This is a genomic window from Caldalkalibacillus mannanilyticus JCM 10596 (genome assembly GCF_000615945.1).
GTDB lineage: Bacteria > Bacillota > Bacilli > Caldalkalibacillales > JCM-10596 > Bacillus_AT > Bacillus_AT mannanilyticus.
In genome coordinates, this window is the sequence record NZ_BAMO01000029.1 from 1 (window position 1) to 57,671 (window position 57,671).

51 protein-coding genes, 5 pseudogenes and 1 other annotated feature (1 of these 57 running past the window's edge) are annotated in these 57,671 nt (G+C 40.5%); of the genes and pseudogenes, 18 read left to right on the forward strand and 38 right to left on the reverse strand.

Annotated elements, in window-relative coordinates; genetic code table 11:
* Positions 1-306 precede the first annotated feature (306 nt).
* Together JCM10596_RS25845 and JCM10596_RS15355 are read left to right on the forward strand one after the other, a co-directional pair.
* Positions 307-782 (forward strand): annotated as a pseudogene (locus tag JCM10596_RS25845) (site-specific integrase); the annotation flags it as partial.
* A gap of 151 nt (positions 783-933) precedes the next feature.
* A complete protein-coding gene (locus tag JCM10596_RS15355) occupies positions 934-1,293 on the forward strand; it encodes a winged helix-turn-helix transcriptional regulator (RefSeq protein WP_025027896.1) in 360 nt (119 codons plus the stop codon).
* 71 nt (positions 1,294-1,364) lie between these two features.
* Here the strand turns inward: JCM10596_RS15355 and JCM10596_RS25850 are convergent.
* A pseudogene (locus JCM10596_RS25850) lies at positions 1,365-1,891 on the reverse strand (NAD(P)H-dependent oxidoreductase).
* A 391-nt stretch (positions 1,892-2,282) separates the two neighbouring features.
* The gene (locus JCM10596_RS15365; RefSeq protein ID WP_025027897.1) at positions 2,283-2,999 is read right to left on the reverse strand and encodes a MerR family DNA-binding transcriptional regulator; all 717 of its coding nucleotides are present in this window, start codon (positions 2,997-2,999) and stop codon (positions 2,283-2,285) included.
* A gap of 153 nt (positions 3,000-3,152) precedes the next feature.
* On the opposite strand from JCM10596_RS15365, the gene JCM10596_RS15370 reads away from it, so the two are divergent.
* Complete coding sequence (locus JCM10596_RS15370; protein ID WP_025027898.1) at positions 3,153-3,647, forward strand: DUF6022 family protein; 495 nt, start codon at positions 3,153-3,155, stop codon at positions 3,645-3,647.
* Between the two features lie 140 nt (positions 3,648-3,787).
* On the opposite strand, the pseudogene JCM10596_RS25855 reads toward JCM10596_RS15370, so the two are convergent.
* The 4 genes and pseudogenes from JCM10596_RS25855 to JCM10596_RS15390 all read right to left on the reverse strand — a co-directional run bounded on the left by JCM10596_RS25855 (position 3,788) and on the right by JCM10596_RS15390 (position 7,418).
* A pseudogene (locus JCM10596_RS25855) lies at positions 3,788-4,203 on the reverse strand (VOC family protein).
* Between the two features lie 116 nt (positions 4,204-4,319).
* Positions 4,320-5,105, reverse strand: coding sequence for a helix-turn-helix transcriptional regulator (locus tag JCM10596_RS15380; RefSeq protein WP_025027899.1), 786 nt, complete (start codon positions 5,103-5,105; stop codon positions 4,320-4,322).
* 118 nt (positions 5,106-5,223) lie between these two features.
* Positions 5,224-6,246, reverse strand: a complete 1,023-nt coding sequence (locus tag JCM10596_RS15385) for a proline racemase family protein (RefSeq protein WP_025027900.1) — start codon at positions 6,244-6,246, stop codon at positions 5,224-5,226.
* On the reverse strand, positions 6,246-7,418 hold the full coding sequence (locus tag JCM10596_RS15390) for an NAD(P)/FAD-dependent oxidoreductase (RefSeq protein ID WP_025027901.1): 1,173 nt from the start codon (positions 7,416-7,418) through the stop codon (positions 6,246-6,248). Before JCM10596_RS15390 ends, JCM10596_RS15385 begins: the two co-directional genes overlap by 1 nt.
* A gap of 200 nt (positions 7,419-7,618) precedes the next feature.
* Between JCM10596_RS15390 and JCM10596_RS15395 the strand changes: the two genes are divergently transcribed.
* The 5 genes from JCM10596_RS15395 to JCM10596_RS15415 all read left to right on the forward strand — a co-directional run bounded on the left by JCM10596_RS15395 (position 7,619) and on the right by JCM10596_RS15415 (position 12,330).
* Positions 7,619-9,370, forward strand: coding sequence for a sigma-54 interaction domain-containing protein (locus JCM10596_RS15395; RefSeq protein WP_025027902.1), 1,752 nt, complete (start codon positions 7,619-7,621; stop codon positions 9,368-9,370).
* A 93-nt stretch (positions 9,371-9,463) separates the two neighbouring features.
* A complete protein-coding gene (locus JCM10596_RS15400; RefSeq protein WP_034681492.1) occupies positions 9,464-9,757 on the forward strand; it encodes a (2Fe-2S)-binding protein in 294 nt (97 codons plus the stop codon).
* A complete protein-coding gene (locus tag JCM10596_RS15405; RefSeq protein ID WP_025027904.1) occupies positions 9,741-10,079 on the forward strand; it encodes a (2Fe-2S)-binding protein in 339 nt (112 codons plus the stop codon). The genes JCM10596_RS15400 and JCM10596_RS15405 overlap by 17 nt, the downstream gene beginning before the upstream one ends.
* A complete protein-coding gene (locus JCM10596_RS15410) occupies positions 10,076-11,314 on the forward strand; it encodes an NAD(P)/FAD-dependent oxidoreductase (RefSeq protein ID WP_025027905.1) in 1,239 nt (412 codons plus the stop codon). The genes JCM10596_RS15405 and JCM10596_RS15410 overlap by 4 nt, the downstream gene beginning before the upstream one ends.
* Complete coding sequence (locus JCM10596_RS15415) at positions 11,311-12,330, forward strand: proline racemase family protein (protein WP_025027906.1); 1,020 nt, start codon at positions 11,311-11,313, stop codon at positions 12,328-12,330. Before JCM10596_RS15410 ends, JCM10596_RS15415 begins: the two co-directional genes overlap by 4 nt.
* A gap of 101 nt (positions 12,331-12,431) precedes the next feature.
* Here the strand turns inward: JCM10596_RS15415 and JCM10596_RS15420 are convergent, their stop codons facing one another.
* From JCM10596_RS15420 to JCM10596_RS15445, 6 genes and pseudogenes are all read right to left on the reverse strand, one after another.
* The gene (locus tag JCM10596_RS15420) at positions 12,432-13,868 is read right to left on the reverse strand and encodes an aldehyde dehydrogenase family protein (protein WP_025027907.1); all 1,437 of its coding nucleotides are present in this window, start codon (positions 13,866-13,868) and stop codon (positions 12,432-12,434) included.
* A gap of 18 nt (positions 13,869-13,886) precedes the next feature.
* Positions 13,887-14,765 carry a dihydrodipicolinate synthase family protein gene (locus JCM10596_RS15425; protein ID WP_025027908.1) on the reverse strand — a complete coding sequence of 293 codons (879 nt, stop codon included), beginning with the start codon at positions 14,763-14,765 and terminating at the stop codon, positions 13,887-13,889.
* 56 nt (positions 14,766-14,821) lie between these two features.
* Positions 14,822-15,735, reverse strand: a pseudogene (gene opp4C, locus JCM10596_RS25860) (oligopeptide ABC transporter permease).
* Entirely contained in the window at positions 15,735-16,697 is a 963-nt protein-coding gene (locus JCM10596_RS15435; protein WP_025027909.1) for an ABC transporter permease, read from the reverse strand. The pseudogene opp4C and the gene JCM10596_RS15435 overlap by 1 nt, the downstream one beginning before the upstream one ends.
* Before the next feature lie 53 nt (positions 16,698-16,750).
* Positions 16,751-18,430, reverse strand: a complete 1,680-nt coding sequence (locus tag JCM10596_RS15440) for a peptide-binding protein (RefSeq protein WP_159102364.1) — start codon at positions 18,428-18,430, stop codon at positions 16,751-16,753.
* 427 nt (positions 18,431-18,857) lie between these two features.
* A complete protein-coding gene (locus tag JCM10596_RS15445) occupies positions 18,858-19,913 on the reverse strand; it encodes a YkvI family membrane protein (RefSeq protein WP_025027911.1) in 1,056 nt (351 codons plus the stop codon).
* Positions 19,914-20,144: 231 nt separating this feature from the next.
* Here JCM10596_RS15445 and JCM10596_RS25865 point away from each other — a divergent pair, with 231 nt between their 5' ends.
* On the forward strand, positions 20,145-20,618 hold the full coding sequence (locus tag JCM10596_RS25865) for a pyridoxamine 5'-phosphate oxidase family protein (RefSeq protein WP_369345654.1): 474 nt from the start codon (positions 20,145-20,147) through the stop codon (positions 20,616-20,618).
* A gap of 111 nt (positions 20,619-20,729) precedes the next feature.
* Here the strand turns inward: JCM10596_RS25865 and JCM10596_RS15455 are convergent, their stop codons facing one another.
* The 8 genes from JCM10596_RS15455 to JCM10596_RS15485 all read right to left on the reverse strand — a co-directional run bounded on the left by JCM10596_RS15455 (position 20,730) and on the right by JCM10596_RS15485 (position 30,344).
* On the reverse strand, positions 20,730-22,115 hold the full coding sequence (locus tag JCM10596_RS15455) for a sensor histidine kinase (RefSeq protein ID WP_025027912.1): 1,386 nt from the start codon (positions 22,113-22,115) through the stop codon (positions 20,730-20,732).
* Complete coding sequence (locus JCM10596_RS15460) at positions 22,099-22,800, reverse strand: response regulator transcription factor (RefSeq protein ID WP_025027913.1); 702 nt, start codon at positions 22,798-22,800, stop codon at positions 22,099-22,101. The genes JCM10596_RS15455 and JCM10596_RS15460 overlap by 17 nt, the downstream gene beginning before the upstream one ends.
* A gap of 68 nt (positions 22,801-22,868) precedes the next feature.
* The gene (locus tag JCM10596_RS15465; RefSeq protein ID WP_025027914.1) at positions 22,869-24,887 is read right to left on the reverse strand and encodes a serine hydrolase domain-containing protein; all 2,019 of its coding nucleotides are present in this window, start codon (positions 24,885-24,887) and stop codon (positions 22,869-22,871) included.
* 145 nt (positions 24,888-25,032) lie between these two features.
* The gene (locus JCM10596_RS28080) at positions 25,033-25,275 is read right to left on the reverse strand and encodes a hypothetical protein (protein WP_051541343.1); all 243 of its coding nucleotides are present in this window, start codon (positions 25,273-25,275) and stop codon (positions 25,033-25,035) included.
* 8 nt (positions 25,276-25,283) lie between these two features.
* On the reverse strand, positions 25,284-26,441 hold the full coding sequence (locus JCM10596_RS25870; RefSeq protein WP_051541344.1) for an MFS transporter: 1,158 nt from the start codon (positions 26,439-26,441) through the stop codon (positions 25,284-25,286).
* 155 nt (positions 26,442-26,596) lie between these two features.
* Complete coding sequence (locus JCM10596_RS15475; RefSeq protein WP_025027915.1) at positions 26,597-28,786, reverse strand: protein translocase subunit SecDF; 2,190 nt, start codon at positions 28,784-28,786, stop codon at positions 26,597-26,599.
* Positions 28,787-28,831: 45 nt separating this feature from the next.
* Entirely contained in the window at positions 28,832-29,248 is a 417-nt protein-coding gene (locus JCM10596_RS15480) for a hypothetical protein (protein ID WP_025027916.1), read from the reverse strand.
* 142 nt (positions 29,249-29,390) lie between these two features.
* On the reverse strand, positions 29,391-30,344 hold the full coding sequence (locus JCM10596_RS15485; RefSeq protein WP_025027917.1) for an arsenic resistance protein: 954 nt from the start codon (positions 30,342-30,344) through the stop codon (positions 29,391-29,393).
* Between the two features lie 201 nt (positions 30,345-30,545).
* On the opposite strand from JCM10596_RS15485, the gene JCM10596_RS15490 reads away from it, so the two are divergent.
* The 8 genes from JCM10596_RS15490 (at position 30,546) to JCM10596_RS15525 (ending at position 36,658) form a co-directional block, all read left to right on the forward strand.
* A complete protein-coding gene (locus JCM10596_RS15490) occupies positions 30,546-31,109 on the forward strand; it encodes a tyrosine-type recombinase/integrase (RefSeq protein WP_025027918.1) in 564 nt (187 codons plus the stop codon).
* 40 nt (positions 31,110-31,149) lie between these two features.
* The gene (locus JCM10596_RS15495; RefSeq protein ID WP_025027919.1) at positions 31,150-32,655 is read left to right on the forward strand and encodes a potassium/proton antiporter; all 1,506 of its coding nucleotides are present in this window, start codon (positions 31,150-31,152) and stop codon (positions 32,653-32,655) included.
* A gap of 28 nt (positions 32,656-32,683) precedes the next feature.
* Positions 32,684-33,376, forward strand: a complete 693-nt coding sequence (locus tag JCM10596_RS15500; protein ID WP_025027920.1) for a DUF1538 domain-containing protein — start codon at positions 32,684-32,686, stop codon at positions 33,374-33,376.
* Entirely contained in the window at positions 33,373-34,122 is a 750-nt protein-coding gene (locus JCM10596_RS15505) for a DUF1538 domain-containing protein (protein WP_025027921.1), read from the forward strand. Before JCM10596_RS15500 ends, JCM10596_RS15505 begins: the two co-directional genes overlap by 4 nt.
* Positions 34,094-34,435, forward strand: coding sequence for a P-II family nitrogen regulator (locus JCM10596_RS30365; RefSeq protein ID WP_025027922.1), 342 nt, complete (start codon positions 34,094-34,096; stop codon positions 34,433-34,435). Before JCM10596_RS15505 ends, JCM10596_RS30365 begins: the two co-directional genes overlap by 29 nt.
* 17 nt (positions 34,436-34,452) lie before the next feature.
* Positions 34,453-34,815 (forward strand): P-II family nitrogen regulator, encoded by a 363-nt coding sequence (locus JCM10596_RS30370; RefSeq protein ID WP_025027923.1) that lies wholly within the window; start codon positions 34,453-34,455, stop codon positions 34,813-34,815.
* On the forward strand, positions 34,808-35,242 hold the full coding sequence (locus tag JCM10596_RS15520) for a CBS domain-containing protein (RefSeq protein ID WP_025027924.1): 435 nt from the start codon (positions 34,808-34,810) through the stop codon (positions 35,240-35,242). Before JCM10596_RS30370 ends, JCM10596_RS15520 begins: the two co-directional genes overlap by 8 nt.
* A gap of 120 nt (positions 35,243-35,362) precedes the next feature.
* A complete protein-coding gene (locus tag JCM10596_RS15525; protein ID WP_025027925.1) occupies positions 35,363-36,658 on the forward strand; it encodes an MFS transporter in 1,296 nt (431 codons plus the stop codon).
* On the opposite strand, the gene JCM10596_RS15530 is transcribed toward JCM10596_RS15525, so the two are convergent.
* From JCM10596_RS15530 to JCM10596_RS25895, 18 genes and pseudogenes are all read right to left on the reverse strand, one after another.
* Positions 36,655-37,011 (reverse strand): putative zinc-binding protein, encoded by a 357-nt coding sequence (locus JCM10596_RS15530; RefSeq protein WP_025027926.1) that lies wholly within the window; start codon positions 37,009-37,011, stop codon positions 36,655-36,657. The two genes, JCM10596_RS15525 and JCM10596_RS15530, sit on opposite strands and share 4 nt — an antisense overlap.
* A gap of 211 nt (positions 37,012-37,222) precedes the next feature.
* Positions 37,223-37,981 (reverse strand): ABC transporter permease, encoded by a 759-nt coding sequence (locus JCM10596_RS15535; protein WP_025027927.1) that lies wholly within the window; start codon positions 37,979-37,981, stop codon positions 37,223-37,225.
* The gene (locus tag JCM10596_RS15540) at positions 37,974-38,897 is read right to left on the reverse strand and encodes an ABC transporter ATP-binding protein (RefSeq protein ID WP_369345655.1); all 924 of its coding nucleotides are present in this window, start codon (positions 38,895-38,897) and stop codon (positions 37,974-37,976) included. Before JCM10596_RS15540 ends, JCM10596_RS15535 begins: the two co-directional genes overlap by 8 nt.
* 140 nt (positions 38,898-39,037) lie before the next feature.
* On the reverse strand, positions 39,038-39,970 hold the full coding sequence (locus JCM10596_RS15545) for a sensor histidine kinase (protein ID WP_025027929.1): 933 nt from the start codon (positions 39,968-39,970) through the stop codon (positions 39,038-39,040).
* Positions 39,967-40,671, reverse strand: coding sequence for a response regulator transcription factor (locus JCM10596_RS15550; protein WP_025027930.1), 705 nt, complete (start codon positions 40,669-40,671; stop codon positions 39,967-39,969). Before JCM10596_RS15550 ends, JCM10596_RS15545 begins: the two co-directional genes overlap by 4 nt.
* 120 nt (positions 40,672-40,791) lie before the next feature.
* The gene (locus tag JCM10596_RS15555; protein WP_025027931.1) at positions 40,792-42,105 is read right to left on the reverse strand and encodes a chloride channel protein; all 1,314 of its coding nucleotides are present in this window, start codon (positions 42,103-42,105) and stop codon (positions 40,792-40,794) included.
* 12 nt (positions 42,106-42,117) lie between these two features.
* Positions 42,118-42,729: a DUF421 domain-containing protein gene (locus JCM10596_RS15560; RefSeq protein ID WP_369345656.1), complete on the reverse strand. Its 612-nt coding sequence runs from the start codon at positions 42,727-42,729 to the stop codon at positions 42,118-42,120.
* Between the two features lie 131 nt (positions 42,730-42,860).
* Positions 42,861-43,778 (reverse strand): NAD(P)-dependent alcohol dehydrogenase, encoded by a 918-nt coding sequence (locus tag JCM10596_RS15565; protein ID WP_025027933.1) that lies wholly within the window; start codon positions 43,776-43,778, stop codon positions 42,861-42,863.
* Positions 43,779-43,920: 142 nt separating this feature from the next.
* A complete protein-coding gene (locus JCM10596_RS15570; protein WP_025027934.1) occupies positions 43,921-46,650 on the reverse strand; it encodes a winged helix-turn-helix domain-containing protein in 2,730 nt (909 codons plus the stop codon).
* A gap of 43 nt (positions 46,651-46,693) precedes the next feature.
* Positions 46,694-47,230 (reverse strand): DUF7010 family protein, encoded by a 537-nt coding sequence (locus JCM10596_RS15575; protein ID WP_025027935.1) that lies wholly within the window; start codon positions 47,228-47,230, stop codon positions 46,694-46,696.
* 13 nt (positions 47,231-47,243) lie between these two features.
* Positions 47,244-48,928 (reverse strand): annotated as a pseudogene (locus JCM10596_RS25875) (2-isopropylmalate synthase).
* 63 nt (positions 48,929-48,991) lie between these two features.
* Positions 48,992-49,255, reverse strand: a binding site (T-box leader).
* 47 nt (positions 49,256-49,302) lie between these two features.
* Positions 49,303-49,584: a type II toxin-antitoxin system PemK/MazF family toxin gene (locus tag JCM10596_RS25880; RefSeq protein ID WP_051541345.1), complete on the reverse strand. Its 282-nt coding sequence runs from the start codon at positions 49,582-49,584 to the stop codon at positions 49,303-49,305.
* 57 nt (positions 49,585-49,641) lie between these two features.
* Positions 49,642-51,762, reverse strand: a complete 2,121-nt coding sequence (locus JCM10596_RS29795) for a right-handed parallel beta-helix repeat-containing protein (RefSeq protein WP_025027937.1) — start codon at positions 51,760-51,762, stop codon at positions 49,642-49,644.
* 265 nt (positions 51,763-52,027) lie between these two features.
* A complete protein-coding gene (locus JCM10596_RS15600) occupies positions 52,028-52,879 on the reverse strand; it encodes an NAD(P)H-binding protein (protein ID WP_025027939.1) in 852 nt (283 codons plus the stop codon).
* Positions 52,876-53,007, reverse strand: a complete 132-nt coding sequence (locus JCM10596_RS30880; protein WP_267879706.1) for a hypothetical protein — start codon at positions 53,005-53,007, stop codon at positions 52,876-52,878. The genes JCM10596_RS15600 and JCM10596_RS30880 overlap by 4 nt, the downstream gene beginning before the upstream one ends.
* Positions 53,008-53,042: 35 nt before the next feature.
* Positions 53,043-53,783 carry a helix-turn-helix transcriptional regulator gene (locus JCM10596_RS25885; RefSeq protein WP_234410530.1) on the reverse strand — a complete coding sequence of 247 codons (741 nt, stop codon included), beginning with the start codon at positions 53,781-53,783 and terminating at the stop codon, positions 53,043-53,045.
* A gap of 114 nt (positions 53,784-53,897) precedes the next feature.
* A complete protein-coding gene (locus tag JCM10596_RS25890; RefSeq protein WP_034681499.1) occupies positions 53,898-55,250 on the reverse strand; it encodes an MFS transporter in 1,353 nt (450 codons plus the stop codon).
* 144 nt (positions 55,251-55,394) lie between these two features.
* Complete coding sequence (locus JCM10596_RS25895; protein WP_234410531.1) at positions 55,395-55,898, reverse strand: TetR/AcrR family transcriptional regulator; 504 nt, start codon at positions 55,896-55,898, stop codon at positions 55,395-55,397.
* Positions 55,899-56,291: 393 nt separating this feature from the next.
* Here JCM10596_RS25895 and JCM10596_RS15620 point away from each other — a divergent pair, with 393 nt between their 5' ends.
* Positions 56,292-57,671: the 5' portion of a S41 family peptidase gene (locus JCM10596_RS15620; protein ID WP_025027940.1), read on the forward strand. It continues 375 nt past the right edge of the window; 1,380 of the gene's 1,755 nt are visible here — the first part of the coding sequence; the start codon lies at positions 56,292-56,294; the stop codon falls past the right edge of the window.

The following is a 57,671-nucleotide window of genomic DNA, read 5'->3' on the forward strand; positions in this document are numbered from 1 at the left end:
AAACGAGATTTTTGCGACACAAATCACCCTCCTTATAAAGATTTCCTCTCCTTAGCGTAAGCCATCCCGAAGCAAAAAACAATCAAAAAATAATTATTTTCATTAAAAATTAAATTATACATAAGTTTTTTGCTTATTTTTTAGTACTCTTATTTTTTAACTGTACTATGATTATTAGAGGATATTTAGTTCAATATATGAGCTTATATCCTCTTTTTTAATACATATTAGAATTATAAACTATATTAAAAAATTCTAGTTTAATATGTATATTTTATGATTCTATGATTTAAGGTGGAGGATTTTATGAGAGTACAGGAAGTATTACTTGATGGTAATAAAAAAAGATATATGCTTCTTGATAAAGGCGGAATGCCTGTAGTGTCTGTGATGAAGTATTTGAAGTATTTAGATGTAACAGGAAAGAGCAGCAATACTTTAAAAACATATTGTTATGCCCTAAAGCAGTACTTTGATTATTTGGAGGAAGTAAAAAAAGATTATAAAGACATCACTATCGTGGATTTAGCAGAGTTTATAGGTTGGTTAAGGAGCCCATATTCAAGCAGTAAAGTAACTCCGTTACAACAAACTTAAGCAAAAAAACCGAGAAAACAGGGAATCTTACTATTACTGCAGTTACTAACTTTTATGATTATTTATATCGAAATCAAGAAATACAAAATGACATGTTAGAAAAGCTAATGAAGCAAGTATTTACAGGAGGTCGTACAAGGTATAAGGATTTTCTCTATCATGTTAATAAAGATAAAGAAGAAGTTTTTTAACAGGGGTGTTTTGTTAAAATTTTATTCGAGTTAAAGATATAACAAAATTTTATAGCGAATCTTACTTTGTGATAAGATTGTATAGTAATTTACTATAAAGAATTCATATTGATAGGATATTCTTATCAGAAGGAGAGTGGGGATTGTGAGAGAAACCTGTATTCCAACTGGCGTAGAACTAAAAAACACTGGTTTTGGATATACGTTATCCTTAATAGGTGGTAAATATAAAATGATTATTTTGTATTGGTTGTCTGAAAATAAGGTTATGAGGTTCAATGAGCTGAAGCGATGTATTGGGACTATTTCCTTTAAAACACTAAGTGTTATGTTAAAAGGGCTTGAGGAAGATGGTCTTATTATACGCAAAGAATTTCCCCAAATACCTCCAAAAGTTGAATATTCATTATCTGAACGTGGTTGTTCACTTATTCCATTGTTAGATATGATGTGCGATTGGGGAGAGAAAAATAATTTTCAAGCTCTAGAAGATGTAACAAAATAGGCATAGTGTAAAAAGGAAGTACCTACTTTTTAGGAGGTACTTCTTATTTTAACTTTTATAAAAGTTTCCCATTACATATTATCAATGAAATTTAAATAATCTTGAGTGCTTTTTTCTATTTCACTTACAGATGGCTCAAATTCTGCTCCATAAAACGCAAAGAACGAACGATAATCTGCTTTACAATAAATGGCTGTCGTCTCAAACGGACGCAACACTTGTTCAAGTGTATAATGGTATCTTCCAGCTTCACTATAATCCACATTTTTGATCCCGGCAGATACACCTAAAGCAACTTTACGATTCTTTAATTTATCTCCCTTTGAACCATAAGCCCATCCATAAAGGAAAACATCATCCATCCACTTTTTTAAGAGAGGAGGACAGTTGAACCAATAAACAGGAAATTGGAAAACAAGGTTCCCGTGAGTTTCAACCAATTTTTGTTCTTTTTCCACATCTATGTTCTCATCAGGATAAACCTTATACAATTCGTGCACAGTATATTTTTCTGGATATTTATTTAATTCTTCTACCACCGCTTATTAACAACAGATGTTTCTAAGCTTGGGTGTGTTATGATAACAAGAGTTTTCAATGATTCTTCCTCCTAAAGCTGATTTCATTTTTATTGTAAATTCCAAGCTAAAAATATGTAAGTACGCACTTTTATTACAGGTACTTACATAAGGGTGAGTGTTAAATCAGTCATAAAAAATTTTTTCTATAAGGAAGGACCAATGAACCTATTATCCGTAAAGTAGAATAGCTGCATTCTCAAGTCACCATACGTAATGTGAAAAGATCGTGTACTAAGTCATTATAATTATTCAAGAAAAGGGTGCGATTGTGGAAGAAAAAGTAAAGGAGTAAAACATATTAGACATGTCTAATATGTTTTACTCCTTATTTTTTATAACTTTTTACGATTTAGGTCTTAATAATTTATATTAGTACGCATACTTTTCTATATCCTCTGGAATATGGCATCATCCTACTCTGTTCAGCAAGCGATACAAAAAATATAAGCCGTGTAATTGAGCTTGATTCCGTCGATTCAAGTGATCTAGACACGTTTCTACCATCTTTCGTGCTTCATCTATTGCCTCTATTTTTCGTTTTTCCTTTTCTGAATGAAACTCTAGTTTTCGAATGGCATCCTTTAATTGAATAATCTCTTCAGAGTAGACAGCATTTTTCAGCAGTTTTAATAATAAAATTTTGATGAATTGCTCAAAGTGGAACAAACGATATTGATTCTCCCCTCTTGTTGATCTTAGATAGCCTTTTTTCTCCCAATAGCGTATGGCAGTAGCAGAAACGTCTGCTTTTTGTGCTATTTCTCCAATTGACATAGAGGGAAGATTGCTTACTTTCTCACCATTCTCAAGATATTGAAGAATCTTTAAAGCTAGTTCTTTATCCTGATACGTAGCTACCTGCCTTTCATTGATGATCCAAAGAGCCGAACTTACCTTATTTTGTTGGATATATTTAAGAACGGCTGAGGTAGCATCGATTCCAAAGCCAGGAGCCATTGCAACGATACATTCAAAATAGGCAATATGTTCTTCCGTATAGATACGATACCCAGAGCTGGTTCTTTCCGTTTTGGGCACAATTCCTCTTTCTTCATATCCTCTCAGCGTACTGGTGCTGATCTTTAATCTATTTGCGATGTCTACTGGTCTGCTATGATTTTTCATTCCTCATCACCTCAGGTTCATAGGTTAAACAAGATCTAAAGTTTTTCTAACTAATAGCTTTTAACATAAGGATTAAAATGAAAAACCTTTTAATTTGCTTTAATGTTATACGATAGAACTGTAAGAATCAAAAAAAGTGTTGGAGGGATTTATGTGAAAAAATTAGATATTCGCCCTGAGATGTCCATCGAAAAAGTAGGAGCAGGCTTGGCAGGTTACATTGAGGAGCATTGGCAAAATGTATGGACGGAAAATCTGGAGGAGCTGGAACGTTTATATCCCGAATATGAAGACGCAACCTATGGCATTTATTTAGATAAACTCCTCCCCCCTGCTTGGAAAGAGCTGGAGAAAGAAGGATTCTCATCGGCTACTGAAACACAAGAAGATGATTTTGTCATTGCTGGATGCTTGCATTTTAGAAACTCACTGGAAAAAGCAAAATGGGGAACTCCAGACCATGAAAAGCGTGTTTTCTGGATCGTAGTTCAAAATCAAAACAAGCAATCAATAGGTACACTGCTTTTTGAATTATCTCATTCACATGTACACTTTCATCTCCCTTCAGCACCAAGATTACTCACATGTCCTAGTATTGAAAGAGAGGAAATCATTAAGAAGATTTATCGTCTGCAAGAGGAAGTTTAGTCACGTCGAGCAATCCTATAAAGAAGCGGCTAAGGGTCGGCTATCCTCACCTTTAAAGGAAGGATCTGAGCGACGGTTAAAGCGAGATAAAAAAGAAAAAGAGGGGAAGAGTCGATACTGCCTCTTTCCCTCCTTTTTAACTATTCCTGATTTACAGCACTTTCATCCATGTAGATGAATTCCCATATATGATGGTCCAAATCTTGAAAGCTCCATAGATACATGAAGCTATGGTCCGTTGGATCATTTAAGGCTTTTCCTCCGCTGTGAGCGCTTTATTCACAATCTCATCCACTTGCTCCTTACTATCAGCAGAAAGAGCTATTAGGACTTCGCTGCTTTTCGTTGTATCTGGAATCTCTTTTTTCGTAAATGACTGAAAATACTCTTCTACTAATAGCATCACATAGATTTTTTCACTAACCACCATACAAGCGGCGTTATCATCTGAGAACTGCGCGTTAAAATCAAAACCTAACTCTGCAAAAAACGCCAAGGATTTCTTCAAATCTTTCACGGGTAAATTGACAAAAATCTTATCTGCTTTTGTTTTCATTCCTCATCACCTCAACATGAAATTTGTTGGTTGATTCATAGAGCCCTAATGAACCAATGAAACACCCTCTATGTAAAGTTTACTCTACTATAGACTTATACATTTCTTCTCAATTGCTATGTCTGTGAAACTCGACTAAGAAAATGATTCATCAATAATGGTAGCGAAATGAGAATCGGTGGGTCATCTAATCGTGGGGGATGTAAGATCAATTGTTGGTAAGGAACCGTTGAATACGGTGTGACAATGATGGGTTCAATGATCCGGGCTCGTAAGGTGGCTTGAGGAAGAAGAATATCTGTCGCCTGCATCCCCCAAGAAACAGAGGTTGCCATCAAATAATAGGTACCTGGCTCGACACCCGTAAAGCAAAATTCTCCTAGAGAAGAGAGTAAAGTTCCGTATAAAGGAAGACCCTCAGGAATCGGTTTGGCAAATAAACCAATTAAGATAAAACCATTGAAAGGAAGCTCTGAGTGAATCGATCCTTCCACTTTACAGTCATTCTGAGAAAAATGAGCAGCACTAAGCCAATGATTTAATTGCTGTAATGACTGAAGATGCTGCTCTACAGCTTGCCTTGAATCTCGAAATTGCGCAGGAGTCACCCCTACCCGTTCTGTAAATCGTGTGGTGAAGGTCCCTAAACTCTGCTGTCCAATTTCCAAGGCAATATCGCGCACACTAAAGTGACTATGTAATAACAAATCTTTTGCTTTTTGCAACCGAAGAGAAGACACATAATAAAGGGGAGAAAGGCCCGTTCTTTCCTTAAAAATACGTGAAAAATGATAAGGACTATACGAGATGTGACGAGCTAATTGAGCAAGGGATAACGGCTCATACAAGTTTTGCAGGACATACGTTATCACTTCGTCAATTTCGGAATACTTGAGAGTCACTTTGTACACCCGCTTTCGACTACTTTTGCAACACCCCAAAAGGAACGTTTGTTCCTATTATGGTATCATATTTTGGTCAGCATGAATAGTCCTTATCCCATTTTTTTATACATTCTGCTCAATGATCTGCCATAGAAGGAATAAGCAAAAATCCTTCATTGATTTTATCCTCAGGGTGACTAAAAAACTGATGCATCCCCGTGACCCATGCAGATCCTGTAATTTGCGTAATAACAGCTTCCTTCCCACCAACTCTTGTGGTATTCAACACTTTTCCTCTGAACAGAGAACCAACAATACTTTCATGAACAAAGGACTCTCCTATTTTGATTTTCCCCTGGGAAAATAGAGTAGCAAGCTTGGCTGATGTCCCTGTTCCACAAGGAGATCGATCTATTCCTCCCGGCGGAACAACCACAGTATTCTTAACATTAGCTTCTGGATGACTAGGATCTGTGTAAAATTCAATATGGGTCAATCCTTTAATGAACGGAGCCTCTGGATGCTTAATCTCCACTTCACTATTGATCGCATTTCTTATTTTGATAGCGATATCAATGATTCTAGTAGCATTTGAAGGGACAAGTGCTAAACCAAGCAGGCGTGCATCAACAATCCCATAGAAATTTCCACCATAAGCAATATCACAAAAAACACGCCCCATTCCTTCAACCTCTACCTCCATGCTTTGCAAATGAAAGGCAGGAATATTACAAAAAGAAACTTCCACAGCTTTTCCATTCTTGATCCTCATTTCAACCTCTACCAAGCCAGCTGGCGTATCTAGTGTTAGGGACGTAATCGGTTCTTGAAAAGCAATGAGCCCAGCCTCAACCAAAGCCGTACAAAAGCCGATCGTATCATGTCCGCACATGGGTAAATACCCTCCAGTTTCGATATAAATAACTCCTATATCCGCAGCTGGATGACACGGCTCTACAAGTAAAGCACCAGACATTACATCATGTCCTCTTGGCTCAAACATTAATAGCTTTCTGATCCAGTCATACTTTTCTTTCATCATTAACATTTTCTCAGCCATGGTTTTCCCTTCTAATCTTGGAAGACCACTGACCACAGTCCGAGTTGGGTTTCCTCCCGTATGTGTATCAATGACAGAAAAGATTCGATCCACCTTCATTACCTAATCATCCTTTCCTTAAATCTCTTATAGTGAAGAGGTTCGAGCGGTACACTCGGCTTAAATCCAAGAATCATTTCCTCTATTAATTTTCCAGTGATAGCAGCTAAGCTAATCCCATCCCCCTCATGCCCTGCTGCAACAAAGAACCCCGGCACTTCTTCTACATGAGAAATAATCGGTAAATGGTCCTCTGTATAGGGACGTAGCCCTACATAGGTCCGAATAAAGCGCATATCCGCCATCTGAGGGTAAAAACGAACGGCTCTTCTAGCCATGCATCGAATCACCTTCATATCTACCTTTGTCTCAAACCCAAGAAATTGACGACTACTGCCAATTAAAAAATTTTGACTTTCTGTTGGCTCATAGACTAGAGCTACTCCATAACGTTCGGTTTCTACATCAACCTTTCTTTTCCCACCAAATTTGGAGATCAGATAACCAAACTCCATCACTTTTCTCAATCCCACTTGCTTCTGTCGTGCTGCCACAATGATATGCCCTTTTCTTGGTTTGATTGGAATAGGAATACTCAGCATTTCTCCAATCCTCGGAGCCCAAACTCCTGCGGCATTAATGACCCTTTGAGATCGAAACCTACCGTTGTTTGTATGCACAATAAAATCGTTTAATTCTCTGGTTATATTTTTAACTTCTGTATGTGTATGAACCTGAGCTCCATAAGATTTTGCTGCCTCAAATAAAGAATAGGTCAGGAGATAAGGATTAACTGTTGAGTCAGACACGCACTCTACACCACCAAGTAAATCATCCGCAAAGGACGCCGACTCCTGCCTAAGGTCAGATTGATCCAGCATCCGAAAAGGAAGTCCTGCTGCTTGTTGATCCTTGACCCACTTCTCAGCAGCCAGCATTTCCTCCTCTGTTTCACAAACCAGAATACTTCCGGGTGCTCTATATTCAAACGGCAGGGCAAGCTCTTTACTTAGAGATTGTACTAGCTTCTGGCTCGCTAAGGACATTTGACTATCAAATCCAGGTTCTTTATCAATCGCCAATATATTCCCATCACATTTCGAGGAGGTTCCACTTGCTAGCTCCCCTCGTTCTAGAACATCTACCTTAAAGCCTACTTTTGAAAGATAATAGGCAATGGCCCCTCCGATGATCCCCCCTCCAATAATGATGATGTCCGTATGCTTATCCATCTTTCTCCATCCTTCCATTCCTGTTTTTTAAGAACATAAGAAGTAAACTCTAACCATTTTTCTGCAAAAATCATGCCAGCTTTTTAATTGGAAGGGATTGTTAAAATCTGTCTAATCTTATAAAATAGAAGGGAGAATCTAGTGTAAAATATTTTTTATAGTGTATATTATTTTATACACTCAAGAATGAGGTGGTTTCATTGAGTTCATTGCAGCTCCCTTCGATTAAAGACTTCCTAGATGAAAACATAATCGTATTAGACAGCAGGACATCAACAGACGAAGAAATTTTGCAACACGTCCGAAATGGAACCCATGTTTTTTTAGAAACAAAAGACTCCATTCACTATCTTTCGCACGTACTCCCGTCAAATAAATGTATTTGGAAACCATGTAGAACCATTCATCTAAATACACCGCTTTCTGAAGTGATTCCTCATCTTTCAGAAGAAGAAATGCTGTTTGTTCAAGGAATGAATGACGATATTGAACAGGATCGTGTTCAAGCTCTTGGTTGTATTCCAATACACCATCTAGCAACTAAACTCTATCACCAGCTAAGATTTATGGTTTCTTTTATAGATACGATGATCAACACCATTGATTCCTCAGTCACCGTCATTAACGATGAAGGGATTGTACTTGTCTGGACACAGGGAGCGGAAAACATCTTTTCTGTGAAAAAAGAAGAAATCTTGGGGAAAAACATTACTCAGTTTTTTGACATGGATATGCTGGAAATCATGAAAACCTTACAAGCAGGACGTTCTTTGTATCGGCATCAGCATCAACCCCGTTCTGACTTATATGTACTGATCAATTCAAATCCCATCTACTTAGATGGACAAATCATTGGGGCTGTGGTTTCTGAAACGGATATCACAAGTCAGGTCCGCCTTCATCAAGAACTATTTACTATTTCGGCCAAATTTCACGATCTGGAAAAAGAAGTAGCAAAGCTTAGCCCTTCACAAAATCCTTTTCAAGCAGTAAAAGGAAGCAGTCATGCCATCATGAAAACGATTGAAACTGCAAAAAAAGTGAGTGCTGTGAAAACAAATATCTTAATCACGGGAGAAAGCGGGGTAGGAAAAGAGCTCTTTGCCAAAGCCATACACGATATCAGGGAAGAGAGGAAAGCTCCCTTCATCCCTATTAATTGTGGTGCCATCCCTTCTACCTTATTTGAAAGTGAGCTATTCGGTTATGAAAGAGGAGCCTTTTCAGGGGCTGATCAGAAAGGAAAAGCAGGTAAAATTGCTCTTGCCAATGGAGGAACCCTTCTTCTTGATGAAATAGGGGAGATGCCTCTTGATATGCAAGTGAAACTTCTTAGAGTGTTACAGGAAAAAAAGTTTTATCCCATTGGAGGAACAAAAGAAATCTCCGTTGATTTTCGAGTCATTTCAGCGACAAACCGAGATTTATTAGCCATGGTCAAAGAAGGAACATTTCGGGAAGATCTCTATTACCGCTTAAATGTTGTTAATTTGTATATCCCTCCATTAAGGGAACGGAAAGAAGACATCATTGAGCTTACACATTACTTTTTACATGAATTCTCCATCCGTTATCACCGCCCTATTCACGGCATCTCGCAGGAGGTGATGAATCAGCTATTACAACACAATTGGTCAGGGAATATCCGAGAGCTACGAAATGTGATCGAACGCCTGATTGTTTTTGCCACTGATGGCATCATTAAAGCTGAAGATCTTCCTTTCTATCATGGACCGAGTGGTGTTCATAGCGATTTAGATTTAATAGCGGATTCTCACAGTGGGCAAGATGACATTGGATTACTTAGTGCAGAGCTTGAGAAATATGAACGAGAAATTATTATCAATGCGCTGAAGCAAGAAAACGATAATAAACAAGCCTGTGCCAAAAGATTAGGAATTACTCGTGCTACCCTGTATAACAAAATGAAAAAATTAAATATTCCGATCTAGCCTCCCTCCTTATTGGCATCATATTTGCTTCTTTTACTAGATAATGGCGTATCTGGTATACGAGCAAATGCGTGCCCTAAGGAGGTTTTTTTGATGACCAAAATCATAGAGGAAGCCCAAACCATCCTCTGTCGTTGTGAAGAAGTTACTCTATTAGAAGTGGTAGATATCCTCAAGAAATACCAGTGTTCCTCCCGTGAAATGAAATTACGCACAAGAGCGGGGATGGGAATTTGTGGAGGGAGAACTTGTAGACCCCTTCTTGACCAATTATTTAATACACTCAATAAAGAGCAGCTCCCTGACCACATGCCCTTAAAATATCAGCCTCCCATCCGACCCGTTCTATTTTCTTTTGAAGGTGATATAGATGACTCTTCCAAATAGAATCCTTCATCATCCGGTCCTAGGTAGCTTATCTAATCGACAACAAATCACCTTTACCTATAACGGGGGTTCTTATCAGGCTTATCAGGGAGAAACGATTGCAAGTGCTCTCTTGGCTAGTGAGCAGAGAATTCTTCGTTATCATGAAGAAAGCGGAACCCCAAGAGGCTTCTACTGTAATATTGGACATTGTTTTGAATGTCGAGTAAGTGTGAATGGGCAAGACGGAATCAGGGCTTGTCTGACACTAGTGACAGAAGGCATGGTTATACAAAGTGGTCAGAAACTCCCTAATCCTCTCAAAGCAGGTGAATCGTCATGAAGCAAGCAGATGATGTACTGATCATAGGGGCTGGTCCTGCTGGATTATCTGCTGCCATTGCCTGTGCAGAAAATGGCTTGACTGTAAGCATCATGGATGAATTCTATCTGCCTGGAGGACGACTGCTAGGACAGCTACATCAGGAACCAGATGGAGCATGGTGGAATGGAATAGCAGAAGCAGAGAAGCTATTGAAGCAGATAGACACGTACAAGATTAAAATACATTGTGGCGTTTCCGTCTATCATCTTGAAGCAGAAAAAGATTCATGGGTTGTTCACACCAATAGAGGTCGGATGATGACAGCTAATGTCCTTATCGCTACAGGTGCAGCAGAAGTGTCTAACCCCCTTTCTGGTTGGACACTTCCCGGAGTCATGTCAATAGGGGCAGCTCAGGTCATGACCAATGTTCAACGAGTTAGCATCGGTAAAAAAGGGATCATCGTGGGCATTAATATTCTGGGAATGGCGATTGCTCGAGAGCTACAATTAGCAAATATTCAGCTTCATAGCATGGTTCTTCCACAACCAAATCCCATCACGAACAAAGCAAGTACTCCACTTCATGTCTTTGAATCATTGCTTCATCTTGCACACCTTGCCCCCTCCCCTTTTTTACGGTGGGGAGCCAGATTAATGAAGCCCCGCTTCTTGCGTAAAACAGCTGTCCAACTCTATCCGAAACAAGGAGTAAACATAGAAGGATTATCTGTTCAGATGCGTAAAGCGGCTCTACGAATCATAGGCAAAAGCCAAGTGGAAGGAATCATCCTTGCCGATCTGACCAGGGATGGAAAAGTGATCCCAGGTACAGAAACCACTCATGCAGTTGATTTTGTCTGCCTGGCTGGTGGTCTCTACCCTCTGGCAGAACTTGCCGCTATTGCTGGATGTCCATTTTACTATATTCCCGAATTAGGTGGACACGTCCCTCTTCATAATGAACGAATGGAAACACCTCTTAAAGGGCTTTACGTGGCTGGGAATATCACAGGGATTGAAAGTGCCAAGATTGCCATGGCTCAAGGAAGGACAGCCGGGTTATCCATCGCTAATACACATGCTGATCTAGCGGGAAGCTTGGAGGAGAAAATCGAGCAGGCAGTGCAGGAGGTGCACAAAGCAAGAAAGGCTTCCGTGATTCAATTTCATCCTGATATTCATGAGGGAAGGCAAAGACTATACTCACTCTACGAGGATTTCGTTCAATCACCGATAGGAGGGAACCTATGAAGTTTAACAAACTGTTTCATTCAGTAGATGTTCATACAGCGGGGAAGGCTTTACGCATTATCACGAGCGGAGTTCCCTTCCTCCAAGGGAAAACCATGTTAGAAAAACAACATTATTTCTCACAACATTTTGACCATATTCGAAAAGTTCTTTTAGAAGAGCCTCGCGGACACAAGGATCTTCAAGGCTGTCTCATCACTCCTCCAGTAAGTGCCGACGCCCATTTTGGCGCCCTCCTGCTTGATCAGGAAGGAGCCTGCTCTACTATGGAAGGACACGATATGATGGGCATTGTCGGAAATGGAATAGAGTTAGGGCTATTTGAAGCAACGGATTCTCCACAGCAACAGATTATGGTTGATACACTGGCTGGACCCATCTCTATCATTCTGCATCACGAGCATGGAGGATCCTACTCCGTTTCCTATCAGCCGCCGCCTTTTGTGCTTGTTAAGCACAGGATTCCGATCCAACTAAATGGAAGCAAGATTCCTATTTCCATCACCCACAGTGACAGCAATTATGGCGATTATATCATTGTTAAACTAAGTGATTTACTTCTAAAGCTAGACCTAAATCATGTAGAATTGATCAAAAAAATAGGTGAATCACTCCTAAATGATACAGAGCCCCTGATTGGCTCCGCCTCTCTACAAGAGCTGGGCTTAACGAACATGAAAGGAATCATCTTTTTTGATTCCATGCCTCACAGAAAATCAGCATACCAGAATCTCATCATGAGAACAAACGGACAGATGGATCGTTCACCTTGTAGCTCTGCGATAGCCGCCCTAGCCACTCTCTTATACACCGAAAGAAAAATAGGGATAGATGAATCGATTGTTTTCCAAAGCATCTCAGGGGGACAACTTGAAATCAAGGTCCTTTCTACAACCACCTTAAAAAACCTGCCAGCCGTGCGAACAGAAGTAAAGGGAACATCCTACCTGACAAGCCTGCGGCAATTTATGATCGATCCCTCTGATCCACTTAAAGAAGGATTTCTCTTAAAATAGCACTTTCCATCCCTATATCAATTAAACGATCAACCAAGAATAGATAAGCAAAAATGCCGACCCTCATCTTCAAGAGGCGTCGGCATTACTTTGTTATCATTCTATAATGTATGCTTAATAGCACAGGTCTTCGTGGTGGAATAGAAATCAAGAGCTGCTTGCCCCTGTTCACGAGTATGCGAACTGGACATCTTCATGCCGCCAAATGGAGCCTGATATTCTACTCCAGCTGTTTCCTGATTCACTCTAACCATTCCCGCTTGTACTTCCTCTAGAAAGCGATGTGCCTTAGATAAATCGGATGTGAAAAGCGAGGCACTTAAACCGTACATTGAATCGTTACAGATTCTTACAGCCTCGTCATAATCACTCGCTTTCACTACCACAGAGAGGGGACCAAAAATTTCATCTTGAAATAATTCATGCTCTACCTCTATTTCTGTCACCACTAGAGGAGGAATATAGTACCCTTCATGGTTGTTTTGAAGCTCTGCTTCTACAACCACTTCTGCCTGCTCACGGGCTAGCTCCACATACCGACCAACAGATTCATACTGGCTTCTGGATGCTACAGGTCCTAGATAGGCGTTAGGATGCATTGCCTCTGTTACCATGATTTGTTCAACAGCTCTCTTAAATCGAGCCATAAATTCGGTATAGATAGCCTGTTCCACAATGATTCTGCTTGTTGCCGTACATTTTTGTCCTGCGGAACGAAAGGCACCGCTTATGATCATCGGAATGGTTTTCTCAAGATCGGCATCAGCCAACACCACAGCAGCATTTTTTCCTCCCATTTCTGTTTGGTACTTGATATTTCGTTTGGCACAAACAGAAGCTACATGGGTTCCAACCGCGGTGGAGCCTGTAAAGCTAATCGCCTGCACATCACCTTCTTCGATTAACGCATTGCCAACCTTACTTCCTTGCCCAACGATCATGTTCAGAACACCACTTGGCAATTGAGCCTCTTCAAAAATCTCCATTAGCCGAGTCGCTGTTAAAGAGGCTATATCTGCCGGTTTCCAAACCACAGTATTTCCGCACATTAAAGCAGGAGCTATTTTCCATATAGGAATAGCGACGGGAAAATTCCAAGGGGTAATCACGCCGACAACGCCAAGTGGAACGCGTACAGAATATTGCAATACATCCACATCAGCAGAAGGAATCACTTGCCCAATCGAACGCACACCTTCCCCTGCGTAGTAGCGAAGTAATTGAACCCCTCGATTCACCTCTCCCTTCATCTCTGTGATGGGTTTACCCATTTCCCTGCTTGCCAGCTGAGCTAATGAATCCGCGTGTTTCTCTAAGGCATCCGCCATTTTATAGAGGAAGCTCCCTCTCGCGCTCCCTGTTCGTTTAGACCATTTCTGAAACTCTGCTTTTGCCACAGCTAGTGCCTTATCGACCTGACTCACATCTGAATAATGCATGATCCCTACTTTTTCTGCTAGATTGGAAGGATTATAGACAACACTTCCCTCATCCTTTATTGAGATAAATACACCACCGATATAATTTCTAGCCTCCATCTTCTACCCCTCCCTTCTCTAATTAACTGAAGCCACCGCTTTTTCAAATGCTTTTCTAATTCCTTCGTATTCTGTTGCACTTAATGGCAATCGAGGCGGACGAGTGGGCCCTACCGGGAAGCCCGCCAGCTCCATCATATATTTGATCGCTTGCACTAATTGAGGACCCGCATCATAGTGAAAAAGCTCTAATTGACTCCGATATAGAGGCATCGCTTCCTCCAGCCTCCCTTCTCTTGCCAATCTAAAGAGTTCGACACCTTGCTTGGGTAAAGCATTAGGGACACCCGAAATCCATCCTGTAGCTCCCATTAACGGGCCTTCTAATGCAAGATCATCCACACCAATCATAACTTCCAGATCACTTTGTTCTAAAATGTCATGAACACGACGAATATCTCCCGAAAACTCTTTGACCGCCACGACATTCTCTAATTGAGCTAATCTAGCAAGCATCGAAGGCGTTAAATCAGTGGGATAATCTCGGGGATTGTTATAAGCGATAATCGGAATACCTACTTCATTTAATGCTTCATAATGAGCCTCCACTTCCCTCTCCGTTGGATGATAATTAATCGGGGGCAAAGCCATAATTCCTGCTGCGCCCTTTTCCTTGGCATGAGTCGCCCAATGAACAGCTAATTGGGTAGAGGGAGCACCTGTACCAATCACCACAGGAACTCGTCCTGCCACACGTTCTAATACAGTTTCCGTGATTTTCGTCCTTTCTTCAAAAGAAAACGTGGCATACTCACCTAGTGAGCCTCCAGGAACAAGTCCCTGTGCGCCCTGCTCAATCAGCCAATCACACAGCTCACCTAAGCGTTCATAGTCTACTTCATAATTCTCCTTAAACGGGGTCACTAACGCAACATACACTCCATCGAATTTAATCATTCTTTTTCCTCTTTTCTATAGATCATTTGATAGAGATATTGATCATCCTACCTCTATCATTTTTTTGTTTTTGGATCAAAAGCATCCCTCAAGCCATCCCCTACAAAATTAAAGGATAATACGGTCACTAAGATTAAGATTCCTGGAAAAATGGGGTACCACCATTGATTAAGCATAATGGGAAGACTCTGTGCGTCTTGCAGCATATTTCCCCAGCTAGGAGTAGGAGGCTGAATCCCCAGTCCAAGGAAGCTGAGGCAGATTCTGCTAGAATGACTCCGCCCACTCCTAAAGTAGCAGAAACAATAATCGGTCCCATGGCATTGGGCAGAATATGACCAAATATAATTTTTCGGTGGGGAACCCCTATTGTTTTTGCCGCAAGAACATACTCACGTGAGCGCAGGGATAAGAATTCTCCACGAACAAGCCGAGCAGTTCCCGTCCAGCCAAACAGGACAAAGATAGCAATTAAGGTATACAAACTCGGCTTAAACACCGTGACTAACGTGATAAGCAGAAATAAGCTAGGAATGGAAATAATAATATCAACACTTCGCATTAAGAAAGCGTCGATTCTTCCACCATAGAAGCCAGCATAGGCTCCAACAATCGTTCCAATTGTGATCGAACCAGCAACAGAGGCAAAACCAACCATTAAGGATACGCGTGCACCATATAGTAACCTAGTCAATGTATCTCTTCCTAGCTTATCTGTACCAAGGACATTCTCATTTCCTGGTGGAAGTAATCTATTTTGTAAAACCTGCTCATAGGGATCATGGGAGGTAATCAATGGAGCAAAGAGTGCCGCAAGAGCTATAATGAGCAGAAGGACAAGCCCTGCTACAGCTAGTTTATTTCTCTTAAACTTGTTAAACATCATTCTATTTAAGGACTCAGGTTGCTGAGCTAGATTCAGCTCGATCTCTCCCGTATCCTTCTCCAAGCTATTTTCTAGCTGGGGCATCAGGATCCCCCCTCATATTCAATACGTGGATCTACTACAGCATATAAGATATCTGCCATGAGATTGCCCAGCACAACTAAGGTAGAAGCAATAAGAGTAATCGCCATGATGACAGGGTAATCTCTTTGGAAAGCAGCATCCATAAATAACGTACCAATCCCCGGCCAAGCAAAGACGGTTTCAACGATGACCGATCCTCCAATAAACGAAGGAAGCATGAGCCCAAATAACGTGATAATAGGGATTAAAGCATTGCGAAAAGCATGTTTTAGCACTGCTTTACGCTGGGAAAATCCTTTTGCTCTTGCTGTTCTCATATAATCCTGCTCCAGAACCTCAAGCATACTAGACCTCATATACCTCGTAAGCCCTGCCATATCAGCAGTAGCTAGAACAAAAGCAGGTAACACTAAATAATGAACTCGATCCCAAATACTAAAGGATGCACCGATCGTTGAAACTCCACCTGTAGGAAACCAACCAAGATGAACACCAAAAATCATAATCAGCACAAGCCCAATCCAAAAATTTGGAGTCGCTAAGCCTAAGAAAGAAAGCAGGGTGATGGAGTAATCTGTCATGGTGTTTCTTTTCATCGCCGAAATCACACCTATGGGAATGGCAACCACTAAAGCGATAAACGTAGAAGTAACCGTCAAAAGAAGAGTATTGGGTAATCTTGCTAGAATTAAATCACTTACAGCCACCCCTTGACGGATGATAGAATAGCCAAAATTCCCTTGCAAAATATTCCCGATCCAATCTATATATTGCTTATATAATGGTTTATTTAAGCCATACTGCTCTTTATAAGCTTCTAGGTCGCCAGGTCGAATGCCAGGCTCTAGAATGAGAACAGTTGGATCTCCTGGGGCAAGCTTCATAATGGCAAAGGACAGGAGCGATATTCCAAATAATAAGGGAACAGCCATCAAAATCCGCCTCAAAATATACGCAAGCATCGTTACCTCCAGGCTACTTGGAAGAAACAGATTGACCTGCTCCTTCCGTTTTTTTATTCCTGATCCAACCACCATTCATGAATCTTGTAGTAGGTATTGGACACAGAGTACTTCGGACCTATTAACTGAGGAATATGGGCAATGAATCCCTCAGGATAGTAGAGAAAGGTGTACGGTTGATCTAAGGTCACTAATTCATCTGCTTTATAAATGACCTCTTTTCTTTCCTCTTGGTTCAGGATCGTTGTATTGAGATCAAGCAGTTTGTCTACTTCAAGATTAGAATAACCAAAATAGTTTAACCCTTGTTCAATTTGATTGGAGTGCCAGAAATACGTAGGGTCTGGATCACTTCCGATGCTCCATCCGGCAACAAGAGCATCAAAATCCCAATTAGGAGGTCCTGTCTGGGCAATATACGCACTCCATTCAAGCAATTGTATATCCACCTCAATACCTACTAATCTAAGTTGCTGCTGGACAATAGCAGCAATTTCTGGACGAGTTTCCCCTCCTTGCGAAGTAGTCAAGGTGAAGCTAAATCTTGTACCGTCCTTCTCCAAAATCCCATCAGCTCCCGCTTTCCACCCCGCTTCATGTAAGAGTTGCTTCGTTTTTTCAGGATGATATTCAAATGAAGGTAAATTCGGATTAAACGCCCAGTTAGCAGGGCTTCCAGGTCCATGTGCTACTGCGCCTCTTCCATTGACAACGGTTTGAACAATGGCTTCCTTATCTATAGCATGTGTTAAAGCAGCCCTTACATTTTTGTCTTGAAATAAAGGATTTCTCAGGTTATAGCCAATGTACTCCCAAGAATTTGTAGGACCTGATAATAAAACAATCTGTCCTTTGTTCTCTAGTTGTGTGACAGTGTCAATATAGGAAGGGGTCACTCCTGCAAAATGAATATCCCCTGACATGACTTGAGCCATTAAGGTATTCGTGTCCTGAACGATCTTAAACACGATGTTGTCGATATATGGACGTCCTTGGTAATAGTCCTCGAAGGCAGTCAAGGCAACATATTCACCCTCTCTCCATTCTTCAAATTTAAACGGACCCGTACCAATCGGTTTTTTCGTGCCGAACTCATGCTTCCCAATTTCTGCTATAGGAATGTCCTCTAAGATATGCTTGGGTACAATTCCTGTTTGAGCACTGATCGCCAAGAAGGGAGCATAAGGCTCTTCCAAGATAAATTCAACGGTATAATCATCCACTTTATTGACAGCTACAATCTTCTGATACGGCCAAGAATAAGGTCCTGAATAATCTTCATGCATTGGAATACTGTAGGAAAAAACAACATCATCCGCTGTAAACGTTTCTCCATCATGCCATTTTACATTTTCTTTAAGATAGAACGTCCAGATCGTCCCATCCTCCGAATATTCCCAGCGCTCCGCTAAGTCACCTACAGGATTAAATTCATGATCCATCGTAATTAACCCACTAAAAATCCGATTTGCGATCACTCTACTTGGCATATCTGATGCAAAGTTAGGTGTAAATAAAGTAGGATTAGAGGCTGTACCGAAAATAAGCGTCCCTCCGTATTTAGGTTCACCTGGGACTCGTTTTTCCCCCTCCTGACTTGATGGTGAAGATTCATGCTCCTGCTTATCCACTTGCTGTCCTGTTGTACAAGCTGTTAACATGACGATTAGAATCAGAATGAATACCATCCTATTAGTCGCTACCTTCTTTTTACTCAAGGCTTTGTTGCTCAAGACTACCCCTCCCTTATCTTCTTGATTTTTCATCTTAGATCATGAAAAGCGGCTCCCCCCATTTCTTTGTTTTCCCTTCAAAAAAGTTACATTTGTATAGAAAGCAAAAGACATGCCATTTTCTTCAACATGTTCTTTTCTAAACTGAACAATACAATTGAAGAGTATGGAATGGATTCAGAACCCTCCATATTCAGACTGAATGTTTAAAGGTTTTTACATGTCTAGCCTTGATGTCTATTTTTTTAACATGTTCTACTCAATCCTACAAACTTGCTGACCAGTTCACTTGCAACACTTATTGACCGTAAAAAAAGAAGCTGACTCCAAAAGTCAACTTCATGTCATTTCAAATATTATTTTTAAGCAAGCACCTCATTCTTCTGCTTAGACTTCATTTTTTCTAGCTTAAAAAATGATCAGTCATCTATTGGGGTTGCTTTTTGACGATTAAGAATAGTAGCAAAAACAAGCCCATATAGCCAAAGAATGGATAAAGATAGGAAACAAGGGCACTAAAGCCAACCTGACTGATGACAAAGCTGCTTAACAGAATCATAATAAAGGTCCATTTTTCAGGAAGGAGAACTACTTGATGAATCTGCCGAGCTATTCCAAAAACATTTCCAATCAATGTAGTAAACACTTCTCCATAGACTACAAGAAGAAACAAGAATAAGAGAAACCAACCAATATCCTTTATCACCAATGCCATAGGGATATCCAGTTGTAGAGCTTCAGGCATAAAGCTAAGTAGAGCAAAATGACTCGCTAGCAGCATGAACCCGAGCCCAATCCCTCCCCAAATTCCTCCCCATTTAAGGATGCTCTCATCTTCTATTTCCTTCCCCAGTGGAACCAGAACAGCTTGAGCCATTGCTAAGTTAAATGCCACATAGGTCAAAGCGCTTGCTAACCATTTCCCTTGTCCCAAGAGCTCTCCCTCTTGAAACAACTGAAATCCCCCTCCTACACTCTGCTGTATTCCAAGCCAGCCGAAAGAAACAAGCACCACTAGACTAAAGAGCAGCATCAGAGGAACAACCAAGGAATTGACCATAAAGATTCCCTTTAATCCTTTTAACATCACCATATAACAAAGAAGAATCGTCAGGATAATCCCCAATTGATAAGAAAGACCAAGTTGCTCCTGAAAAATAGATCCCGTTCCTGAAAGCATCACCGAGGTTACACCAAATAGAATGACCAAAACAAAGAGATTAACCACGGTTCCAACCGTTCTTCCAAACAAAAACACATTTAATTCCTGATAAGAATACGCCTTGATACGGTGCGATAAGACCATCATTTTCGTGCCTAACCAAATAAACAGAAAGGTACTCAGCAGAATCCCGAGCAAACCCCACACATGATATACAGTAAAAAAACGCACAATTTCTTGCCCGGTGGCAAATCCTGCTCCCACAACCGTGCCAATATAGGTAGCTGCCACCTGTGCCACCATCATTCCTCTTTTTTTCATTCTCCTCACCTCTCATCCTCCAACCATTTACCTTATTCTATGAGGAGAGCTAGAGAAAAAGAAGACAAGTATCTCTTCCTTCTTACCCAAACTGACCTCATTAATTTGATTCAAACTGCCTCTTTTTCAAGAGGCAATAAAACCATATACTAGGGATACACTCAGAACAAATGCAGGATGAGCGATAAGAACGAAAAATAAAAGAGAATATACTGTAGGAGGTGGATCATATTGAATCCGATTCGATATGCAAAGCGTGAATGTCAAGACCAAGAGAAAATTCACAATTTTTTGTCCCAAGCAAAAACAGGCTTTCTAGGATTATCTACTAAGGACCAGCCTTATGTTGTCCCATTAAACTTCATACTCTGGGAAAACAGCATCTATTTTCACGGGGCCAACGAAGGGAGAAAAGTTGAGATGATCAAAGAAAATAATAATGCTTGTTTTACCGTTAGTGAAGAGTATGGTACACTTGTTTCGCCCATCCCTGCTCATACTGATACAGCCTATATGAGCACCATGATTTTTGGAAAGATCGAATCTATCACAGATATCGAAGAGGCAACTCAAGCCATGCAAAAAATGCTAGATAAATATGTTCCTGGCTATTATGATTCCTTACTCACGAGAAGCCACGTAGAAAGATATCGCTCTGCTTTAGGGAGTAAGACGCATTATTTAAAATCCTCATTACTGAAATAACAGCCAAAGAAAATGAGCCAAATGAAAAGAAGCTCTTCTTTCCAGGAAGACATGTACGTGAAGAAAAAAAGGAGACTTAATCTCCAGAACTCTTCAATTCAAATGTACTCACTAGATTTCTCGATAAGGTAAGCTGAGTCGAAACAAAGTAGAATAATGCTGATCCTTCGTCAATTCAATGCTCCCTTGATGCAGGATCATGATTTTTTTACAAATGGCTAGCCCTAACCCCGTACTGCCTTTCACTGGATCTGCTCCACTGATAAACTCTTCAAAAACATTCTCTCTAATCTGTTCTGGAACACCGACGCCATTATCTCCAAGCCATAATAAGACGTTTTCTTCTTGCTGCTCACAGGAAACAAATAGCCTTGTTCCAACAGGGTTATATCTCAGCACATTCTCCAGTATGTTTGTCACCACACGCTTCATATACATAGAATCAATCATGACATAAAGAGGGGTTTCAAGAATCTCAATATCCACTTGAAATCCTTTCTCTTCAAATTCAGGATAAAATTCAGCAAGAAGCTCCTGAAACCATTTTGTGATATTCACTTTTTCTAGATTCAACTTCACATGATTGTCTTCGAGCTTAGCCAGCTCAAACAAATCTTGAATTAAAGCACTCATATAGTGCGATTTATGATAAATGTATTGAATACATTGACGCTTCTGCTTTTCCTCCAGCTGCACATCATCTAGTAAAAGTTGAGAATAACCTAAAACAGATGTAATGGGTGTCTTCAAATCATGAGACAAATGTAACAACATGTTTCTTCTATGATTCTCCACTCTTTCTTTTTCTTCCGAGATCCTCTGTAGTCGTTCTGCCATGTCGTTAAAGGCATCACGTATTTCTGCAAATTCTTTTTCTGCTGAAAAAGAGAGCCTTTTTGAAGGATTGAATTGATCCAATTCCTTGATACCCTCCATAATTTGTATTAGAGGTTTCTTTAGTTGTCTGACAGAGTAATGAGTATAAAAATAGAGAGCAATCAAAATGGAAAAAGCAAATAACAAAGCAAAAATGACTAGAGCGGTATAAAGATATTCTAATCGTTCTGGAATCTTCCACAGCAGCTTATATGATTCACCAGCAGGTCCCGTTATGGGGATAACGTAATAAATCATCGAATGATCGTATTGTAATGCCTGAATCCTAGCAAAGAGTTCTTCTAGACTATAATATAGAATCTCATCTTCTTTTTCCCCTTCGACCTCAATCACTTGACCTGCTTCATTAACCACCTCTAGCCAGCCGCCGTATCGCTCCAGCAGCTGTCCACTCAGCTTGCCTGAAGAATCGTAAAAGTTCTCCACTTGTAACTCTTCCACGTTTGGTCGCTGATCAATCCAACGATTCATGACGAGATCTGTACAAAAAAGAGAAAGTCCCATTGCCCCCAACAAAAGACCGCTAATCACGATATAATTAAGAAAAAACAACCCCTTCAAAGGTCGGCGTTTTTCTAAGGTGTTATCCTTCTTTTTCAAAACGATAGCCTAACCCCCTAATGGTAATAAGATATTGAGGATGTCTCGGATCATCTTCAATTTTATCTCTGATTTTGCTAATATAAACCATCATTAGATTTTCATCTCCCATGTACTCTTCACCCCAAACCCGCTCATAAATGTGGGCTTTGGTAAAGACCTTACCGGCATGCTCCATCAGCAGAGCCAAAATTTTGAACTCATACGAGGTCAATTCCTTCTGTACGCCAGATTTATAGAGCTTACATCCCTTCAAATCAAGCTGGATATCCCCCATTTCAATACATTCCCTCTCCATTTCCTTTCTGCCCAGCGCCTGACATGATTCTATTCTTCGGAACAAAGCTTGAACTCTACTTACCACTTCAAGCGGATTAAAAGGCTTGCTGACATAGTCATCAGCGCCAAGCTGCAAACCGTAGATTCTATCTAAATCATTTGATTTGGCAGAGAGAAATAAAAAGGGGATATTGGAGCTACGTCGTATTTTTTTAAGCAGCATGGTCCCATCCATTTGAGGCATCATAATATCTGCTAGAATAAGATCGATAGACTCTTTTTGAAAGAGCGAAAATGCTTCCACCCCATCATTAGCTTCGTAAGTGTCATACCCATGATTACGCAAATAAATCGCCAACAGCTCACGTATTTCTGCTTCATCATCTATAATCAATATCTTCTTGATGTTTCTCACCCCTTACAAGCGTTAGTCCTCTTCCCTGTCTAAAAAGACAAACAAGAGAACTATTCAGGTTAAAATAATCGCTCAGCGAATCTTGACAATAAGGCGGTTGCTTCTTGCTTCGACATCCTTTGCTTTGATTTATAATCAAGAACACCCTCTTGATCCATAACTACTTCTGGACCATATAATTCTTTCTCCACCACATAGCGGACTCCTTCTAATGCCCAGGAATCAGTTTCACTTACTGGAGTTTCTCGTGGTTCCGCATACAAATAAAGATGAGCCATTCGCCACACAATAAGGGTTGCTTCCTGCCTTGTCAGTGTTTGTTGAGGATGAAACTGACCGTTATCTGATCCTTCGATCAAGCCAAATTCATAAGCGGCTTGAATCTCTTCAACAAAAGGACTCTCTTTCGTATCAGCGAATATAGGCTCTTGCTTAGACGGAGCAATCCCTGCCCAACGGATAAACCAACCGATAAACTCTTCTCTGGTGATCGGCTGTTCGGGCTGAAAACGATTCTGTTCTCCTCCTGCCTCAATCACTTCAATCTGTTGTAAGTGATAAATATATTCGGCATAGCCACCATCTGGCTCTACATCTCCAAAAATCATAGGTTCCTGCATTTTTCTAGCCCAGCTATCCGATTTTAGATCGTAATAAAAAGCAGTAACACGATTCTCCTCATCTAGCTTGAAGGCTGCTTTTACCCCTTGTTCGTCTTCAAATAAGAACGGTTCGATTTGGTGCAGGACATGCTCTCCAAGCGGATCTCTGAGCACAAGCTTGTCCCCTTCCACTCGAATACGACTGGTCCACATTCGATTACGCAAATCGCTGTAAACACCTTCAAATAAGCTAAGAGAAGGCTGTGATGGCGATAAAGGCTCAGGAGACAACAGCTTCTCTTCCTTATTTAGAAAGAAACGATCCATAAAGGCTTGGAACAGCTCCTGACGAATCTCCATATCCTTATTGACAGAAACAAAAACCCCTACTTTTTCATCTGGAAGGAGCCACATGCCACTATGATAGCCCTCCAAATCTCCTGCCTTTTCTATCACATAATGTCCATTGTAGAGTTGACGGTTCGAGTATTCAAAGCCATAAGTCATATTGGGTAGCTCTGGATGGATCGCTAGCTGAGGTTTGTGCATTTCTGCGATTGTCTCTTCTTTCAATATTCTGCTGTCCCCAAGCTTCCCACCTCCCAGATGTGCCAGCATAAATTGCGCCATATCAGAACCTGTGGAGAGCATTCCGCCTCCGGGAAGCTCTGTGGGAATAGTCGCATAGATCGGAATCTCTTCACCTAGCGTATTATAGGGCACAGCTAGCTGGCTCATGATAGACGGTGTGAGCCTATAATCACTATTTTCCATCCCTAAGGGCTGAAAAATATGTTCCCTTACATACACTCCAAAGGCTTGCCCAGTCACTTGTTCAATCACATAGCCCTGGATGGTAGATCCTAGATTGTCATATCGATAATATTCTCCAGGCTGACGAACGACCTTAGGAGCATGATCTCTCACATATTGCTCTAATGAAACTTCCTGTGTCAGGTCTTCCGTAGAGGAATCAGCCGTATCCCCATACTCAAAACCCGTAGAATTCGTTAATAGATGCTTCATTTTTAAGAGTGAACCCGTCGTCAGATTTGGAATCTGAATCTCCCCTAGATACGCAGATAAATCGTTATTCAATTCGATTTTCCCTTGTTCAACTAATTGCATCACGGCTGTAGCGGTGATCGTCTTGGATACCGATGCAACACGAAAAACCGTCTTGTCCGGATCGACTAGCACCTGCTGCTTTTCATCAGCGAAACCATATCCTTTTTTCACCAAAATCTTATCATCTCTCACGACTACAAAAACAGCTCCTGCCAGATTCTCTTTGATTTCTGGACGTTGAAAGAAATCATCGGCAAAAAGCTCCATTTCTTGACCTGGAGCTTTTTGATCCGAGAAAATAGGTATTTCTTTTTCTGACTGTAGAATACATCCACTTAGCATACTAAATAACAAAACGCACAATAGAGTGATCGCAAGCTTACTACCAAGCTTTCCAAAAGTCCTCATTTGTTTACTCTCCTTTACATTCATGTTCTATCTTGAAAAGTATAAGAGAGAAAACTTAATCCTGTGTTGATGTAACCTTAATATAACCTGAAATTTGTCAGAGCCTCATCTAAGCTACGCAGACTTGCTTTTAGCCCGTTTCTCTTTATTCGTTCGTTGTTGGCTTAGGCTGACGATCTGTCTGTAGGTTAAAGGTCACATAATAGAGGACACCACTTACTGTGATGACGATGCTTAAGAATAGAATCAAATTGCCATATAAATAAGCATCTGCATTGGAAATCATCGGATGCAGTGGAAAAGCAAATAGCTTTTGCTCCATTGCTTTTGCCACCACTGCGGTGACGATGGCACCAGAAATAGTAACGATCATATTAAAGAATCCCATTCCTACCCCTATTTGTTGAGGCGGCAAAGTTTGCGTGACACTCTCAGCCAGTGCCGTCTGAGAAAGGATAATCCAATGTACATCAGGATCAGCACCATCCCTATAAACCAGACCCACAGTCCAATAAGGGAAGACTGTAGCAGTAAACTGAGGGCAATACAGAAAAGACCTAGATAGACAACGAAATGACTGCCCTTTTTGACCGTTAAATGCCCTGCCACCTTCCCAAAAATAACTGCACTAATGGCTCCCGGAAACATAATGATTCCTATACTTTCCGTACCCAGATGATAAATATTGCTTAGCATCAACGGGATCACAAACATCACAGAGATGACCGTTCCAAAGATCAAAAATCCAATGATTAGTGCATTCCGATACTTCCTATTGGTGAATAAGGAGGGATCAACAAAAGGCTCCTTCACCCGACGAATGTGAACGATAAAAATTCCCAGTGCGATGATAGAAACCAACAGATAAATCAGCTGGACCTTGGTCGTATAGACAATCAGCATCGATACAACAAGCCCTAATAGAGCGGCTCCCAGGATATCCAAACGTCCTGGTCGACGAGGTTCATTGGGTAACAGCCTTCTGAAAAAAGGAATCGCCACCAAAACAGGAAGCGAAACAAGGAATAAAAACGACCAGTGGAGGGCTCCAGCTACATAACCTCCAAGCACCGGTCCAATTCCAATAGCGAAAGAAACCGTGGAGGTAATCATGCCAAATAATTTCCCGCGCTCTTCTTGTGTGAAGAATCGAGCCACCATAACAAATACCAACGCCGGAATTGCAGAACCTCCAGCCCCTTGAATCGCTCGGGACAGAATCACAGCAGGATACCAAGCCTGAAGAACAAATCCTAAAATAGATCCTACGCTATATAGAATAATTCCAATTGTAATTAATTTTTTGACACTATACAGATCGGCAAGTCTACCGAAGATCGCCATCCCCAAACCAAAAACGATAAAGAAAATGGTGATAACCCAGCTTACTCCTGCCGCATCCAAGTCAAACTGCTGAGCAATGCTTGGTGTAGAAACATTGAACAGCGATTCGTTCAAAACAGCAAAAAAGATCACATAATAAATCCATGGCACACATCGCTTCATCTCTGAATGGGCAATGGCTGACTCACTACTTGTGTCTAGTTTTTTCATTTTTAATCATGTTCCTTCCTTGATCTTTGTTTTATTACTAGTTTACCACCTAAACCCATGCATCCTTTCTCTTCGATTGCTATTCTTTCTATGCAAAGATCAAGTCATTTATACAACAAGGCTGTCGAAACGTTGTTCGACAGCCCGATAAGAAACTATGTCCTGCTTTTAAACACGAACCATGTCTGAGGAGCAATAAATAGAGAGGAATACGCTCCTGCCAGTAACCCAATAAGAAGGGTGAGTGAAAAATTCCGAATTCCTTCCCCACCAAATACATATAAAGCTATAGCGGCAAAGAGGACTGTAACTAATGTATTGATGGACCGAGCAAGGGTATCACGAATACTTTGATTAATAAGGTCTGCTAATTGAGCCTTATTTTTTATCTTCGTTATCCGCAGGTTTTCTCTAATTCGGTCAAAAATCACGATCGTGTCGTTAATCGAATACCCGACAATCGTCAATATGGCAGCAATGAAGGTCAGATCGACCTCCATTCTGATGACGGCAACTGCAACCAGAGTGAATAATGGTGCATGCAGCAAAGCGATGATCCCAGCAACAGCAAAAAGAAATTCAAATCGGACAGCTATATAGATAAGAATTCCTCCAAACGCTAAGAGGACTGCCCAGATCGCTTGTCTGGCTAATTCTCGTGCAATATCTGGAGATACCGTCGTTTCACTCATACTAAATTCTGCACCATACTTCGCGCTAAACAATTGCTCTAACTCATGACGTTGCTCTTTTGAAATATTTTCTTGAAATAAAATACGAACCACTTCATTGTTATTCCCCGCAAAACTAAACTCTCCAGCCGGCAAACCAACCTGTCGCAGTCCATCCTTGACCTCATCAAGAACAAAGCCCTGCTTCGCATTGATCATCTCAAGTTGAGTCCCACCTGTAAAATCAACGCCTAATTGCAAGCCCGAAAAAGCGAGAAAGCAGATACCTAGGACAATGATGCTTGCCGAAATGCCAAAAAACTTGCGACGGTGTTGAACAAAGTTCAATCCCCTTGATTGATTTTTATCGTGATCAGGAGTGGACTTCGGAGCCTCTAGACTAATGATGTCCTGCTTCTTAACACCAAACCACTGAGGTTTCTGATCCACTACTTGGCTTCTAACGAGTAAGCCAAGCAATAGCCTAGTTCCAAATACAGCCGTCAGCATACTAAGTACGATACTTGTCATTAAAACAACAGCAAATCCTTGAATTGCACTGCTGCCAAAATAGAAAAGAACCATAGAGGCAATAATCGAGGTGATATTGGCATCCATAATCGTTCCCAGAGCTCGCCTTGAGCCAACTCTAAAGGCAGACACGATCGATTTACCAGCACGAATTTCTTCCTTAATCCGCTCATAGGTTAATATATTCGCATCGACAGCCATCCCAACACCTAGAACTAAAGCTGCTATCCCCGGTAGTGTCAGGGTGGCATGCATCCAATTAAAAACAAGCAGGATGAGATAGACATACGCCACAATCGTAACAGCCGCTACCGCTCCAGGAAGACGATAATAGATCAGCATAAAGAGGATAATTAAGGCTCCTCCTATGAATCCAGCTTTTATTGCCAGATCCATCGCTTGTTCACCTAGTTTTGCTCCCACACTATTGGCAGATAACTCTTCTAAGGTAACAGGAAGCGCCCCAGCATTTAAGAAATCAGCTAGCTCTTTTGCTTCACTGTAGGTATAGTTGCCTGTAATGGAGCCTTCTGAGTTCAAAATATTTTTAACAATCGGAGCCGAAATAAATTTAGGATTCGGTTTCTGGCTTTCCGCCTCGAAGGAGTCCCCTTCTTCCCAATCTAGCCAGATCACCATAGGCTGCGCTAATAATGTCGCTGTGACTTCACTCGCTTGCTTCGAGTCTTTAAATTTGAAAGCTACAAAAGGCTGGTTGACCTCATTTATATGAACCTTTGCTGAGCCTTCTACAATATTCTCTCCACCCATCATAAGCTGATCATGTACATCTCTGAATGTAAGATGGGCTTCCGTAGCTAGCATACGTCTAGCCTGCTCTTGATCCGTCACTCCTGCAAGCTTGACCCGAATTCGGTCTTCTCCTTCTATCCGCAGCTCGGGTTCGTTCACTCCGATCGCATCGACCCTTTTTTGCAGAGCTGTTTGGGTTTGAAGTAATAAATCCTTGGTAACAGCCTGTCCTTCCTGCGAAGGAATCACCTGATACAGAATTTCAAAACCACCTTGTAGATCTAACCCTAGAGTAATATCCTCCACAACATCAGAAGAAGTAAGCCCTACTACACCAAAAGTAAGCACAACTAGAAATAAAAAAAGAAAAATTCTACTAAACCTATTCATTCTCACCTTTCCTTCCCTTCATGTTCTCTTAATCAAAAAATAAGATTACACAAGGGAGAAAGGTCTAACCCAAGATCGCTCCATTCTCTTTCTCGGCGTTAAAAAAGTACTTGAAGCTAAGGATTCTTTGATTTCACTATAGGTTGCTAATCCTTCCTTATATTTTAATACCTCACGGTAATTAGAGATTTGAATATCAATTGTATGTAAACCAACACTTCTAGTAAACGACAACAGAAAAGGATCAGAATATCGTAATGCCTCGTTTCCACTCATCCGCAGTCGTGGAGAAAAGGTGAATCTGGTTTCCTGTTCTGAAAGAAGCCAAATGGTTTGCTGCTGTGAAATAAATTGACTCGTTCCTTCTGTCGAAGCATGATCTATACTCCCAGATAGAGGAACAGCTAAGCTCATCAATGTCAAAAGAACAAAGATTAAACAAGATGATATTCTTTTTTTCATGTTATTCTTTCCTTTACTGCTTTGCTATCAGGAATCAATATAGTATACATAAATTTTCTCCTTTAATAGCTATTTCAAAACATTATACTACGCTTCATTATAGCAAGAATCTATTTTTCGTTCCAACTTGTAAACCGTGCCACTAGTTGCGTTCCTCTCTCTTCCTCTGCCATACCAACACTTGTGTGACCACAGCCAAAACAGGCAGTTCTATTAACGGTCCTATAATTAAGGTGAGAGCAATTAAGGGTTGATCTGGAAAGGCTGTCATAGCAAGAGCTAAAGCAATGGGTGAATTTCTCGCTAATGTCGTTAAGCTTAAACTTGCTCTGTCTGCGTATGAAAATTTCAAGCTCCTTCCCACCAGCTGCCCGAAGAAAAAATTAAGGACAAAAAACAAAAGTACAGGCAGTATGAGCGACCACAACAACTCGATGTTCTCGACTAGCAGTTGACCATGTGAGGCAAACATAGCCATAATCGCAAAGGCTAGGAAAACGATAGGTAAGACACTAAGCTTTGAGAGGATTTTAGATTGAAGCTGTTCCTTATTTTTTAGTAGAAGCTGGGTCAAACCTGCTAACAGCAAAGGAAGGAGAAGGACAATCACTACCCCTTCTATGAAATAAGCTCCTTCAATTCCCCCTCTTGTCCCTGTGAAGAGCAAAAGAAAGATCGGGAGCAATAAGATTTGCAAAATAAGGTTCAGCGGTAAAATAGCTGTAGATAAGGCTAGATTCCCTCTAGCCACTCCTGTAAAAATTAAGTACCAGTCTGTACAAGGAGTCACCATTAACATGATAAATCCAATAGCTAAAGCTGGGTGATCTAAGAATAATCCCACTAAGACCCAAGCTAAGAAGGGAACCCAGACAAAATTAATGAGGAGAGCAGTGATGGAAAACTTAAGATTTAGAAATGAGCTTCTAATCTCACGAAATCGAATGTGTAAGAAGGTAAGATAGAGCATAATCACTAGTAATGGAATCAAGATGCTGTCTGCATGGGCTTGAATCAAATCAACCTTTCCCAATAATAAGCCAGTCACCACGGCTAGAAAAATAATGAACGTATAGAATTTCTCAATCATTCCCATTCACTCACATCCCCAAGCATACTCTATTTTGTGATTTTAACATAGGAATGAAGGAACAGATACATCGAGCAACAGAAATGGATCCTTGGATGTGTTGGCATGTCATCCTCGTAATGCCCTCTAAATTTACAGTTAAACGACAGGAAATGTTACATATTATATGCTATACTTATTATTAAGTAACTATATTGAGGTGTGAAAATGGAATTTGTAGAACCTATTAAAGAGATCAAGACGATCAAGCAAATACAAAAAATTCTTCAAGAAAGATCAACTAGGGACTATTTATTTTTTGTTTTAGGTATCAATACGGGCATTCTGGTAAGTCATTTATTAAAAATGAAGGTCAAGGATGTTTATGATGGCATACATATTCGTGAGTATTTCGTTTTACAAGAAGACAAAAAAAGTGCAGAAAAATATTTTTACCTGAATGAAAAGGTGAGAAAAGCGCTAGAGGATTATTTTCATGAATCTGGGTTAAAAGAAGAAGAGTATCTTTTTAAATCACAGAAAAATAATCTCCCCATTACTCGTCAGCAAGCATATCGAATTATCAATAAGGTAGCCCGGGAGGCAGGGGTTAGCTCACCCATTGGCACTCATACATTGAGGAAAACATTTGGCTACCATGCTTATCGAAAAGGGGTGGCAATTTCATTATTACAATCCATCTTTCATCATGCGACACGCGCTGAAACATTACGATACATTGGAATTCAAAAAGAGGAAGTGTTTAAAGTGCAAATTGATGTGAATTTATAGAGGAAATGGGATCACCGTCGAGGAAGGGAGAAGATAAAAGATGCTAGAACAAATGACGATCGACTATTATATTTTACTTTCATCTCTATTATTAATCATTGGAGTATTAACCACTAAATTCTCAACTCGCTTGGGAGTTCCTGCCCTTGTACTATTCTTACTCGTAGGAATGCTGATGGGAAGTGACGGTTTAGGCTTCATCTACTTTGACAACCCGCAGCTTGCTCAATTAATTGGTATTTTTGCCTTGGTCATCATTCTATTTGAAGGGGGGTTGCAAACCAAATGGTCCTCTGTTAGGTCAGTAGCCAAGCCTTCCCTCTCTTTGGCTACATTAGGGGTTTTGCTTACTACCATTGTTGTTGCTCTCGCTGCCAAGCTTATTCTTAATGTGACTTGGCTAGAAGGATTTCTCTTTGGTGCCATTGTTGGTTCTACAGACGCAGCAGCGATCTTCGCTGTTCTTAAAGGACAGAATATTCGTGAAAGGCTTAGTTCAACTCTAGAAGCCGAATCTGGGACCAATGATCCGATGGCTGTTTTTTTAACCTTGTCATTAATTGAGCTGATGACAATTGAAAATCCACTTTATTATCTGCTTATAGGCACATTTTTTTGGCAAATGGGAGTTGGTTTAGTCATGGGATACCTACTTGGACGTTTTGCCAGCTACTCCATAAACCAAATCAACTTAGACTCTAGTGGACTCTATCCTATTTTTGCCCTCGCCTTTGCTTTACTCACCTATAGTATTACTGATCTAATCGGAGCGAGTGGGTTATTAGCGGTTTATATAGCCGCCCTTGTCATAGGAAATAGGGATTTGACCTATCGTCATTCGATCTTTAGATTTAATGAAGGATTTGCTTGGATGATGCAGATTCTTATGTTCATTATTCTGGGACTCCTGGTTTTCCCTAAACAATTTCTATCGTTAGAGATTATCGTTAAAGGGGTCTTGCTTTCGATTATTTTAATCTTTATTGCTCGACCGATTGCTGTTTTTCTCTCCACGCTGAGAATGGGCTTTGACATGAAGGAGAAGGTCTTCTTATCTTGGGCTGGATTAAAGGGGGCTGTCCCCATCGTTCTCGCTACCTTCCCTATGACTATGGGGCTGGAGAATAGCCAGTTGTTCTTTAACGTTGTCTTTTTCGTTGTCTTAATCTCTGCCTTAATCCAGGGCTCGACCATATCATTTTTAGCCCAAAAATTAGGGCTAAATGGTCCCAATAAAGTAGAGCCTCCGCACTCATTAGAGCTTGTTTCCATAGGAAAAGCAAACGCAGAAATTATTGAATTTGAAGTAAGTGAGGAAGCTTTCATTGTTAATAAGACTCTCATAGAGATTAACTTCCCTCAAGACGTCCTTATTAATGCCATCATTCGGTCTGGGGATTTAGTCACTCCACATGGAAATACAGAAATTAAAGCCAGGGATATTCTTTATATCCTTGTGGCAAAAGAAAAAAAACATGAATTAAAAATGTTACTAAATAAAAAGATCGAACCTATTCATGTAGAAATAAAAGAGAGCACCCTCTAACAAAAAAAATTCAGGTGAGGAGGAAGCAATGCAAAATATTAAAGACACCGTCAAGGAAGTTGTCTATGCGATTATGCCATTGTCACTTATTGTCATTGTCTTACAATTTACAATGATCGGTATGCCACAGGAGATGTTTGTACAATTTATGATTGGAGTCCTCATGGTTTCAGTCGGTCTCATTCTTTTTCTTTTAGGGGTACATATTGGATTGTTACCTGTAGGAGAAATGATTGGATCAGCTCTCCCACGAATGGGAAAAGCTTGGCTTGTTGTCTTCTTTGGATTTCTACTTGGGTTTGTCGCCACTATCGCAGAACCAGATGTGCGTGTCCTAGCCATCCAGGTTGATTTAGTATCAGATGGGATTGTATCTAGAACCATTTTGATTTATACAGTTGCTGTAGGTGTCGCCATTTTTGTAGGCTTGGCTATGCTTAGAATATTATTAAATATTTCTTTGACCTACCTGCTTATCGGTGGATATGGTTGTGTCTTTTTATTAGCTGCCTTTACCCCTGCTCACTTTATTCCTATCTCATTTGATGCTGGGGGAGTCACTACTGGTCCTATGACGGTGCCCTTTATTCTAGCATTAGGTGTCGGTGTAGCATCAGTATTAAGAGGAAAATCAGCTTCAACGGATGGATTTGGATTGGTAGCGCTAGCATCCATCGGACCTATCTTAGCCGTCTTATTGTTAGGAGTGATTTATGGATGAATATACAGATTTTCGAAGGGTTCGGACATGTACTCTATGAAGTTGCATTCGCCCTCATCCCTCTCTTGATTTTCTTTTTGTTTTTTCAGTTTTTCGTTTTAAAATTACCATTTAAAAAGCTCATGGATATTTTCAAAGGAATCTTTCTTACTTTTTGGGGGCTTGCTTTTTTTCTCCAAGGAGTGCATATCGGTTTTTTACCTGCAGGAGAAATGATGGGAATCATCCTAGGACAAAAAGAGCATTTGTGGGTGCTTGTTCCCATTGGCTTTGTATTAGGGTTTGTGGCTACATTTGCCGAACCCGCTGTGCGTATTCTGAATCATGAGGTTGAAAAAGTATCGGGAGGTTACATTCCACAAAAGCTAATGCTCTACACATTATCTATAGGTGTGGCTACTTCTATTGCTCTAGCCATGCTACGTATGATTCTAGGAATTCCTCTATGGTATTTCATTATCCCTGGATACCTTATAGCCCTTGTTCTTATTAGATTTTCTACTCGAACTTTCACTGCCATCGCTTTTGATTCAGGTGGAGTTGCCACAGGTCCCATGACTGTAACATTTATTGTAGCCATGGCGGTCGGTATTGCTTCTGTATTGGAGGGACGCGATCCCTTACTAGATGGTTTTGGCATGATCGCCTTAGTAGCTCTATCTCCTATCTTATCTGTGTTGATACTGGGAATCCTTTATGATCGAAAGGAGAAGGAAAATGAACGAACATTTGAATCTGAATCATAAGTTGCTAGTCACTATTGTAAAAAAAGGAGTCGCCTCCAAAATAGTAACTGCCTCAAAAGCAGCCGGAGCTGAAGGCGGGACTATTATTTACGGAAAAGGAACAGGGATTCACGAAATGAAAACATTCTTTGGAATAACAGTAGAGCATGATAAAGAAATGATTATAACTTTAATGCCCACTGAAAAGATGGAGCAGATTATTCAAGCTATTGAAAAGGCGGGGAAGCTAAGTACACCTGGGAATGGAATTGGATTCGTCATCGATGTACAACGCATTGCAGGAATTGCTCACTTACTGAAAGCACAAAGCTGATTTTCAAGGAGGATATGATGGAAAATAAAGTTTATTATGATTTGATCGTGACGATTGTCAATAAAGGATATTCAGAAAAAGTAGTTGAGGCATCAAAAAAAGCAGGAGCTGAAGGTGGGACTATTATTTACGGCAGAGGAACGGGAATCCATGAACAAGCCAAGCTTTTTAACATTGCCATCGAACCTGAAAAGGAACTAATTTTAACCTTAATTGATCGAGAAAAGACGGAAAAGGTATTACAGTCAATTATGCTAGATGCTGAATTAAACAAGCCAGGTAAAGGAATTGCCTTTGTTTTGGAGGTGGAAAGAACGATAGGAATTAACCATATACTGAATCGTATGGTAAACGAAAAAGAAGGTGAAAAAAATGCCTAGGGTGGGTGATTTCTACCAGAATATAACCAATAACCCGAGTACCGTGCTTGCAGATGATTCCATTCGTCTTGTACGCCAAAAAATGTCTGGTGTAGATCCAATATATCGTTCTATTTATGTGATTGATCAGGATACAACATTAATCGGGATTATTACACTTAAAGAGTTGCTCAAAGTATTGGCAGTTCGAAGTGGAGTAAATAGTGGAAAAGCGGTATCCAAGGGAAAGCTCCTAGACTATGTATCACTCAATTCCACAGCTAAGGATATCATGATACCTCCTATCTCCGTGCGAAAAAGCGATTCCTTAGAAAAAGCCCTTGAGTTATTCATTGTTCATGGTCTTGAAGAACTTCCTGTTGTAGATGAAAAGAATATCCTGATCGGGGATTTAGACGCCTACGAATTAGTAAGAGAAATGAACTAAAAAACAAAGAACATTCTTATATTGTGATTTCCTTCACATCATTCCACCTAAAGTGTTGATAAAATGAGTTAGCTTAGCACATATTATTAACATTCGTCACAGTACAGGAGGAATCATAACATGAGTAAAATTCAAGATTGGAATCCTGAGGATTCTCATTTTTGGGAAACTAAAGGAAAGAAAATAGCGCGAAAAAATTTATTTATCTCTGTTTTTGCACTTATTTTAGCTTTTATCGTCTGGCAAATTTGGTCAGTCGTAGCGGTTAGGCTGAATGATGTAGGTTTTAACTTAACCAAAAATGAGCTCTTTACGTTGGCTGCCTTACCAGGCTTAGTAGGAGCTACCTTCCGCTTGGTATACACCTTTATGCCTGGATTAGTAGGGGGAAAAAGATGGACAGTCATTAGTACTAGTGTCTTGCTTATCCCTGCCATTGGAATTGGTTTTGCCGTTCAAAATCCGGAAACCCCTTACTCTGTCCTTGTGCTTTTAGCTGCCCTATGTGGACTTGGAGGAGGATGCTTGTCTTCATCAACAGCAACACTTAATCCCTTTTTCCCTAAGAAAGAAAAAGGAACAGCCAATGGAATTAATGTTGGTATTGGAAATCTCGGGGTCAGTGTAGTTCAGTTTGTCACGCCAATCGTTATCGGAGTTGGATTTATTGGGATAATGACAGGAGGAGCTCAAGTTCTTCCAGACGGTACTGAAATTTTCTTGCAAAATGCTGCTTTTGTCTGGGTTATTCCTATCATCTTAGCTGTTTTACTAACCATATTCAAAATGGATACTTTACCTAATACCAAGCAAAGCGTAAGGGAACAGCTTTCGATTCTGAAATATAAGCACACTTGGATTATGACATGGCTGTATGTTATGTGCTTCGGCTCATTTATTGGCTACAGCGCCGCTTTTCCACTTTTGATTCGCTCTGAGTTTCCAGAGGTGGATGCAGTGAAATTTGCCTTCTTAGGGCCTCTTGTTGGAGCTTCCATTCGTCCTTTTGGAGGATGGTTATCGGATAAGGTAAACAGTGGGTCAAAGGTAACATTCTGGGTCATTGTGAGCATGATTATAGCTACTTCTGGTGTTGTTTATTTCTTAAATACTCACTATTTCTTAGGCTTTCTGATTCTGTTCTTACTCCTTTTTGCTGGAGCTGGAATTGCGAATGGGGCAACCTTCCGCATGATTCCTTTTATCTTTGAAGCAAAGCTAGCCGCTCCCGTATTAGGATTTACAGCTGCCATTGCAGCCTATGGCGCCTTTTTCATCCCGAAGCTTTTTGGCTGGTCTATCGAAACAACGGGGACAGCTAACCTTGCCCTCTATATCTTTATTACCTACTATGTGATTAGTTTATTTGTTTGCTGGTATTGGTACTCCAGAAAAAATTCTGGTATCAAATGCTAACTGATCTGTTCTAAGATCTGGTTGTACACACTCAATATATGAACAGGATCAGGATCTTCTCCCTTAATTTTTGGAACAGCAAAATCCGTTAAAACGAAATGATGCTTAGGTGAAACATCATGTCTAGCTAAACAACTTTTGGTACAAGACAAGGGACACCCATCTATAGCTATAATTTCTCGATTTGATTTTGCTGTTCTGACTAAGGGTTTGACATCTCCACCAACCCCCGCTATACAGGACATCTCAGCTATTTTTTCCCGATCCATTTTGATCGCTATACTATTTGCTGTTTGTGCCGCGGAAGAACATCCGGAACAGGAATAAACAAGCGGTAAATCATTTTTGCTCAGCTTTGCACTCATTCTTATCTCTCCTCTATATCACAGTATTGTTACTGATCTTACACACTCCCTACGTTTTTGTCTGTTATTTAAGGCACACTTTCTTATCTTTTATAAAAAAGCCAAAGAACCAAAAAAAAAGAAGCTGACTATTGAACGTCAACTTCATATCTTGTTACTATTATCAGTATTTATATAATAGAATAATGAATACATGGGATTAAGACCCACTATGAATCTCCGCTTTGGAATAATAAACGGCATTAAAGATAAAAAATAAGATAAACACGAGCGTATGGGGATATAAAGCATGAAGATATACACCCGAAGCCACATTTTTATTCCCCATTAATTCTGACATATGGACAACCATAGCACCAAATGGAAGATAGCTGCCTAATAAAATACGAGTTGAGTTCTCATCCTCAACCCCACTAAAAACCATCATGCTAATCAGTAAGGCTACGACCCCAAGTACAATAGGCGGAACATAGCTCTTACCAACCATACCTGCCGTCATGATCATCGGAATCAACAAGGCTTGTAAAACGAACATCCAGACATAGATACCAGCATATTTCCACAGAATCTCTGTAGATAAAGGCTCTTCTCCAATCATCATTCCGGAGAGAATAACCACAAAAAAATTCACCAAAAACATGATCAAGATGATTAGTAGGATGACCATGAATTTACCCATCATCAATAGTGAACGATGGTAGGGATAAGCAAATAGCTGATTTGCTGTCCTCTCTATGAATTCACGTGCAACGATATAACCTCCAATTAAAGCAAACATCACCGATCCTGTTAAAAGAGTGTAGAAGATCAGATTGTTTTGGAGAAAATTCTCCCAATCCAGATGCTCTATTTCAACAAGGCAGTTTAATAGTGCTGGCGTTATAGCACCAATGATTACTAACCATAGGAGGTTCGTTCGCTTTAATTTAAGGAGCTCTGTCCACAGGATGTTAAGCATCTCGATCACCCCCAGTCATGCTTAGGAAATAATCTTCTAAGGTTTCCCGTTGCATGGTGATTTCCAGTACATCAATATCTTGCTGGACAAGGAGGCGATTCATGAGTGCTGATTTCGTCAACTGTTCAAACACTCTAATAACACCTGGCTCTGGTACAGCGTAATCGTGAATGCCCAGCTTCTGTTCCAATAGCATCACTGCCTTGCGATCATCACTAACCTTGAACTCGATGCACTGTTTATTTTTTAATTGCAATGCTTCCTGATCAATTTCTTCTATTAGTTTTCCCTTATGAATAATTCCTATCTTGGTAGAAATCTGTTGAATCTCGCTTAAGATATGACTTGATACTAGAACAGCAATCCCTTGATACAAGGCAAGCTCTGTAATCAAATGACGCACTTCTTTAATCCCAATCGGATCTAAGGCATTGGTCGGTTCATCTAATATTAACAATTCTGGACGAGGGAGTAGCGCTCGTGCTATGCCTAAGCGTTGTTTCATCCCAAGGGAAAAATTCTTTACCTTTTCATTTCTAGCACCAAGCAACCTCACTCGATCAAGTGATTCCTCTAGACACTCCTTATTGCCCATTCCCATCATCCTACGATGAATCTCTAAATTCTCGACTGCCGTTAAATTGGGATAAAAGCCTGGCATTTCAATAATGGAGCCTATCCTTTCAAAAACAGCTCGCTTTCCCTCAGTTATCTCTTGCCCAAAAAGCTCGATTTGACCTGAAGTCGGACGAATCAAGCCCATGATCATACGCAAGCTTGTTGTTTTACCCGATCCATTTTGCCCTAGAAAACCATAGATCTCTCCTCTTTTTACGGAGAAGCTAACATGATCAACAACAGTACGCTTTTTATATTGTTTAGTAAGGCTTGTTGTTTTCAAAACCTCTTCCACCATTACCAACCCCTCTTTCGTTTTATTTAAAGGCTGGTTTTCATTATATAAAGAGAGCCTTACTTTCCAATGAATTATTTCTTACTTTTTTCTTACATCCGTTTTCTTTCATAATCCATATGAAAATCTATGGCTCTGTCTGCTTATAAAGCTTTCTGCAAGCGCACGGAAAAACAAGTCTTTTCATTCGGAATACTGTTCACTTCAACACTGCCTTTTTGTTTTTCTGCTAAAGACTTCACAATCGCAAGACCTAAACCATTCCCTTCTGTACTTCCGCTCTTACTCCGTGTATCCCCTCGATAAAGACGTTCAAACACATAGGGTAAATCCTTATTAGGAATTCCCCGTCCACAATCCCACACATCAATTCGAACCCACTTGTCCTCTTCCCAAACACTAACACCAAATGTTCTTCCATCTGTGCCATATTTCAAAATATTAGAAAACAAATTATTAAACATTCGCTCAATGGCTTGGGCATTTCCCCACACATAGACAGGAGGGGAAGGGAATTGAAAACAGGGTGTCATATGTACAGCTTGAAACTGCTGATAAAAAGTGACAATCACCTCTTGGATTTTTTCACTAATATTGATTCTAGAAAGATCAAACGGAACATCGGAAGTTTCAAGCTTCGATAGTTCAAAAAACTCTCGAATAAATAGATCCAAGCTATTTCCCTTTGAAGCGACGATTTGAAGATAACGTTGCCTTTCCTTTTCCCCAACCGTTTGATCCTGCTGGATCAATTCAATATAACCGAGCATGGATGTTAGAGGAGTACGCAAATCATGTGAGATATGGGCAATCATATTCTTATGTTCTCGTTCTAACAACTTTAATTTCTCATGGTTTCGATTAAAATCATCCAATAGACGATTCAAGCTTCCTCCAAGCTCACTTATTGGCAGATACATCTCTGGAAAACGAATGCGCTGATTCCTATTTTCCGCTCGAATCTCTTCAATTCTTTTGACAGCTTCTCTTAGCTGGCGTTTGATATTCCATAACCTCCAGACCAGATAAAAGAGAATTAGCATTGGCAGCAGCAAGATCAAAAAAGCCCCCGTCATTCGTTCACAGCCTCACCAAGCTTATACCCAATCCCCCATACGGTCTGGATATATCTAGGATGGGATGGATCAGCTTCTATTTTTTTACGCAAACGACGAATATGGACCATAACCGTATTTTCATCTGTTAGACAATCTTCTTTCCACACCGCTTGATATATTTGTGATTTCGTAAAAACACGGGATGGGTAAGTCATAAAGAGCGTCAGTATGTCAAACTCTTTAGCTGTTAGTTCTACTTTAGAAGGACCGACAAAGACCTCGTATGTCTGCTTATTCAATGTGAGGTCGCCTCTCTTAATCATAGAAGATGTAAGGGAAATACTGTTATTAAATTGTAGATATCTTCTTAGCATTGCCCTTACTCTAGCAGTCAATTCTCCAAGTCCAAAAGGTTTAGTCACATAGTCGTCTGCCCCAAGACCAAGCCCTAGCATTTTGTCCATTTCTTCACCCTTTGCAGACAATATCAAGACAGGGATGCTGGATATTTCACGAATTCTACGCAATACCTCGTATCCATCCATTTTGGGCATCATAAGATCTAAAATGACAAGCTCAACTGAGTTTTTTACTAGCTGCTCAAGTGCCTCTGCCCCATTGGAGGAAGAGAGCGTACGATACCCTTCTTTGTTCAAGCATGTCACAATAAGCTCTTGAATCTCCAGATCATCTTCTATAATTAGTATATTGGCAGCCATCCTTCTTCTCCTTCACACTTTCCTCTGCAAAGCAAAGCTCTTAATATCCCTCATTATACAATCAAAAACGGCATTTCTGCGTTATAATCACACCTAATTTTTAGTTCAAGTTCATGATATTTAGCTCCACCTATTGCTTTTTCTTTTTTCTATATTCCCAATGGTTTCTTCATTTGCAATTTGATAAAGCCTGCTCTTCGGCTCATAGAGCGTTTGAGAAGCCCATAGTCCATGATGTCCTGAAAAGAGATAAGCAACGACACAAGCAATAAAAAAATACTCTACTCCCTTCCCATCAAACATTTCTAAGGCTAACAAAAAGGCGGCTATAGGGGTATTCGATCCAGCACAAAAAGCGGCAACCATCCCCAGAGCAGCGAGAAAAGAGAGAGGTAAGTCCATAAAAGAGTACAAAGCATTCCCTAATGTGGCTCCCATGAAAAACAAAGGGATGGCTTCTCCTCCAACAAAGCCACTTCCTAGAGTGACAGCAGTAAAGACTAGCTTCGCCAGAAAGGCATAGGGAGGTACTTCTTCTTTAAATGATTGCTCCAGCATATCTAAGCCTCGACCATTGTAATCCTTCGTACCAACTAATAACGTGAGAGCAATAATGATCACTCCGCCAACGAAGGCTCTCTTCATATGATTTTTATGAAAATATTTTTCAGAAAGCGTTTGGATTCCATGCCTTACCTGACAGTAGGAAATACTTAGCAAGCTAAACAAGACAGCTAATAGAAGCACTTTGGTAAATGTCAGGATAGATAACTGCGGGACTGTTTCTATCAGAAATTTTTCATGTCCGACTCCCCAGAAAGCTTCCGTTGTATAGTGACCTGCAAAGCTAGCAACAAGACAAGGCACGATCGCTTCAAATTTTACTTTTCCTTGTGCTGTCATTTCCATGCCAAAAACAGCACCCGTGATAGGAGTTCCAAATGCTGCTCCAAAACCAGCACTTATGCCGCTCATGAGGATAATCCTTGTATCCAATAGGTGCACCTTAAAAAAACGATTGACCGCTTCAGCCACACTCCCGCCCATTTGAATCGCGGCTCCTTCTCTTCCTGTTGAACCTCCGAACAAAACCGTGATAAAGGTTCCAAGATACACAATGGGTCCCATTCTCCGCAGAATTTTTTTCTTGCCATGAACCCCGTCTATTACTAAATTGTTTAATTCCGCAGCATCACTTAATGTGTTGTTATAAAACGCTCTACCATAATGCATATAGAGGTATCCGATGACAATTCCTCCAAGAGGGAGAAGGAAGATCAGCCAGTCATTTTTTTCTCGTGTTTCTCCTAATAAATCGTTCGTTTCTAAGAGAAGAGCTGTTGTCGACCCTACAACAAAACCGATGATACTTCCATACAATACCCATTGACCAAGCACCTTAAAAAAATGTGTATATCTTGTCTTAATATCCATCGGTTCTTTGCCTCATTTCAGGTTTTCTGGAGGTTCTACTACATGCTTTTGGTTTTTCACTTCTGTAAAAAAGTTATCTGCTTCGTTTGGTTGAGGAACAGGGACTTGGACCATCTGATTACTTGCTTGAAGAAAAGAGAGGAGCATGTGAATATCTTCTTTTGTGGCATATTGCTTTTCAGGCTTAAGCATATAGCCCAATTGACCGTTAGGCTCGATCGTAGCCCACTGTACATCACTGATTTTTTGAATGCCCTTCTGCCTCATTCGCACCTCCAGCATATCTACAGTTAAGCGTAATCTTCTTAAGTTCTTCTTATTTAGCTGACCATTCTCGATCACGAGTAGTGCTTTTCCATAAAAAAAGGATTCTAGAGCATCAAATTTTAAAGCAATGTATTCGATCAGGATAAGGGTAAGTACCATTAATAAGGTGATGATCAGTGTAATCCAAATATTTCGATCGCCAACTGGCTGAATAATTAATGAACCCACAGCAATCATCATCACTGTCTGTGCTACCGTCAGCTGAGAGATCGATTTTCTACCAGCTAACCGCAATATTAGAACTCCACCAAGAACAATCACAATCGCCTTCCATATAAAATGAAAATCCAACTCCAAATCAAGACCTCCTTATCCAAATTCCTTCTCTTAGCATTGTTAATAAATCTCAAAATATGCATCAAAAACCTCATAATAAAGAGATCCCTAGACTTATTCAGCCTGGGGATCTCTCTCTATTTGACTATTTCTTACTCTTGTTCTACTTGAATCACGACATTGCCCTTCTTGTGTCCCTTTTCAACATAACTGTGCGCCTCCGCCATTTGCTCCAATGGGTAAAGGCGATCTATAACCGCTCTGATCTCCCCCTTTTCAGCAAGCTCTCTGAGGAGAATTAAATCTTCCGTACGTTCCTCAGCGACCCCCTGTCCATCAACGGTAACATACCTTCCATTTGGAGATAGAGCTTTTTTGCCCAGTGACTTAGAAATCTTTCCTACAGCATCGAAAATCAGATCATAACGCTCCCCGCTTTTGGTAAAATCCTCCTTCGTGTAATCTATCACTTTATCAGCTCCTAGAGATTTCACCAAATCTATATTTGTACTGCTACATACCCCGGTTACTTCTGCTCCAAAATACTTAGCAAGCTGTACCGCCGATGTCCCAACTGCTCCAGAAGCTCCATAAATAAGAACCTTCTGTCCCTGTGCAATCTTTCCTTTTCGAAAAAAGTGCAAGGTTGTCGTTCCACCAAATGGAAGAGCAGTCGCTTCTTCATATGTCATATTGGCTGGCTTTAGCTCTACAACTCCGTTCTCAGGAAGGCATGTATACTGGGCATAAGCCCCAAACCGAAATCCTGTTAAGCCAAAAACCTGATCACCTTTCTTAAATCGTTGTACTTTACTACCTACAGCTTCAACTTCCCCAGCCAACTCTACACCCAGTATCGGTTTTCTGGGTTTCCTAATCCCTAAGACAATTCGCATAGGAATCCAGTACAAGGGAGGGCTATTGAAGCTTCTAACTCGACAGTCACCTGATGTTACGGTTGTTGCATGAATTTTGACCAAGATCTCATTGTCCTTGGGAGAAGGTTTTTCTACCTCCCTGAGTTGGAGTACATCTGAGGTTCCGTATTTTGTGCAGACAATCGCTTTCATGAGTATCCTCCTCGACTTCTATTCTACTCAAAGCATAGCTGTACCAGAGTAGCATGTATAGATACTTAAGTATTGTTTTTCCTAAATAGGTTTACAGGATTCTCACAGGGGTAGACGGTAACGAAAGATGAGATGGGGGGAATTATAGTAATCCCCATTCCCTGGCACGGGCTACTGCTTCCGTTCGCCTTTGGACCTGTAATTTATCAAAAATATTGCGGATATGTCCTTTAACCGTACTTAGAGCAAGGAAAAGCCTCTCACCAATCTCTCGATTCGAGAGTCCTTGAGCGATGAGCTGTAATACTTCAAGCTCACGTTCACTTAACGGCTCAATAAATGGAGGGGCTATTGACTTATTCCTGACTGCCCTTACATCTAATGTAGCTTCCTCCTGTTGCTTTTCAGCTTCTATTGCAGCCAGTAATGTGTTCGCATAGCTGGGCAGTTCACCCTCTGCCTTTGCTTCGGACAATAACTGCATCATCGGGAGCCCTTCATCAACAAAGATACGGATGAATCCCCCTGACTCAGCCATCCTTAATGCTTCCTTCAATCGTTGTACTGCCTTCTCCTTCTCCTTCTCCTCCTGTGCATGGAGAGCAAGCGCCTGGAGAATGATCACCTTAAGTCGTTCATCCTCCCATCTTTCTGTTTCCACGTGACTATGCCATGCTTCTAGAATCCTATACGCTGTAGCTGGATCTCCCATAGCAAGGTATACTCGTGCTTCACTTAGAAGAAGCTGGTGAGTCTGAGCAAGTCGAAGAGCTTCTTCTAAGCTCCCCTGACGAAGCAGAATAAGCACCTGTGTTTCGACAACCCCGGGCAGAAGATACTTAAACTGATACTGGTTCACAAATTGATCTGCTCTAGCTATAAACGACATTGCCCCAGACAGATCTCCTTGAGTAAGCTTCAAGCGGGCAAGAAAGATCTCACCTGCTGAGGATCGATCAGAATGCTCGATCTGCTTTGACAATTGAAGGCTTAGTTGCCCATGTCGTTGAGCGGCAGCTAAGTTATTCCTTTGATAGTAGATACGTGCCAGTCCAAGATGCGCTTCACAGGCAACAGGTAACGGCGGGTCCCCTGCTAATTGAAGAACCTCTTGATAGGTCTGTTCAGCTAGATCAAGCTTATTTTCCATTTCCTGTATTCCACCTAACCCGATGGTCGCCATAATCGTAATAATGAAATGACCAATCTCCCGGCTGATCGAGATGGCTTCAGTATAAGCCTGACTCGCCTCAGCACGCTTCCCCTGTAGATGGTAGGCATACCCTAGTGTCCAAGTGGTAGCCGTTCGAACAGGCAGGTTGTTAGGATGTAGATACTTCAGAGCACGATGTGACTGAGTCTGAATCATTTCCGCTTGATGCTGACTAACTGCCACCGTCGCTCGTATGGCAGCAATATGCCCTATTAGATCGCTGGTTGGCTCATCTAGCTTAGTACCTTCAAGAGCAGCTTCAGCAGCTTGTAGCTTCTGTTCCACTCCAGATAATTGGCTGGCAAACAATAACACTGAGGCATATGCCACCCACAACGCGGGTTTCGCATCCAAGATGATCGGCGGCAAGGATTCTAACCAACGCAGGACAGGATACACCGCACCGCGAAAATGAAGTGGAGTCCCTCCTCCTTCTAGCAGTCGTGTTGCCCGTTCAATATCATGGGCAGCCGTAGCATGATGAAAAGCCTCCATTTCCAGACCATTGTTTTCAAACCATGTACTTGCTCGCAGATGTAATTCAGCTATCCCTCTCTCCTGCTCTCTGAGTAATGAAGCACTCCTCTGTTGTAATTGATGTCGAAGCAAATCAGCGAAGAGATGATGGTAACGATACCAGCGACGTTCTTTGTCTAGGGGAACAATAAACAGGTTTAGACGCTCAAGATATTCAAGCGTTTCCTGTCCACTCATCCAAGGAGCAGAAACCGATTTTTCCTCATTCTCTCGATCCTCTCTTTCCTGATACAAAATCGCATCACAAAGCGAACCATGCAGACGATCTAGGATAGAGGTCTGAAGCAAAAAGCTTTGCACAGGTTCCGGCTGCTGGTGCAGGACTTCTTCCACTAGGTAATCCAGTACATAATGGTGCCTCCCAGTAAAGGAATGAATGAAACTGTCGAAGCACTGATCCCTTTTCTGACCTTGCATCGAGTGCATGGAAATAGCAGCTAATTGCAGTCCAGCAATCCAACCTTCTGTACGGTTTTCCAATGCAGCTATTTCTTTCGAAGAGAGAGGTAGGTCCATCACTTGATTCAGAAAACAAGTTACTTCTGGCAGGGTAAAACGCAAATCTGACATACGCAGTTCGTTTAATTGATCACGAACACGCAGCCGTGCTAAGGGCAAAGGTGGGTCTTCTCGGGTAACAATGACAAGGTGCATCCGTAACGGCATATGCTCAAGTAAGAAAGTAAGGGCATGATGAACTGGCTCAGCATTGATCACATGATAATCATCAAGGACAAGAAAAAAGTGATATGGAATCATGCTCAGTTCATTAAGAAGGGATGTAATTATGGATTCAATGGAAGGTGGTTGAGGAGATTGGAGCATTCCAGTCAGATTTACTCCAGTATTCTCCTCTATGGTTTGTAATGCAGCTACAAAATAGGTTAAAAATCGTGCTGGATCGTTATCCCCCTGATCTAAGGACAACCAAGCCACTGGATGTTCGCATTCAGCAATCCATTGGCTGACCAGTGTGGTTTTTCCAGAACCAGCAGAAGCAGAAATAAGGGTCAGTTTTCGGTGCAGATCCTTATTTAATCGCTCGATCAGGCGAGGACGAGATACAATGACAGATCGAGTCGGAGCGATATATAGTTTAGTGGATAAGATCGGTATTTTCATAGATATAGTATACCATCAGAGCACTCCTCCATCAATTACCCATCTACCTGTCTCGTTTATTCTCTCTTATTAATCCTAGTATAGTTAAAAGATAAATTATAACGATACCGAAAGGAATAACGGTATATGAGCTATCTAAAAGGAAGAAGCCAGTGAACGAAGCCACACCTGTTGTTCCTACAGCTAAAAAGATATACGTTTTACTATTATAAATCCAGGCATAAGGCAAAAAATGAGCACCTGTTAAGACTCCAATCACAAAGGGAATCCAAGCAGGCTGGTGTAAATAAACCATGATAACTATAGGGACGAAAAATAGTTGAACTCCACCAACGATTCCTCCCAGCGTACCTAGAGGATTTCCACTTGAGAATAAGTCTATTTTCAATATTTTAGATAGAAGAATACCGATTGGAAAAACTAATCCTATACCAAATAAATAAACAAGGGATAGTACGTTGTGGGACGTAAAGAGAGAGAGAACTCCCACAAGTAACCAGAATATACTTCCAGAGAGGATCATAGGAATTCCTCGTTTGGCTGCTATCGCTATTGATCTTTTTGCTTCATCAATTCCCAACTCTTTTCCTCCTCTAAACCTTCAATCCTATCAATTCCTTGCTTCCTATCATTTTATTTACGGCACTAAATAGAGCTTTGACAGAGGATGTCATAATATCTATATCAATTCCACAACCCCAATAGACAGTGCCTTCCTGTGAAGTGATTCCTACATACGTTACAGCCTGAGAGGCAGAACCTGTTTCAAGAGCATGCTCCTTATATACTAAATTTGTATAATGAATGCCCATATTTGATTGAATAGCATTACTTATGGCATCTAGCTACCGTTTCCAGTTCCTTCAAATTGCTGAATCTCATTCTTTATTTGAACGGATACAATCGTTCGATACTGGTCCTGAGGATTGCTTTTATAGGTCATAAATTCAATTGGTTCATTAATATTTACATACTCTTTGACGAAAATATCATAGATTTCATTGGGCATAAGCTCTTTGTGTAATTGGTCAGATACATTCTTCACACTATACCCGAAGCTTTCACGCATTTCCTGTGGAAGATCAAGGCTATACGTTTGCTGAAGGACATACCCAATCCCGCCTTTTCCTGACTGGCTGTTAATTCGAATTATATCTCCCTCATACTCTCTTCCAATATCCAGTGGATCAATTAATAAATAAGGTACGTTCCAATATTGGTTTTCATTTCCCTCACGCCATTTCATTCCTTTGGCGATGGCATCCTGATGAGATCCAGAGAAGGCTGTGAAGACCAGTTCTCCTCCATAAGGATGTCTTTCGTCCACTTCCATTCCAGTAAGACGCTCATAGACCCTCGCAATACCAGGAAGATTCTCAAAATTAAGTTTCGGATCAACTCCGTGAGAAAACATGTTCAGAGCCAATGTCACAATATCAACATTCCCTGTTCTTTCTCCATTACCAAATAAAGTTCCTTCAATTCGATCTGCTCCAGCAAGGAGTCCTAGCTCTGCATCCGCAACCCCTGTTCCTCTGTCGTTATGCGGATGAACGGATACTGTAATATGTTCTCGGTACTTGAGATGATCACTCATATACTCAATTTGTGAAGCGTACACATGAGGCATCGAATGTGAAACTGTTGCAGGAAGATTAATAATGACCGGGTTATCTGGAGAAGGTTGCCATTCATCAAGCACTCGATTACAGATCTCAAGGGCGAATTCCATTTCTGTCCCTGTAAAGCTTTCTGGTGAATACTGAAATTTGAAGTTTCCTTCCGTTTCAGCCGCATATTTCTTTAATAACTTTGCACCATTTACTGCGATTTCGATAATTTCTTCTTTGGACTTTTTGAAAACTTGTTCACGCTGGGCTACAGAGGTTGAGTTGTACAAATGAACGACAGCATTTTTTACCCCCACAAGTGATTCGAAGGTTTTACGAATAATATGGTCCCTAGATTGTGTCAGGACTTGAATCGTGACATCGTCAGGAATTAAGTCTTGTTCAATAAGTGTGCGGAGAAAAGCATATTCCGTTTCTGAAGCGGCTGGAAAACCAACCTCGATTTCCTTGAAGCCAATTTCGACTAGCAATTGAAAGTATTCCAACTTTTGCTCTAGGCTCATTGGAACAACCAAGGCTTGGTTTCCATCTCGAAGATCGACACTGCACCAAATGGGAGCTTCGGTAATATACTCCTTGTCCATCCATTTCATGCACTTTACTGGAGGCATAAAGTAACCTCTCGTATACTTTTCAACGTTTTTCATTTAACAAACATCCTTTCGTATCTAGTATGAATAAAATAAAAAAAAGCCTTTTGTCTCTATTGTTCAAGAGACGAAAGGCTATTGCTGTCCTACGTGGTACCACTCTGATTTCACACCAAAAAAGGCGTGCACTCTATCAGATACAAGGGATCTTCATCCGCTCATATCCTCCTGCTGTAACGGGCAGATCCCGTCTCCACCTACTCTTTCTTTCATTTCAGTAAGCTACTTCAAGGCGAGTTCAAATTTTTCTTACGACTGTTTTGCACCAACCAACAGCTCTCTGCACGCTTAAAAAATTCTACTATTCCTCTTCATAGTATTTTAATATTAGACATTAAGATAATATAAATATTTGAAATTGTCAAGTTTTTTTAATAGTCTATAAAAGTATGTATAAGCTCAAGACATTGATGAATCACTTTTTCAGGCGCTTTTCCTTTTATATTGAACTCTCGTGCTTTCCAATCCAAGCTTTTTACTTGATCTGTCAGAATGACCCCTTCTATCACTTCTCCTTTTGGTAGGACTACTTCAAAAGGATAACCTTTTTGTTGTCGAGTTATAGGACATACTACGGCAAAACCCGTCACTCGATTGAAGGACTCAGGGCTTAAAACAATGGCTGGTCTTGTTCCTGCTTGTTCATAAAAAATAGAAAAGCCCTCAACCTTTAGTTAGGCTGAGGGCAAAATACTGGAATATTGCATACATTATTGACTATTAGTACTAAAGAAGTTTGTGCCCAGAATAGAGGTAGTTGCATTCCCACTAATATGTGCTGTTGTGTTGTTGATGAAATGACAATTATTCACTAATGTAAATCGTGCTTCCTCCGTTATATTAAATCCAAGTATATTTCCTCTAACCGTACAATTAGCTACTAAAGTGTTAATATTGGAGTCCCCATTATTATTTAGGTAGAATCGGACACCCGTGTTATTGCTTTGTATGGTAGAGTTTACTATTTTTAAGTCAATCATACCGCGTATAACGATGCCAATATCTGAATTCTCGACAATAATATTGTCAATTAGCACGTTTTTGGTACCTCTCACTTCAAGGGCTTGTCTTCCAGAGGTTCTCATCGTATTCCTAAAAGTAATATTTTTGATTGCTCCATTCTCGCTCCGAAAACTAAGCCCTCTGACAGTACTGTTCTCAAAAATTACTCCTAGGCTTAGCCCTTCTAAAATAATATTTTTGGGGTGTATTTGCATGACATCATCTATTTTATAAGTACCAGATAAAAACATGACTCTTCCGTTTCCACTAGGAAAAAATTCGTTAATAGCTTTTGTAATTGTAATTTGATCATTCGTTCCATTACAAACTACTTTAGCAATGTTCTTATGATACTGGCTGCTGTTATTTGCGGCTAGGATAAGCGTAGGTGTAGGTTCGTTGTATTCGAGATCCGTACCACCAGAGTTTAAAACCGTATTATTTCTTATCCTTATATCAACTGGATTTATACACTTAGTATCCACTGCCTTTTTATACGTATCTTTAATATAATTATTTTCGATTACTGTTGTCTTTGGTTGGGGGCCTTCAGATATGTTATACGCAATTCCATATGCCCCACCTAAAATTGTATTGTTTTTGATAATGTGTCCCCCATTTGTTGCGACAATTTGAATATTTGCTATCTCCGTGCTCCATTTGTCCTTTAGAGCTTGATCAACTCCCTCTGTTTTTTCTACAAATGTGTTATTAGATACTTCGATTTCTTGTATGTCACGCAGTACTCGGTCATCATCTAGTTTTTGTCTGCCATCCCCTATTCGTAGATGACCACGTACAATATGATAAAGGGATGCATCAGGGTTGCTACTAGTATAAAATCGGTTGTCATATTTGCTGTACCAGTCCAGCATTTCCTTTAAATCTCTATAGAAATAGTTATTTTTTACTATACATTTCTCTGCAACCCAGTAATTTCTGTATGCATGGTAGTACCCATTCAAAAACCTATTATCTGACACTACTATTCTCCGTACACCACCTGAGAGGTTTATAGCATTTCCACGGAATCTTTCGAAAGTGTTGTGATGAATGATACAGTCCGTAATCACATTGTCGTCTGGTTCATTGGTCATATCGTACCCTGTTGGAAAAGCTCCAAGAAATCGTACAACAGTATGCCCTTGCTCAAATTGGCAATTTTTAATGGTAATATTTTTTAACCCTTTTGCTTGTCCATCTACCAGGATAATATCTGTTCGGATTGGCTTAACACTAGGCATATTTCCCTTTGAATCCTTTGATGCAAACCAATATTTGTATTTTTCCTTTTCTTCTTCTTCCTCTTCTTCATCCTCTTCTTCCTCTACAATCTCTTCTTCTCCATCTACTATTTCATCATCTTCTTCATCTACAATCTCTTCTTCTAAATATAAGTTATCTGTATTGCAATTGATTTGCAATCCATTCAGCGTTACACTAGAAGAAGATATTCTAATAAGCGAAGAAATTCTATCCCCTACGAATCCTTTTGCCAAATCTGCGTACTTAATTAAAGCATTTTCAGCAGAAATGACTCTCATGGGTTTATCTATAACCAAGCAACTTCTCTTACCATTATGTCCTCGCTCTGGGTTCCATAAATAGAAGAAGTCAGCAGGAGGTATATAAAGCGTTCCTCCTGCTGGCGTTGCTTCTACGGCTGCCCTGAAAGCCTCAATATCATCTGTTACCCCATCTCCTTTCGCACCAAAATCCTTTACATTAGTTCCTCTCTCAATCAATGTTGTGGTTAAGCTTCTCGGATTTGTCCCTAATTCCTCCATATTCCCTACTCTTGGATCAAAGCATCCTTCATTTTGTGTCATAAATCCCTACCACCTTTCCTTCTCATTCATTTTTTATTACATCCTTCTCTATGATGCTTTTCCCCTGTGCTAGCTTGACCTCATCTAATATTTTTGGACTAAAAAAAAAACGTCCAACGATGTGGACGTAAATGCCAGAAGGGAGATATTTTTTTGCTAAGCTTAGTATAACTTTCTTTCTTATCTTATTCACAAATAGGGACATATCAGACATCGAGGACATAACTATCGCAATTGTTTCTTTGCAAGTGGAGTATATTGAACGCTATTGCCTTTTGCAGCCAACTGAACATAAAAATTCATTTCGATGCTCAGCCACCCATTCAGCGAATCTCCGAGCTGGTCTGCCAAGCACCTGTTCCATAGTCGGAAGGACTATGTAGCCAGCTTCGGGCGTGTTCTTCCCCATCTCCACAAAAAATTCAATATTTTCTTCATCAAACCCTTGGTCTCGCCATTGTTGCCGCGCTTCCTCCTCCGATAATTCGATGAATGAAATGTCTTTTCCAATTGCAGCGGCAATGGTGGAGACCGCTTCCTTCCGAGTTAATGCTTCAGGTCCGCTAAGCGGGTAGCATTGACCATGATGTCCATCCTCTAGCAGCGTCTGGACAATAACAGCAGCAATGTCCCCTTCGTGCACTCTAGCACTTAGCGCATCTCCACAATACTCCCGTACAGCCCCTTCCTCACGAATGATCTCACTCCAGTCCTCAAGTGCATTTGCCATGAATTCAGTTGGTTTCACCAGCGTCCACTGCATTCCACTAGCACGTAGCTTCTCCTCAACTGGTCCTTCCTCATAACCGACCAACACAACAACTCGCTTCACTCCGGCTTTTTCTGCCAAAAACACGATCTCAGGATCAGTATTTAAATCCGCATAAGGCTGGTCACTACTAGTAATCAGGAACATTGCTTCCACCCCTTGAAATGCGTGATGAAGCGTCTGTGGCTTCATCAAATCTCCTTCCGTGATCTCTACCCCTTCTGGTAGCTTTGTCTTGGCAGTTTCTGAATTACGCGACAATGCCCGAACAGACACCCCTCTCTTCATCAATAAATCCGTGACATGCTTTCCTACCGTTCCTGTCGCACCTGTTACCAATATCGTCATCCTTCATCTCCTCCTCGTTTCTTTTTGTGATGCTGTCTGATGGCTTCAATATGAGCAATGAATTCATCATACAGCTCATTCGGTGATACAATCTCAACCTTCGTTCCATAACTAGCGATGACCGACAATGCATATTCCTTCGTATAAAATATGGTCCGTACTATTACGCATCTCCCTGATACTCAGATTCGCCAGAGAACTGCTCAAAAACACGCGTACTCACCGACAAATCAAAGCGTAGGCAAACCGGTATTCCCTGCTCTTCTTCCTGCGCCTCATCTGGGATTATACGAGGAACGAAGGTCAACGCCGACACGGTGAGTTGGGCGATTCGCGACACGCGAAAATAACGTTTTCCTTGACGCAAACGGCAGTATCCTTCCAGATACCAAGCCCCTTTATCCCAAAGCAGATTTAGGGGTTCAACGCTACGTTGTGAGGTCGAGCCAGAAGCATCCGTGTAGTTGATCTCTACCACAAGGTTTTGCTTGATCGCCGAAAACAAACGCTGATTAATTTCCCGTTCGCTCTCCGGAACGCTCATGCTGAGAATAACTGTTTTATGGCTTTCCTCTTCCAGATCAGGGTGTAAACTGGTCAGCTTCCGCATAGCCGTATTTACAGCGGATCCCATCGAAGCCTCCATCGCCTTCAAAAGCGTGTAGATCACCGACAAGTCATCAACAGAAAAGTATTGCCTTGTGAGAAAAAAACCGTTCATCAGCTCAAAGCCTCCATCAGCTCCAGTGTAAGAAGCAACAGGAATCCCAGCCTGATTAATCAACTCGACATCACGGTAAATCGTGCGAACAGACACTTCAAATTTTTCGGACAATACTGTGGCGGTCACTCTTTTTTTAGCCATCAACTCCAATGTAATGCCGAGCAAACGATACAATCTCATGGCAATCTTCTCCTTTGTTGATGAACCTTGGGTCATCTTATTTTGATCATATTACATTAATCCTGACATAATGTATGTCAGGATTCAAAAAATATTGTTAATACCATATATTCATCACGCATACTTCTTAAAATAGTGATAATACACCCTTACAATCAAGGCAAGAACAATTGTTAATACCAGAAAAATGTTACTGTAGACCGCTCCTGTGTCATAGAAATTAGCCGGATTCCATTGATTAACTCGACCTTGATCTAGCAATTTACCGTAAATAACCGTTGCCATCGCTCCAGCAATGAAATTCAACATGCTGAGTAGCCCCATTCCCACTCCGCTTTGCTCTTTTGACAGCATCATAGAGATCGCGTTCGACATTGCAATCATGACGAAGGTTAAACCTACATGACCCAAGATTAATATAAGGGCGATGTAAATGGCTGAAACCCCAATGAATGTGGACAACAAGACAAAGCAGCTAAGTAGTAAACCGGATGCGATAAAAAACAGGTATGAATTTCCCTTCAAATCAGCCATTCTTCCCCCCTTCCTACCCAAGAGCGCAGAAGCGAGAGCTCCTGGGACAAGAGCAAATCCGATCCAGCTTGCAGAGAGCTCATTGACTTGTGCTAATAACAGAGGACTTAAGAAATGAATCGAGAAGCCGAGCCCGCTAATCAGGAAAGTCACAGTGACTCCTAGTGTATAGTTTCTATTGCGAAATAAATCTGGCGAAACAAAGGGGGCTATAGTGGAACGAATTCGTACAATGAACAACATCAGGGCAATGAGCCCTCCTATTGCAAACCAAATGCTTCCCCATGTTATACTGAGCAGCAATAAGGTTACCGCAGCTGCGAGCAAACCACCGCCAAGCCAATCAATCTTGCTTGGAGATCCGTGGTCATCTCCCAAATAACGTCGATAGAAGGGAAGTGTAAGAAGGAGAACAAAAGGAAAGCAAAACAGCCATTTCCAGTGCATAACGCTCAATACAAACGCAGATACCACTGGTCCAAGTGCACTGCCTATTGCCAACCCCATGAATGCGGTTCCCATGGCTGTGCCTCTGCTTTCGGGAGGAAAGTAACGTAGGGGTATCAGCATCGCAGAGGCAGGAATACTAGCAGCTCCAATTGCTTGTATGCACCTTCCCGCAAGAACCATCCAGAACGCTTGGGCGGATAAACCTACCACTGATCCCAAAGCAAACAGTAGTAACCCAAACGTAATTAGATTTTTTAGTTTATAACGATCTGCCAGCTTCCCATATATAACAGTTCCAATCCCGTAAATGAGCGTATATGCCGAAGTCACCCAACTTACTTGCGCATTGGTAATGGAATACTGTTCACGAATTTGCGGAAGAACGAGGCTAAACATCAACACACTCATCGCTGATAGAGCCAAAGTAACCATGACGACGTACATCAGCTTATTGGCAACCTGCTTCTCTAACTTCATTTCCATACAAAATCATCCTCTCTTATTTGACCGTCAGTACTAACTGACATAATGGGTAAAAAAATTAGGACATTAAAGCCCTAGTAAATAACTGCACATTCCCTTCAATGAATCTATCGAATGACATATTCTGAAGCATCGGGTCCTCGTTCATTCTCCCCATGCTGCACCGAAATTCATGTAGATAAATGCCAGAGCCATCGCTTCAGCATCCGTTTGAATCATTTTCTCTTTAAGCATCATCTGTTGAAAGTAATCAGTCAACAGCACTTTAAGCTGCTGCGGATGTTGGTGAGTCTGTTCACGAAAACCAGGAAATTTGCCGCCGTCCTTGGATGAAATCATAATTAATTTTCGATTCTGGTACATGATGTCGTGATATCTTCGAGAGATCATCAATAAATCTGAATAAAGCTCCCATTGAATCCTGTTCTCAAATAGTATCTTCATTTCTTCGGCATAATGAAATCGCTTGAAGGCTGATTCGAGCAAACTCAGCTTATTTTTGAAATGCCGAAATAATGTCTTCTCACTATACCCGGCTTTCTCAGCTATTTCTTGAGTTGTTACTCCGTTATATCCCTTCTCTGCCATGAGATCAATAGCGGCTAGCATAATCTTATCGGAAGTATCATTTTTCAGGTTCTTCTGCATATTATCTCCCTTTCCACACCATGAACGTCAGTACTTACTGACATATTATATCAAATTCTATTATATGTAAATAACTTTTTTTATTGGAATCAATTAAAAAGATTCTCGGAATTTATTATCCCTCATCAGTTCTTATCCCTTCTTAATTAAGGGGGAACCACCTATGAAAACTTTAGTTTACAAATAGAAATCTACGTGAGGTTATATATTTTGTAATATAATATGAAGTTAACATTAAATAGTAATTAGATCAACATTTTTAATATTATGGTTATTATTGTATTATAGATTAGGAATTGTTATTCTATTAAAGAAATAAACTCTAGCAAAAAATAGTAGTTTATTCACTTAAGAGTTTTATCACACTAACTTTTTATAGAAGGCGGGGGCATAATGAAGAGAATATTGGTGTTTGTATTGATCCTAAGCTTGTTACCTGGTTGTATACATAGTACACCAACAAAGAGTGTACAAGAAGAGAAGCCAGCAGAACCTATCATCTGGGAGGAAATGAAAATTACTGAAGAAAAGAAAAATAATTTAGCTTTACTCGGCAAGATATGGGGCTACTTGAAATACTATCATCCTACAGTGGCAAAAGGAGAAATAGATTGGGATCAAGAATTGGTGAATATGATTCCACAGATTATACAAGCAAAGAACGCAAAAGAAAGAGACCGTATATTTACGAAGTGGATAGATGGTTTAGGAGAATATATGAAGAAAGGGAAGTTGGCAAATTCGGTAGCAGGGCTCAAGACAGAGGATTATAAACAGCAACCTAACCTAGAATGGATTTCAACGTCAGGTTTAGATACAGAATTAGTAAAAAAATTAACAGGCCTTAAGGAGGCAAAAAGGAGCAATAAGAACCACTATGTTACATTGGAACACCCTTTTAAACAGCCAAATGTTGACAATGAGAACCCATATGCTGAAATGAGGTTTCCAGAAGTTGAATATCGCCTGTTGTGTCTATTCCGCTATTGGAATATTATAGAGTATTATTTCCCCTATAAATATCTCATCGATGAGAACTGGGATGATGTTCTGGTAGAGTTTATTCCTAAATTCATAGAGGCTGCCAATGAACAGGAATACCAATTGACCACACTGGAAATGATTGCAAGAATTCAAGACAGTCATGCTGGATTATATGATTTTTCTGAGATTGATGCATTATTATATGTTTTTGAGATTGAAGAGTTTTGGGGAGTGCTTTATGCACCAGTGATTCTAACCTTTGTGGAAAATAAGCCAGTTGTTACTGGTTACTACGATAAGCTGATGGGCCAACAATCTGGCTTGAAAGTAGGAGACGTGATAACCAAAATAAATGGTAAGAGGATTGAAGAAATAATAGAAGAAAAACAGACATACATACCTGCATCTAATTATCCAACTCTATTGCGGTATTTATCTGACAAGCTACTACGATCAAACGATGAGACGATTGACATTGAATTCATCCGTGATAATAAGCTTCAGCAAACCACGATAAATACATATTACTTTAACAAATTTAACATAGCAGAGTATAACCATCAGAAAGATTATTTTAAGAAGATCGATTCTGATATTGCTTACATTTACATTGGTTCACTAGAGAAAGAGCACCTACCTGAAGTTATAAAAGAAAGCGAAGATACCAATGGAATGATCATTGACTTAAGGGGTTATCCAATAGACCACATAGCTACTTATACCTTAGGTACTTATTTACTTCCAACTAATAAAAAATATGCTCAGTTCGCAAATGGGAGTATCCAAAAT

Bases quoted from the DNA above. Each gene is read 5' to 3' on its own strand.
- JCM10596_RS15365 (WP_025027897.1), bottom strand. From the start codon at position 2,999: ATGAAAAATCATAGCAGACCAGTAGACATCGCAAATAGATTAAAGATC.
- JCM10596_RS15385 (WP_025027900.1), bottom strand. From the start codon at position 6,246: ATGAAGGTGGATCGAATCTTTTCTGTCATTGATACACATACGGGAGGA.
- JCM10596_RS15390 (WP_025027901.1), bottom strand. From the start codon at position 7,418: ATGGATAAGCATACGGACATCATCATTATTGGAGGGGGGATCATCGGA.
- JCM10596_RS15400 (WP_034681492.1), top strand. From the start codon at position 9,464: ATGACCAAAATCATAGAGGAAGCCCAAACCATCCTCTGTCGTTGTGAA.
- JCM10596_RS15405 (WP_025027904.1), top strand. From the start codon at position 9,741: ATGACTCTTCCAAATAGAATCCTTCATCATCCGGTCCTAGGTAGCTTA.
- JCM10596_RS15410 (WP_025027905.1), top strand. From the start codon at position 10,076: ATGAAGCAAGCAGATGATGTACTGATCATAGGGGCTGGTCCTGCTGGA.
- JCM10596_RS15415 (WP_025027906.1), top strand. From the start codon at position 11,311: ATGAAGTTTAACAAACTGTTTCATTCAGTAGATGTTCATACAGCGGGG.
- JCM10596_RS15420 (WP_025027907.1), bottom strand. From the start codon at position 13,868: ATGGAGGCTAGAAATTATATCGGTGGTGTATTTATCTCAATAAAGGAT.
- JCM10596_RS15425 (WP_025027908.1), bottom strand. From the start codon at position 14,765: ATGATTAAATTCGATGGAGTGTATGTTGCGTTAGTGACCCCGTTTAAG.
- JCM10596_RS15435 (WP_025027909.1), bottom strand. From the start codon at position 16,697: ATGCTTGCGTATATTTTGAGGCGGATTTTGATGGCTGTTCCCTTATTA.
- JCM10596_RS15445 (WP_025027911.1), bottom strand. From the start codon at position 19,913: ATGAAAAAAAGAGGAATGATGGTGGCACAGGTGGCAGCTACCTATATT.
- JCM10596_RS15465 (WP_025027914.1), bottom strand. From the start codon at position 24,887: ATGAGGACTTTTGGAAAGCTTGGTAGTAAGCTTGCGATCACTCTATTG.
- JCM10596_RS28080 (WP_051541343.1), bottom strand. From the start codon at position 25,275: ATGGGATTCTTTAATATGATCGTTACTATTTCTGGTGCCATCGTCACC.
- JCM10596_RS25870 (WP_051541344.1), bottom strand. From the start codon at position 26,441: ATGAAAAAACTAGACACAAGTAGTGAGTCAGCCATTGCCCATTCAGAG.
- JCM10596_RS15475 (WP_025027915.1), bottom strand. From the start codon at position 28,786: ATGAATAGGTTTAGTAGAATTTTTCTTTTTTTATTTCTAGTTGTGCTT.
- JCM10596_RS15480 (WP_025027916.1), bottom strand. From the start codon at position 29,248: ATGAAAAAAAGAATATCATCTTGTTTAATCTTTGTTCTTTTGACATTG.
- JCM10596_RS15485 (WP_025027917.1), bottom strand. From the start codon at position 30,344: ATGGGAATGATTGAGAAATTCTATACGTTCATTATTTTTCTAGCCGTG.
- JCM10596_RS15490 (WP_025027918.1), top strand. From the start codon at position 30,546: ATGGAATTTGTAGAACCTATTAAAGAGATCAAGACGATCAAGCAAATA.
- JCM10596_RS15495 (WP_025027919.1), top strand. From the start codon at position 31,150: ATGCTAGAACAAATGACGATCGACTATTATATTTTACTTTCATCTCTA.
- JCM10596_RS15500 (WP_025027920.1), top strand. From the start codon at position 32,684: ATGCAAAATATTAAAGACACCGTCAAGGAAGTTGTCTATGCGATTATG.
- JCM10596_RS15505 (WP_025027921.1), top strand. From the start codon at position 33,373: ATGAATATACAGATTTTCGAAGGGTTCGGACATGTACTCTATGAAGTT.
- JCM10596_RS30365 (WP_025027922.1), top strand. From the start codon at position 34,094: ATGAACGAACATTTGAATCTGAATCATAAGTTGCTAGTCACTATTGTA.
- JCM10596_RS30370 (WP_025027923.1), top strand. From the start codon at position 34,453: ATGGAAAATAAAGTTTATTATGATTTGATCGTGACGATTGTCAATAAA.
- JCM10596_RS15520 (WP_025027924.1), top strand. From the start codon at position 34,808: ATGCCTAGGGTGGGTGATTTCTACCAGAATATAACCAATAACCCGAGT.
- JCM10596_RS15525 (WP_025027925.1), top strand. From the start codon at position 35,363: ATGAGTAAAATTCAAGATTGGAATCCTGAGGATTCTCATTTTTGGGAA.
- JCM10596_RS15535 (WP_025027927.1), bottom strand. From the start codon at position 37,981: ATGCTTAACATCCTGTGGACAGAGCTCCTTAAATTAAAGCGAACGAAC.
- JCM10596_RS15540 (WP_369345655.1), bottom strand. From the start codon at position 38,897: ATGGTGGAAGAGGTTTTGAAAACAACAAGCCTTACTAAACAATATAAA.
- JCM10596_RS15545 (WP_025027929.1), bottom strand. From the start codon at position 39,970: ATGACGGGGGCTTTTTTGATCTTGCTGCTGCCAATGCTAATTCTCTTT.
- JCM10596_RS15550 (WP_025027930.1), bottom strand. From the start codon at position 40,671: ATGGCTGCCAATATACTAATTATAGAAGATGATCTGGAGATTCAAGAG.
- JCM10596_RS15555 (WP_025027931.1), bottom strand. From the start codon at position 42,105: ATGGATATTAAGACAAGATATACACATTTTTTTAAGGTGCTTGGTCAA.
- JCM10596_RS15565 (WP_025027933.1), bottom strand. From the start codon at position 43,778: ATGAAAGCGATTGTCTGCACAAAATACGGAACCTCAGATGTACTCCAA.
- JCM10596_RS15570 (WP_025027934.1), bottom strand. From the start codon at position 46,650: ATGAAAATACCGATCTTATCCACTAAACTATATATCGCTCCGACTCGA.
- JCM10596_RS29795 (WP_025027937.1), bottom strand. From the start codon at position 51,762: ATGACACAAAATGAAGGATGCTTTGATCCAAGAGTAGGGAATATGGAG.
- JCM10596_RS15600 (WP_025027939.1), bottom strand. From the start codon at position 52,879: ATGACGATATTGGTAACAGGTGCGACAGGAACGGTAGGAAAGCATGTC.
- JCM10596_RS25885 (WP_234410530.1), bottom strand. From the start codon at position 53,783: ATGAGATTGTATCGTTTGCTCGGCATTACATTGGAGTTGATGGCTAAA.
- JCM10596_RS25890 (WP_034681499.1), bottom strand. From the start codon at position 55,250: ATGGAAATGAAGTTAGAGAAGCAGGTTGCCAATAAGCTGATGTACGTC.
- JCM10596_RS25895 (WP_234410531.1), bottom strand. From the start codon at position 55,898: ATGCAGAAGAACCTGAAAAATGATACTTCCGATAAGATTATGCTAGCC.